A 57,187-nucleotide genomic window follows, 5' to 3' on the forward strand; every position below is an offset into this window, starting at 1 on the left:
GCAGGCACAGGCGGCATCAAACAGTGCCAGCACCAGCACGATGGAGGTGGTGGCCAGCATATTCAGCGGATCTATCTCGTTTTCTACGCCGGTGCGGACCACCAGTTGTGCGGCGCGGGCGATGGCCGAATCCGGGTTTTCCGTCACGCTGATGATGCCTACCCCTTTGTTGTGCAAGGTCGGCAGCAGGCGCGTCAGCTCATCCGAATTTCCCCCGCGGGAAATCAGGATCACCAGATCGTCAGCACGTAAAAAACCCAGATCGCCATGCGCCGCGTCGGTGGCGTTCAGATAGATGGCCGGTTGTTCCACGCAGGCCAGCATATGGGCCACCTTGCGCGCCGCAATGCCGGAAGTGCCTACGCCGGTGACGACAATCTTCCCCCGGCACTCCGCCAATAGCGTCAGCAGGCGTTGCCAGGTTTGGGCATCAATACGCTGCTCAAGCTGCGCCAGCTCACGGCTGTAAGTCGCCCAGGCCTGCGTGGCGCGCTGCCATTCCTGTTGCATCACGCCTCCTCCTGCATCAACCGGCAGTATTTCATGTGATCGTGATACAGCTCATGGAAGACGCGGTATTTGCGGTCGTAATAGGTTTTGATTTTGTTGGTTTGCGGTGTGACGGTTTTGCCGATGCGGCTCATGGCACTCATCGCTTCTGGCAGAGTATCGAAAACGCCTGCCGCCACGGTGCCCATCATCGCGCCGCCCAACAGCATGGCTTCGCTCTCCTCCGGCAGCAGCATGGCACAGCCGGTTGCATTGGCGTGCTCTTGCACGAAGATCGGGTTTTTGGTGCCGCCGCCGCTGGCCATGATGGTATCGATGCTGTACCCGCTAAGGTTCATGGTTTCAATAATATGGCGGGTACCCAGCGCGATAGCCTGAATGGTGGCCAGATAGTGCAATGCCATGTCTTCCGGCGTGCGCGACAGCTTCAGCCCGGTCAGGGTGCCGGTCAGCGTCGGGTTGGCGCGCGGTGAACGGTTACCGTGGAAGTACGGCAGCATATGGATGTCCTGCGTCAGAAAAGCAATGTTTTCCGGCTCGCCAGCCATGCGGCGCAAAATGGCATTCAGCACTTCATAGATGGTCTGGCCGTGAGTGTTGGCCTGCGCCAGCAGCTCGGTATAGCAAGGATGAGACTGGATTATATGGTCAATCAGCGCGCCGGTGGCAGATTGCCCCCCTTCGTTCAGCCAGTATTCCGGCAGAATGGCGGAATAATAGGGGCCCCAAACGCCGCCGATAAAACGGGCGGTGCGTGACATCGCCATATGGCCGGTGGAGGTGCCGCCAATCAGTGCGATGCGGCGGTTAAAGTCGGCCACCTCACCAGACACACCGGTAGCCCCCAGCGTGCCAAGGGTGCCGGCGTGGGCATCGATGATCGAAACGCTGACGGCGGTGCCGGCGATCAGCCCCATTTCACTGGCTGCGCGCTGGGTCAGGCCATAGCCGAGGGGTTCACCCATCATTTTCACGTCGCTGCCGATCTTCGCCGCGTCGTGTTCCAGCAGGTCTTCCAAGCCAATCTGCTTGAAATAGCTTTTATCCCAACGCTGTTCGTGGCCGATATAGGTCCATTTGCACACCGTAGAACAGAGGGAGCGGGTAGCATCCTGGGTGGCACGCCAGGTCAGGAAATCTGGCAGATCAAACAGGTAACCCGCGTTGGCCCAGGTGGTGGGCATATGTTGCTTCAGCCACAGCAGTTTGGGGGTCTGCATTTCCGGTGAAATAATGCCACCGACGAAATCCAGCACCCGGTGCTTAGTGGCGTTGATGCGCTCGGCCTGGGTGATGGCGCGGTGATCCATCCACACGATAATGTTCTGCTCGGTGCGGCCCGAAGGGCTGATGGTCAGCGGCTTGCCCTCTTTATCCAGCACCACCAAGGAGCAGGTGGCATCGAACCCCAGTCCTTTGACCTGGATCGGGTTGATATCTGCCTGGTTAACCGCATCACGCACCGCGTTGCACACGGCCTGCCAGATATTGTCGGAAGACTGTTCCACAAAGTCTGCCTTCGGGCGATACAGCTCAATGGCGCGGCTGGCCTGCCCGACCATTCTGCCGTTCAGATCGAACACCCCCGCGCGTGCACTGCCGGTTCCTACGTCTACGCCAATAAAATAACTCGCCATTATTTTTCTCCGAAATCAGGCTTTTCGATTTTGTAATGCGATAAACAGGATCAGCACGCCGCCCCACAGCGCCATGGTCAGATAGCTGCTGATCCCCAGCAGATTGAGGCCACTTTCCAGCATTTGCAGCACGATCAGCGCCAGTACCAGCCCAAGGATGCGGCCAAAACCGCCATCCGGGTTTATCCCGCCGAGCACCGACGCCAGAATGGTCACCAGCAGATAAGACTCGCCGTAACCGGCCTTGGCCGAGTTGAATTTGGCCATCATCAACAGGGCCGCCCCCCAGCCGAGCAGGGCAGAAAGGATGTACACCGCGATTTGTACGCGAGCGGTATTCACGCCGCTGAAACGGGTGGCCTGCTGGTTGGAGCCGATCAGATACAGGCTGCGCCCCAGCGTGGTGTGTTCCAGCAGCACCCATAACCCCACCGCCACCAGCAGGAACAGCAACAGAGCCACGGGAATACCGAGAAGGTTGCCGTTGCCGAGATACTGAATCACCGCCGGGAAGCCGGAAATCACCGCGCCGTTGGACAACAGGATATTCAGCCCGGTGATCAGCGTCATGGTGCCGAGCGAGGCGAGGATCGGCGAAACGCCGACCCAGGCGATCAGCGCACCGTTGAGCGCGCCAATGGCGATCGCCACCGCCAGCCCGGCCAACAGCGCCAGCAGCAGCGGCTGTTCCGGGTGGTTGACGATAATCGCTGCCATCACCAGCGAGCAGGCGTTGGCCCCGGCGATGATCGACAGGTTGATGCCGCCGGTGAGCATGGTGATGCCCATGCCCAGCGCCAGCATGCCGAGGATCGGCAGTTGCGAAGCGATCGACTGGAAGTTGCCCACGCTGAAGAAGCGTTGGCCCAGCAACAGGGCAAACAGCAGGCCAACGGCCAGGATGATCACGCTTTGCAGGCGGATGATGCGATCTTTGGGGAGCAAACGGATGAATGGCGTCATATTAAAGCTCCTTTGCCAGCTTGCGTTTTTCGTTCCAGGCGGTGGTGCTGATGCTGATCAAAATGATCGCGCCGCTGAAGACCTGGTGCCAATAGGAAGAGACGCTGAGCAACGTCAGGCCGTTCTGCAGGAAGGCCAACAGCACCACGCCGAGCAGGGTACCGGTTAGCGAACCGCGCCCGCCGGTCATGCTGGTGCCGCCCAGCACCACGGCAGCCAGCACCGTCAGCTCGAAGCCCAGCAGTGAGTTGGGCGCAACCGACTGGGTGATCTGTGCCTGTACCACCGCCGCAATCCCCGCCAGAATCCCCATATAGCCATAAACGTAAAAATGCAGGCGCAGCAGGTTCAGGCCAAGACGCGAGGCCGCATCACGGTTGCCGCCCATGGCAAAGATCTGGCGGCCAAGGCGGGTGAAGTTCATCAGCACGCCGGTGACGATAATCACCGCCAACAGGCACAGCAGCGGCAGCGTCAGGCCATAGTCATAGCCGTCGGCACCCTGGAACGGAAACCAGTTGATGCCGTCCATAAACCAGTCGGGGAAGCCATACAGCCAGGTGCCCTTGGTGGCATACACCAGCAGGCCATAGAACAGGTTCAGCGTGGCAATGGTGATGATAATGGCCGGTACTTTCAGCCAGTAAACCAGGAAACCGTTCACCAGGCCGAGCAGCAGCCCGCAACCGATCGCCATGGCAAACGCCAGCGGGAAGCTGCCACCGTGCTGGATGACCCAACTGGCCATCACGTATTGGGCGATGGCGGTAATGGCGGGGAATGAGATGTCGATACCACCGGCGATCAGCACCACGAACAGGCCGCAGGCGAGAATGCCGAGAATGGCGTAGCTGGTGGCGACATCGCTCAGGTTACCCAGGGTGAGAAACTCATCGGTGCTAAGGCTCAGACCGATGGCCAGAACCAACACCAGCAGGCCAAGATAGAATTCATGCCGCCCGGCCAGGCGGGCGAAAAACGGCTTATCCATTCACCACCTCGGCGATCTGTTGTTCGGTGCTGTGGTGCGGCGAAAACTCGGCGATCAGCTCGCCTTTGCGCATCACCATCACCCGATGGCTGTTGTAATAGGCTTCCGGGATCTCATCGCAGATCATCAACACCGCCATGCCCAGTTCGGCCAGGTGTTTGGCGATCTGGTAGATCCCCTCTTTGTTGGCGATATCCACGCCGACGGTGGGGGAGTCGAGGATCAGGATCTTTGGCTGAGTAGCTACCCATTTGGCGATCGCGATACGCTGGGCGTTGCCGCCTGACAGGGTTTTCACCGGCAGTGCGCTGTCGGAAACTTTGATGTTCAGATCGTGGATCAGCTTATTCACCAGACCCTTGGCTTTCTGGTGATCCAGCAGGCCAAGTGGGGTATGCAGTTGATCAAACACCGTGACGATGGTGTTGTCGTAGATCGACTGCTCCATGATCAGCCCTTGCGTTAAACGATCCTCAGAGACATAGCCGATCCCGTGCTTGACCGCATCGCGGTTGCTGTGCAACTGCACCGGCAGGCCGTCAATCTTGATTTCACCGCTGTCTGGCCGCGTCATGCCAAACAGGCTCAGGCACAGCTCGGTGCGCCCAGACCCGAGCAGCCCGACGATGGAGACAATCTCGCCGCCGTGCAGCGCCAGGTTGATATGCTGGAACTTGCCGCGCCGGCTGAGATTGCAGACTTCCAGCAGCGGGGTGCTTTCCTGCGCTGGGCGTTCCGGCAGCGGGCTATAGTGGAAGCGTTGGCCGGTCATCAGGAAGGCCAGTTCGTGGCTATCCAACTCATTGGCCGGATAGGTGCCGACCAGTTTGCCGTCGCGCATGACGCTGATGCGATCGGCCACTTCCATTACCTCATCCAGGCGATGGCTGACGAAAACCACGCAAATCCCGGCGGCTTTCAGCTCATTCACCACCCGCAGTAACCCGTCCACTTCCTGACGCGTCAATGAGGCCGTGGGCTCATCCATAATCACCAGCCGTGCCTCGGCGGCGATGGCGCGGCAGATTGCCACCAACTGGCGATCGGCAATCGACAGTTTCTCGACTTTTTTCTCGGGATCGATATGGACGCCGACGCGGGCCATCGCGGCCAGCGCTTTCTCACGCATCACTTTCTGGCTCACCCAGAAATGCCCACCCGGCAGATAGCGGTGAATCGCGATATTCTCCGCCACCGTCAGATTAGGGAATAATGACAAATCCTGGTAAATCACCTGAATGCCGTAATAACCGGAAAGCTGCGGCGTCAGGGAATGAAACAGTTTGCCCTCCAGCGTAATAACAGCGCCTTTTTCCGGCTGATAAACGCCCGAGATAATTTTAATAATGGTGCTTTTGCCGCAGCCATTTTGTCCGGCCAGACAATGTACTTCGCCTTTATTCAGCGTCAGATGGATTTGGTCTAATGCCAGTACGCCTGGGAATTTTTTACTGATATTTTCCAGCGTGATAAATGCGGTGGATGCAGTCATGATAATTATGCCCATGTGTTAACGCTAACTATACCCTGCATACTTGGCTGAGCATCGTCGTCTACAGTATTTTGGGTATATTCCCTCTCCCCCATGAAAAGGGAGAGGGAGAACAGAGATTTCCCGGTGTGGCGCATCAACTAAAAATTAAAAGCCCAGTGATTTGGCGTTGTCCTTGGTCACTTCAAGGATCTTGTTAAACCGAATCACTTTCTTGTCCATATCAACATCCGCCTTGCCTAACCCTTCGATCGCGAGATCCTGGGTGACGGCTTTACCCTGCAACAGCTGATCGGCGACGGTCACCAGGGCATAACCGGCATCTTTCGGATCCCACAGCAGTGCTTTCTTGATATCACCGCGCATCAGGTAAGGGCCGGCCTGTGCTGGCATGGCGATACCGATTACGGCAATCTTGTCTTTGGCGCGTTTCTGGGCAACCGCCTGACCGGCACCGATCGGGCCGAGTGAGCCAAAGCCGATAATGCCTTTCATCTGCGGATAGGTTTTCATTAAATCCAGCGTGGTGGCGTAGGATTTATCGATGCTTTCTGCCACCGGCAGGCGGGAGGTGACCTCGAACATGTCCGGGTATTTTTCTTTCTGGTATTTAATGGCGGAATCGGCCCAGGCGTTGTGCAATGGCACGGTCAGCGAGCCGACGTAAATGGCATAGCCCCCTTTACCACCCATATTTTTTGCCAACTCATCAATGTTGGCCTGAGCGTATTTCTCGCTGTCGATGGTCTCGATATCCCACTGACCGATCTGTTGATCCGGTGATTCATGAGTCAGCACGACGATGCCTTTGTCACGGGCTTTCTTGAGCACCGGTTCCAGCACTTTGGCGTCGTTAGGCACCACGATAATGGCGTTAACGTTCTTGGCGATCAGATCTTCAATCACTTTGACCTGAGCGGCCGGATCGGGCGTGGCGGGGCCAGTCTGGTAAGCATTCACGTCGAGTTTTTTGGCGGCTTCGTTGACGCCCACTTCCATACGGTTGAACCATGGAATGCCCGTCACTTTAGCGACAACCGCGATTTCGTATTTTTCTGCGGAAAAAGAAGGTGTTGTGGTGAATATGCACGCAGAAACCACACATGCATTCAATAATGCGAGGTTAAATTTCATAGCTATACCTTTTTATCTGTAGGGTGGTGTTTTTTCCACCGTTGCAGATTACAAAGGAAAGGAAGAGGGAGCGTAGCCAAAGTGATCAGAATGTGATCTATGACCATTTATGTAAAATCAAGAGGTGTTTTTTGTTAAAAAAGTGTTATTTAAAAGATGGGTGGTAATATTACTACAAAATAATACCGTTTTATCCCATTTAAATTAACATATGTATATCAACTTATTAACATTTTCGCAAAGATAAGAGAGGGATTCGGCGAAATTAATGCCGGCTGAAGCGCCGGCATTAAGACTTTTAACAGATTTGTGAGCAATGTCACTCAAGACTGCAATTAGAGCACGCCCTGAGCCAGCATGGCGTCAGCAATTTTAACGAACCCGGCAATATTGGCACCGTGAACATAATGCGTTTGCTTGCTCTCGCCACCGTATTCAACACAGGCCTGATGAATATCCGCCATAATATGACGCAGGCGCACATCCACCTTCTCGGCGCGCCAGTTAAGACGTGCGGCATTCTGTGCCATTTCCAGGCCAGACGTGGCCACGCCACCGGCATTGGCCGCTTTGCCTGGTGCAAACAGAACACCCGCTTCCAGGAACGCATCAGTAGCCTGAATGGTGGTTGGCATATTGGCGCCTTCTGCCACGGCTTTAACACCGTTGTGGATCAGCGTTTTTGCGGCGTCCAGATCCAGCTCGTTCTGGGTGGCGCAAGGCAGAGCGATATCCACCGGCACGTTCCACGGCTGCTGGCCAGCCAGATAGGTTAAACCACGCTCACGGGCGTAATCTTCCACGCGGCCATAACGCTGGTTCTTGATTTCTGCCAAGTGAGCCAGTTTCTCGGTGGTAAAGCCGGCTTCGTCCACCACGGTGCCGCCGGAGTCAGAAACGGTGATCACGCGGGCATCCATCTCCAACGCTTTCTCAATGGTGTATTGCGCCACGTTACCGGAACCGGACACCGCCACACGCATGCCTTCAAAGCCCAGACCGTGGCGCTGCAGCATCGAATCGGTGAAGTAAACCAGGCCATAGCCGGTGGCTTCCGGGCGAATCAGGCTGCCGCCGAACGACAGGCCCTTACCGGTGAACACACAGCTGGTGTTGTTGGACAGTTTTTTCATCATACCGGCCATAAAGCCGACTTCGCGGCCACCAACGCCGATATCCCCGGCAGGAACGTCGGTATCCGGGCCCAGGTGGCGGTAAAGTTCGGTCATCAACGCCTGGCAGAAACGCATGATTTCGCCCTGGCTTTTGCCTTTTGGATCAAAATCTGAGCCGCCTTTGCCGCCGCCCATTGGCAGCGTGGTCAGGGCATTCTTGAAGGTCTGTTCAAAGCCGAGGAACTTCAGAATGGAGGTGTTGACCGACGGATGGAAACGCATCCCGCCTTTATATGGCCCGATAGCCGAGTTGAACTGGATACGATAAGCCCGGTTCACCCGTACTTGACCCAGATCGTCCACCCAACTGACGCGGAACTGAATGATACGCTCAGGCTCAACCAGGCGTTCTAACAAGGCGTGGTCGCGGTAATGTGGGTTGCGTTCGATGAAGGGCCACAATGAGGTGAAAACTTCCCGTACTGCCTGTAGATATTCCGGTTGATGTGAATTATGGCGTTGTAACGAGGTTAGAAATGACTCCAGTGATACAGCTTGTTCCATGAAAAAACTCCTTTTAGATTTGGGTTCCCCTGTTTTTTTAGATGCAGCTCACAGTTGGGGAGGATGTTGTGTCTATATCGACTATATCACCGGGGGGAGGCTGAATAACAAGTAATAAATAAGGGCTATACAACGAAAAACGCCCGCATCAGGCGGGCGTAGGCAGTGCGGGTTAGCAAATACTTACTTTTCTTCCTCGTCACGCAACGGCACAATCAGCATATCGATGTGCACAGTGTTGATTAACTGGCGTGCAGAAGACATCAGCTTGCTCCAGAAATCCTGGTGGTGGCCGCACAGCACCAGGTCCACGTTATATTTCTTGATGGCATCAACCAGCACCTGGGCCAGATCGCCGCTGCCGCTCAGCGTTTCGGTGATCGGATAACCTGCATTTTGCGACAGTTCGGTAAGCGCATGGTGAGTTTCTTCGGAGATGCGTTTCTGCATATCGCCGAGATTGACGTCGATCAGGCCGGTATACAGATCGGAATAGTTAACATCAACGTGGATCAGGGAGACTTTGGCATTGTACGGTCGCGCCATGGATACGGCTTTTTCTACCAGAATTTTGCTTTCCGGTGATAGGTCAACCGCGATCAGAATGTGTGTGTAAGCCATGAGAATACTCCTTCCAGATAATGCCGATTAAAGGGTTGGCAGGCTTCAGTGTTTCAGCTTGGCGCTTGCGCCTTGCCTGCATAGTACCATCCAGATAACACAGTGATATGTCTGCACGATCACACTGTATTGCATCAATAAACCTTACTGACGTCTACCTATTTAGTTTTACACTGATGCAATAAAAAATCCTATTGTTTATGTGGTTATCTGCCATTTTCTCTCTTGAGTTATAGGCCTTCCTGAGTGAAGAGGGGTTTACCATTTCCCCCTGCAACGCTAAACGCAGTGTGGGTTACGGTTATGATTTATAACCAATGAGTAGATGACAAATTTAACCATAGCGTTAAATTTTATACCTTGTGCAAGCCAGTTTGCGTTTCATTGTCCTACAATAGTGAATATGGGCTTCACCCTATCCCCTTTGAGCCGTAAGGCGCGCCCCATCGGCCAAAGGTTGTGATAATGCGTGGACATCTATACCCCAAATAATTCGAGTTGCTTGTAGGCGGCAACGGAGTGAAGCCCCAGGAGCTTACTCAAGTAAGTGACTGGGGTGAACGAAGGCAGCCAACACCCAAGCAACTTGAAGTATGACGGGTAGAAAAGGTGCTAGGAGGATGGGAGCCACAGGCTCCGGCAGCATTGGGTAGAGTAGGGCGTTGGCCCGGCGGTTGGCCGGGATAACAACGCCCTTGAGGGGGGCAATCATGATGAGTACCGTCGCGCTATTTTGGGGTTTGTGTGTGGTATGTGTGATTAATATGGCTCGTTATTACTCTTCTCTGCGTGCATTGCTGGTAGTTTTACGCGGCTGCGATCCGTTGCTGTATCAATACGTCGATGGCGGGGGATTTTTTACTTCGCACGGCCAACCGAGCAAGCAGATACGCCTGGTGCGTTACATCTTTGCGCAACGTTATGTTGAGCACCATGATCCGGAATTTATTCGCCGCTGTGAACGTGTGCGCGGCCAGTTCCTGCTGACCACCGAACTGTGCGGCCTGGTGCTGCTGAGCCTGCTGGCGATGGCGATTTGGTACTAGTTACTTCTTGATTTAAAGGTATAAAAAAGGCGGCCAAGGCCGCCTTTGCTATTTTATTTGCGAGGCTTAAATCAGCTTCAGCGCCAGCCAGTATAGGCCGCCGGAAAGCAGAATCGACACCGGCAGGGTCAGTACCCAAGCCAGCGCGATACTCTTCACGGTTTTAACCTGCACACCGCCGCCATCCACCAGCATGGTCCCGGCAACTGCCGAAGAAAGCACTTGAGTGGTGGAAACCGGCATACCGGTATAGCTGGCCACGCCAATCGACAGTGCGGCAGTCATCTGAGCCGACACGCCCTGTGCGTAGGTCATGCCTTTCTTACCGATTTTCTCACCGATAGTGGTAGCAACACGCCGCCAGCCCACCATGGTACCGATGGACAGCGCCAGGGCGACCGCAATGATGATCCACAGCGGCGCATACTCAACGGTTTCCAGCAGGTCTGAACGCAGGTTCTTCAGGAAGCGCTGGTCGTCCGCAGAGGTTTCCGGCAGTTTGGCTACTTTGCCTGCCGTATCCGTTACGCACATCAGCAGGCGGCGCAGGTGGCTGCGCTGTTCTACCGTCAGTTGATCGTAACTTTGCAGATTATTCAGCAACTCGAGTGAACGCTCTACGGCGATCATGGCGCGTGAACTGTCGCAATGGAACTCGGCCGGTTGGTTAGGCGTTGCTTGTGACGCTTCTTCCGGCGAAGGGACCAGCGGAGTCTGGGCGATCACATGGGAAAGGGCATCGCCATGCTGCTGATAGAATTGCTGCAGGTGAGCGACGGCATCACGCGTACGGGTGATGTCATAACCTGTGGCATTCATATTGAGGACGAAACCTGCAGGAGCAACGCCGATCAGCACCAGCATGATCAGACCGATACCCTTCTGGCCGTCGTTGGCACCGTGCGAGAAGCTCACACCGATCGCCGACAGGATCAGGGCAATACGCGTCCAGAACGGCGGCTTACGTTTGCCGTCGACCTTCTCACGTTCAGCCGGAGTCATGTGGATGCGCTGACGTTTCTTGGTCTTGCTCCAATAACGGCGCAGCACGAACACCATTAGCCCAGCAATAATCAACCCAATCAGTGGGGAGAAGATTAATGACAGGAAGATGCTGATCATTTTCGGCACATTCAGCGCGTCAACGACAGACGTGCTGGTGACGAGCGCGTTAGTTAAGCCGACACCGATGATAGAGCCAATCAGCGTGTGTGAACTGGATGCCGGTATCCCGAGATACCAGGTGCCGAGGTTCCAGATAATTGCCGCCAGCAACATGGAGAAAACCATGGCTAAGCCGTGCGTCGAACTGACGTTCAACAGCAGATCGGTTGGCAGCAGGTGCACAATGGCGTAGGCAACACTCAGGCCGCCGAGCATCACGCCAAGGAAGTTGAACAGGCCCGCCATCACGACCGCAAGTTGCGAGCGCATAGCACGGGTGTAAATTACAGTAGCCACCGCATTGGCCGTATCGTGGAAGCCGTTGATGGCTTCATAGAACAATACGAAGATCAATGCGAGGATTAACATTAGGCCGGTATGGAAATCCAGGCCAGCGAACAAATGCAGCATAAGCGTTACGCCAGGTTGGTGGACATGAACGCCGCGCATTATCCGTGACAACCGGTGTCGGGGAAAAGGAAAATATGACGTTTTTTTGATATCAATGTGACAAAAGAACATGAGTGGGATGACTAATCGAAGAGATATCAGCATGTTATCTGTATTTACGCCTGCTAACATTTTCTTACGGTAGCGCTGGCCGCATGATGCCCTTACAATCTGCCGCCGCAGATTTAACGCTGACTGGTAGCGAAACGGCGCAAAAAAGCGCTCTTTTATCGTGATTGTGATTTTTTGTTCAGAGAGGCTCAGGTGGAACAGTTTGATGTCGTAGTGATAGGTGCGGGTGCCGCAGGGATGTTTTGCGCTGCACAGGCAGGGCAACTCGGCTGCCGAGTCTTGCTGCTCGACAACGGCAAAAAACCGGGCCGCAAGATCCTGATGTCCGGCGGTGGGCGTTGTAATTTTACCAACATGTATGTTGAACCGGCGGCCTATCTCTCAAACAATCCTCATTTCTGCAAGTCTGCGCTGGCGCGCTATACCCAATGGGACTTTATCGATCTGATTAATCGCTACGGTATTGCTTACCATGAAAAAACGCTGGGGCAGTTGTTCTGCGATGACTCTGCGCAACAGGTGGTCGATCTGCTGGTGAAAGAGTGTGAACTTGGTCAGGTGACGATGCGCTTGCGCAGCGAAGTGCTGAGTGTGGAAAAAAGCGATACCGGGTTCGAGCTGGCGCTGAATGGCGAAAAAGTGAGTGCTCGCTCACTTGTTGTGGCCAGCGGCGGGCTGTCGATGCCGGGTTTGGGCGCATCGCCCTTCGGTTACAAACTGGCAGAGCAGTTTGGCCTGAACGTGTTGCCTACCCGTGCCGCGCTGGTGCCTTTTACCCTGCATAAACCGTTGCTGGAACAATCCCAGACGCTCTCTGGCGTTTCAGTACCTGCGGTAGTGACGGCGGAAAATGGCACCCACTTTCGCGAAAGCATTCTGTTTACCCATCGCGGCCTTTCTGGCCCAGCGATTTTGCAGATTTCCAGCTATTGGCAACCCGGCGAGTTTGTAAGTGTTAACTTACTTCCTGCGTTAGACCTGCTGGGCTTTCTGAATGAACAGCGGCAGGCCCATCCTAACCAGAGCCTGAAAAATACCCTCGCTCTGCACCTGCCGAAGCGCCTGGTCGAGTTCCTGCAAGCGTTGGGGCAACTGCCGGAAGCGACATTAAAACAGCTCACCCCAGCCCAACAGGCCGCGTTGGTCGAGAACCTGCAAAACTGGCGAGTGCAGCCGAACGGCACCGAAGGCTACCGTACCGCAGAAGTGACATTGGGCGGCGTAGATACCAAAGCGCTGTCTTCCAAAACCATGGAAGCGAACAGCGTGCCGGGCCTGTACTTTATTGGCGAAGTGGTGGATGTGACAGGGTGGCTGGGGGGGTATAACTTCCAGTGGGCCTGGAGTTCTGCCTGGGCCTGCGCACAGGCCGTGGCGGCGCAGGGGGGATAAGGTTGGTTTGTAAATGACACATCACTGATATTGCCGGATCGCATGATTTCCTACCGGTGGCATCAACATTTACTCTTTACAGCGCTCACTATTGATTAGCGCTGAATAAGAATCAGAGGATTTATTTCTGTTAAGAAAAAGTATTTAAAGATAGACCACAATAGGTGGTCGCTTGGGTTGATAATTTCTCATTAATTCACCGGTTTAATCAGTTGAAGCTCCATACCAAGACGTATTGCATGCCGGGCATTGGCGACCCCTAATTTTTTGACAATATTAGACATATGAAATTTGACGGTACGCATCGTTATCCCCAAAATCATCCCCGTTTCCTGGTAAGTTTTACCCACGCTGGCCCAATAGAGAATGTCATTTTCTCTGTCAGTAAACCGAGGGGCTTCTTGCGAGCAAGGGGTGTTTTTTTCTGCTAGCGAAGTCAGCATGAGATATATCTCATGTACCGATGCCAGCAATACGGAGATATTCCCTTTATTTTGGGGAAGGGTTTGCGTTATTTCAGCTCTCCGTTCCGCGGTGATAATAAAAGATAAGGTAGCAAGATTATTATTATAATCATGCAGGACAAAAGTATAACCACTTGTGATGCCAAATTCTTCGGCCTGATCGAAGTTTTCATGCCATAAAAAAGGCGTCAACCGGTTTAGCGCGGTGATGACCACGGGATCGGTATACTGTAAACCATTTTCTATATATCGTTTCACCCACTCACCGGGGTAGTTGGTAACGCCAAAGATAGATGACATATCATTTTTGGATAAAACAACGTAGGCCCAGGTTAACTCTCCAAAATCATTTAATGCCGCTTCCAGATGCTTTTTGATAATGTGACTAATATTCTCAGTATCTTTCATCAACTGCTTGCTCCTGGCAGCTCGAATCATTTTATCCAGAAGAATATACCAGACAAAGGCACAAAACCGGAATCAGCGAATATTTAACTCCCCTAACCCCAGATGATGGCCTGGTTCTGCAGAATCCGAGCCTCTTGTCGGTTAAACGTAGAAGGCTGAAGTACAGGTATCCGGCTGTACTTATAGCCAGATGATTTTATCCGAAGTGGTGTACTACTATCAGTGTCAACAAAATCTGTGCTGGCGCAGTTCCCAGCGAAGCCCCCGAACGTTTTGTCGCACCTCTGGGGGCAGATGATCAAAAACACCAGGGAAAACTCATCACGCAGCACAAATCGCGCCGCTAAAAATGTGAACACCATTGTTGCAACAGCCTAATTTAGGTCAGGTTCCAAGTTGTACTTCAGTACCTTTGCTTGGAAAGCGCGTTCTTAAGCAGGACATTGATCTCTGATCACCGGCTGGCGATGCCAGCCCCCCACCTTTGCGAGAAAACCCGTTAACAATGATGACTCGAGCCTTTACGGTTAGTCGTCATTTGTACAATTATTGTCCTTTCTTACACTGCAACCGGGGTGGTGCTGGCAAGACTTCTGGTCTCTATACCCGTCATACTTCAAGCAAATAGAATTATTTTGGGTATATGCCCTTTAGTTGTGGTGTTTCAAGCTATCTACGGCATTCGTGATTGCGCAAGTATGGCAACATCACGCGTATTTATCTGGGGTGTAAATTTTACCGCCGCAATTTAAGTAAATACTGTAGACTCTTCTATAATCTATTTGGCGTCGTTCAGCCGTGAATTTAATCACATTCTATGCCGTGTAAGTCTAACATCATTTATTATAGTGATGGCTGTAATAACTGTCGCTGCTATTATAAATTTCACACCTATATTTCCGTTCAATTGATTAGGGCGTAAAAGAAAAGACAACCAGAGTCGAATCTTTTACTGGGTGGGTCCCAGCCAGGTCGGTAATACTTAATGTATTTTTATGGGAAATCAAATATATACCCAAAATAATTCGAGTTGCTTGTAGGCGGCAACTGAATGAATCCCTAGGCGCTTACTCAAGTAAGTGACTAGGGTGAGTGAAGGCAGCCAACACCCAAGCAACTTGAAGTATGAAGGGTATACATATCAATAAACCATTATTGACCATCGTAAGCGGACTACTTTTCTTCTCAGGGATGATTCACGCACAAGAAACGCCCTACGGTGTGGTGAAAACTATCAAGATCACCGCGAATATCAGTGACAGTATTTTTGTTTCGCGGCCAGACGACGGTGGGTGGTATAGCGCGGTCAGCCTGGCGGCAACGGATGGCACACAGAAATCATTCGCTGCGGATATCCCGGTTCAAGTGTGGACCACCACGCCCGGCGTCAATGTTTCTCTGGTGCATCCTCTTGATCTCGTCCGTACTGATGCTGCCTACAAGATGGAGCAGGTTAACGTTAAGTTTGGTGACGGCAGTGGTGCAGGTAAAGACTTTGGCGTCGGCCACGGTTCACAACCCTTTGTTCAGACAGTAAAAGTGGGTAACGGCTACCAAGGCGTCTATCACTTGCAAATCAAAGCCAATTCTCCCACCAGCGCTGACCGGGCGACCACGCAAGGCGACTATACCGGTGATTTAGTGATGCTCTTCGAGATCCCGCCCTACGCCGCCGGCTTAGCCTAACCTCAGTTGGCTCAGTAACACTCGATGCAATTCGCTGCTCTTGTTGACGTTGAGCTTGCGCATGGCCGAACGCTTGTGGGCACTGATGGTTTTCTGGCTGCGGTGCAGCATGCCAGCGATGGTCGAGGCGGACATGCCGGTGCTCATCAGTTTCAGTACTTTCTTTTCGCAGGAGCTTAACGCTGCAAGGCGGCACTTCTGGCATTTGTGTTGGCTGCTGGCGTGTAACACCGCCCACGGCTGATGGCAGAAGCGTTCCAGCGCCAACTGCAGTTTCTGGCGCACGAGCGAGACCGGGTCTGTGCGGCAAATGCTGAACTGTGCCGGAAGTTTTGCTGAGCAATGGGCCTCTGGCTCGTCAATAATCATCACCGTTAGCTGGCGATGGCGCGGCGTATGGTGTGCGCTTTTATAACAACGGGCGCAACCCCACCCCTCTTCCTGAGAACGGAAAATGATCTCCATGTTGTTCAGGTCATGGAACTTCCCCGACATTGGCTGTGGGGAACGGCGGTAGTACTCGTTCAGGGCGTGAACATAATCCTGCAATAGCTGCCGTAACCCCAGTTGGTAGAAATTATCGCTGTCGAACAGGGTGAATTGAATATTTAGCATCATTCTTCCTTAAAGCGTATGTCTTCCGGGAACAGCCGCCGGGCCTCCAGCAAGAGGGCGGTGGCCCGTTGCGGCTGCTGCAATAAGCGGCTGACCAATATCAGGTTGAAATAAATGTTGGCTTCTGGCCGCACGCGGATTTCCTCTTCTCCCCATTGCTGATAGTGATGCAGTGCGGTGAGATCTTTTGACTGCGGGTATTGCAGCAACTGATACAGACGGAGGTCGAAGTCGTAGCGCGTTTGCCAGGGTGTGGGGGTGATGACCCGCTGCATGGCCGCGAATTGTTGCAGACCACGCTTTTCGACGGCGGTGATAATCAGGCTGCTGTGCAGGCCGTTCGCCATATACAGCAGGGTGAGTACGGCAAGGCTACAGGCGGTGACGCGTACCGCCTGTTGCAACCCGATCCTCTGCCGGTAACGCTGGCGTACATCGCAGGTACGCAGCAGCAGCAGCAGCCAAATGCCGTGCGCGGCAGAAAGGTAGAGCGGATATTCCACCATCATATGCAGCAGAATCGGCAACGTTGCCAACCAGGGGGCTGGGCGTAGCGAAGATGTTCTGCTGCGGCACAGCAAGCGCCACAGCCCATAGCCGATCAGCGCGGTGCCGCTCAGGCTCAGCAGGCCACCTTCTACCCCCCAGAGTAATAACTCGTTGTGCGGGTGCGACAGATTGAAGCTGAGTGGCAATTCAGGATGGGTCGCGTGAATGTGCTGCAGAAACTGGTACTGAAAACGGCCGTAGCCCCAGCCCAGCCAGGGCTTTTCCCACAGCATCTGCCAGGCTTCCTGCCAACTGAACAGGCGGTAACTGATAGTGGAAAGGGTGGTGATCTCACGCGGTGCGCCGTGAAATGCGATCGTCAGCCATGCAGCCAGCATGCCTGAGAGGATCAGCAGAGCGGCCCACGCACAGCGCTGGCGCGAATAGCGATACAGCAGCCCGAGTTGTAACGGTGTGAGCAGGATAAATGCCAGCAAGCCGATGCGTGAAAACAGGATCAGCAGCAGGAAGGGGGCGATCAACAGCATCAGGCCAATCAAGCATTGCAGGCTGCGCCGCGCAGGGCCGCTATACAGGCAGAGCGCCAGCGCCAACCCACAAGCCATAAAGCTGGCCAATACGTTCACCTGCTGAAAGATGCCATAAGGCTGTGAGCCATTCGGCATCAGCCACAAATACTGTATTCCTGCCAATAGCGCTTCAATGGCCGCTGCGGCCAGTAACAGTATCTGCAAGTGCTGCCGCCACCGGCGCGTGAGGGGGTATTGCAGCAGCGCAAAGTAAGCCGCCACGCCAAGCAGCAGCCCGAGCAGGCGTGGCAAGGCTTCCGCCAGATAGGGCGCGCGTCCAGAGCAGCGGCAGTAACAGGACCAGCGTGCCCATTGCCAGCCAATTAAAAAAGCGGGAAGCGGCCAACGGGGGCCGGGCCACTAACAGAGTCGCCAGCACCAGCAGAGCGAGCACCATCATACCGACCATATTCCACGGTAAATAAAACCCGCTGCCCCCCCGGTTGGGCCAGCTAATATGCATGGCAAAAATAAAATAAAACATCAGCAGCCCGAACAACCAGGCTGCACTTTTATTGGGCATAATCACAAATATCCTGGTGAGGATGTCTTTATTGGTAAGTCAGCACAAAGTTGGCGACGGAGCTGAATTCACCTTCAGTAATGGTTTTCTTGTTGATGGCAGAGGGGTGCCCCTGAACATAAGCCGAAAACGACAGCGTGGTGGCTCCTGCTCCTGTTTGTAGGGCGATCGCCTCCGTCGGTTGGTTTAAATGAATACTGGCTCCTTTGCTGTCGAATAAGGCAATGGCCGCGCCATTAGCACCATTATTGATAGCCAGCTTGCCCGGCAGAATAGGGTCTTCTGTCCCACTGAAGGTAACCGTCACCGCATTGAATACGCTGGTTTTACAATCGGTTAATTTAATGCTGAACGGCACCGGCGGCGTGTGTTCATAACGATACAGGGTCTTGATGACGATCGTGCCCATATCCACAAGCTGATCGACCGATTGCGGCTCAATACTGCAGGGGCGATTAACCACGGTGCCAAAAAAATCAATCTCCTTATTACTGGCCATGGCCGGGGTACAACAGAAACCCACGCTGCTGCAGAGGGCTGCCAGAAATATTACATTCTTCATCTTTCACCCTAGATATAGTTAATCAGCAGAATAAGGGTCTTTTTAAAATCCCCCTCTCGGCCTTCGCCCGTAGCCTGTAACGATGCGGTATAGGATTTCTGCACCACGTCTTTGCCATTCATATCGGCAAAACTGTCGAATTGATTATATTTAATCCATTTTGGGTTCGAATTGTCGTAAATACGCAAGGTTGAGCCGTTATCCATATTCAGGCCGGTCGGATCCACCAGTGAACCGCTTTTCACCGTAAAGTTGGCGTTCAGGCCGAAATTGTCGCTACAACCGTTTTTGCGGATGATGATGGTGAAGTCTTTGCTGGCGACCGTGCCCGCGCCAGCGCGCCAGGATGGGATCTCGCCAAAGTCCACCCCCTCCGGTGTGGTCAGTTCTACCGAGGCGGAACATTGGATCACCTGGATCTTATCCAGCCCGGTTAGCGTGAAACGGTAATTACTACCGGGTTTGGCGTTAATTCCTCCGACACCGTCAAGCTGAAACACTGGAATTTGGCTGACTCCCCCAGGGGTAATCTGCCCAGTTTTTTGCAGATATACCTGGTATCTGACATTCCCTAACTGAGGTGGGTTGGGGTAACGGAACATATCCGTTCGTGCTCGGCTATTCAGAATGCCCAGGTCGACCCCGTTGTAGATCACTCCCATTGAGATGCCAGTGGCAATCTGTTTGCCATCGGGGTTGGGGTAAAAATAAACCCACTCGCCATTTGGTTCGCTAGCATATGCCCAACACATCACATCGCGACTCATGGGTTGTGAGGTCCATAGCCTGCTGCCAATTTCCAGCGTGGCTGGAATTTTCAGTTGGCCGATATCTTCCGATTCTTCTGTAATGCCAGTGACGCTATTTAAATGGCATTCCAGCGCCCGCACGCTAAAAGAGGCCGACAGGCAGGCCAGCAGAGCGAGCGCTTTACAGGTAAACAATCTGGACATGAACCACTCCTCCAAACGCATTCGCCTGGGTGTATTGCTGGGTGGATTCAAGCTGGGCGCTGAACCACAACGTATTGCTGCCGGGCTGCAGCATATAGGGCCGGCTTTGCTGGTTGATAGGCAAGTCACGGCCCCGATCGTCCTTCAGCCGCAGGGCGATGCCCTGCACACCACCATGCAACTTCAGTAGTTCTGGGTTATGCACGTCGCTGTCGCCGAGGAACAGCAGCGTGGCCGCCTGCTCACCCTGCAAGTAAAGGCGCGTGGCTTCTGCATCACGCTGCCCGTTTGGGTTGTCCACCACGGCACGCGCCCCTAGCAGACAGTTGTGAAACGACAGGCTGAAGCGCACCGGTAGGCTCTGATCGCCCGTATTCTGGAAGGCGCGCGCGTTAATTTCCCCCAGGTCGATCGCCTGATCCTGGCTGTCAGGCGTCAGGCTGCAGGGGGAAGTCAGCAAGCCGCCGTAAAAATGGACGGTGCCACTGGTGCCTTCAATCGCCTCAAGCAGTGAAACGGCCTGCGTGCTGGCGCTGCTCAGCAGCAGAGCGGGCAGGAAGATGCCCAGTAACCGCGGCCGCCAACGGCTGCCAATGAATTTTTCCATACCGTTGCTCCTTTATTGCTTGGAGTCTGGGGCGGCTTGGCAAAGGTTGCCGTGGCAGACGAAGCGCAGCTCCGGGTGGCCGCCAAAGTCATTGATATAGGTCACGACAAAGCTGCTGAGGTTTGCGTCGCGCAGTTTCACCGTTTCGCTGGATTTGGGGGATAACATCAGTGCCTGGAAGTCATCAATCGCACCGCCCCCCTGTTTCAGGGGATTGCGCGTCATACTTGAAAGGGTGATGTAAAACGGCGTCGGGTTTTCAATCGTCATCCCGCTGCTGCTTTTGTGGAACACCAGTTTTTCCTGCCAGATCTGGCCCTTGGGTTGCACGATGGCTTTTGGCCGGTAAAACAGTTTGATCTGGGTCTGCAGGGCCAACTGCATCACGTTGGTTTTCGCGCTTTTGGGCGGGATCTCGCGCAGGTTGAAATAAAACAGCGATTCCCGATCCTGTGGTAAGCGATCGGCCCCGGTGGTTTTGGTGATCCGCACCACGCTGCGTTCATCGGGTTCTACCCGCTGTAACGGTGGCAGCACCACCAGTGGCGCGGTGATTTTTTGGTGCTGCTCATCTTCCAGCCAAGCCTGGGCAAGAAAAGGCAGCTCTTTGTTTTCATTAACTATGTTCAGGCTGATGGCGTTTGCATCACTGACATAAATCGCCCTGGTGCGATCCAGCGCTATCGCCGCCCGCGCGGCTGGGGTAGCGGTGGCCAGCATCAGGCTGGCCAGGGTTATTTTTACTAACAGGTTGTTATTCATACTTATCAATTCTCATGAGAACCCACGTCGGTAGGCTCTGTGTGATGGATTAAAGCTTGCTGCACGGCAGCAGCAGTTGGTCCAGCGGCTTGGCGCTGCCAGGAATAGCGATGCGGCACTGGCGTTGGCCTTCCCAGGCCACGTCCAGCGTTTCTTCCGGCTGGACGCCGGTCAGGAACACCGAACCTTCGTCGCTCACCACCGCCATTTCCCGGCCCTGCTGGTTTAATACCGTGGCGCCAAACGGCGGTTCGCTGCCGTCCGCCAGCTTGATCACCGCCAGCAACTTGCTGCCTTTCACCACCTCGAAGCGGCGATAACCGATGGCCCCCTCGGTTAACGTGCCTTGCACTACGGCACGAGTGGCTTCCACGTCGTCGGCCAAGCGGTTGACGTCAATGCGCGTGTCGGTGTTGTAGTAGCTGGTGATATCGGAAATCACCGCCAGGCCTAAACCGTTGCTGTAAGCCCGGCCATTGTTGATGGGTACCCCGGCAACCCCGCTGGTGTCGAGCATCAGGCGGCTGCCGCCGTTGCTGGCGTTTTGGTGCGCGGCAACGCCGTACTGGGTGGCGGTGATCCCGCTGCGGAAAGTGCCGCCCAGCGAGGAGTAGTTATCCTGCTGATAAGAGACGTTGGCGTTGAGTGAAGCGTAGGGAGCGTTATAGGTGTAAAACCCGCGCGCCAGCGCTTTGCCGTCCTGATTGACTCCGCTGCTGACCTGCCAGGTCTGGTTCGGGTTGGTGTCATCGGTATAGGACGCAACCTGGGTAACATCACTGTTATTGGTTTGCAGCGCGTAGCCAACGCGGCGGCGTTCATCGATGGGCACGGTAAAGCTCAGCATAATGCTGTCATCGGTTTTGCCATGATAGGTGGTGCGGAATGCCGCCAAGGAGGCGGTGATATTGCTGAAATCGGCAATATTGAACATTTTGCTGGCGGAGAGGCCATAGCGGTTCTGCGTCCGCGCGTCCCAATAGGTCTGGTGCGAATAGCTCAGATAGGCCGTGATGGCTTTGATGCTGTCCTGCGCCATAAAGGTTTTGCTGGCGGTGAGGGTATACAGCTCTTTTTCACGCCCGTTATACCGATCGTCGCTGTTGTTGTAGCGCGTCTGCAGGTACTGCGCCATGCTCATAAACTTGCGCTGTGAGAAGCGGTAGCCGGCGAAGGTGATTTGGCTGTTGTATTCATCAAAGCGCTTGGCGTAGTTAACCTGGAACGACATGCCCGAGGCCGTGGGCTCATTTGGCAGACGGGCGAAGGATTGCGTGACGTCCAGCGACATCGCCCCAAAGACGTTCAGGTCACGGCCAAGCCCGAGCGCCCAGGCGTTATAGTTCCCGGCCAACAACGCACCGCCGTACAGTGACCAGGCATTGTTGATCCCCCAGGAAAAATCATTGGCGGAGAACAGCGGCCCCTGTAGATGGTGGCTATAGGTCGAGGGGCGACCCAGAGCGCTGTTGTAGCGCACATAGCCGGGGCGCGTCAGGTAAGGGATGGTGGCGGTATCGACCTGGAAGGTGGAGACGCTGCCGTCCTGTTCTTCTACCCGCACGTCCAGCCTGCCGCGTACCGAACTGTTGAGATCCTGGATCACGAACGGCCCGGCGGGGACGTTGGTCTGGTACAGCGTACGGCCTTCCTGCAGTACGGTGACCTTGGCATTACTTCTGGCGATCCCCCGCACTTCTGGCGCGTAACCCTGCAGGCTTGGCGGTAGCATACGTTCGTCGCTCGCCAGATTAGCCCCGGTGAAGCGGAACGAATCGAATATGTTGGAATTGAGGAAGATTTCACCCAGGGTCAACTTGGCGGCCTGCATTGGCAGGGCGCGATAGGCATAGATCTGGTTCCAGTCAAAGTTGCTGCTGTGTTGATCGTCGTACCGGCTGGCGTTGGCCTGGTAGTCGGCACGCAAACGCCATGAGCTCAGGTTGGCCCCCAGGGTGCCGTAGCTGCTGAGGCTTTGCGACGTGGTGTTGCTATGGGTTTTCCTGCCGAGCTGGCCGCTGACGCTGTAGTCCAGCAGCAGGCCGGGGATACCGTCGTCCCACTGTTCCGGCGGCGTCCAGTTGGGATCGGAGTATTTCATCCAGGCCTGCGGAATGGTGATCGCCAGTACGCCGCCGTTAATGCGGTTGGCAACGGTGGCACCTTGAATGGCGCTGATATCGGCACACTGATTGTCGTGCCACAGCCTGACCTTGCTGGCGGCCTCGGCTTTCAGCGCCATCTTTTCAATCAAATCCGGCGGCAAGCAAACCTGGCTGCTCTGCTTATCTGGCAGGGTCAGATATTGGATACTGCGCTGCGGTAACGTTTTCTGATTGATTTTGATATCCAGCAGATAGGTGCCGGGCATGACGTAATTGGCATCAGAGAAACGTGATAAATCCACTTTGCTGCGATCGCCGATATCCAACACGTCTGTATTGAATTCCGTAGCGGCAAAGACCGGATGCCCACAGAGAAAAGAGAGAATGACGATGGTCTGTGTTTTTTTCCTGGTCATTAATGACGTCATAGAATAATCACTCATGGCAAATCCGCGCCTTACAACAGGTCATCCGTACGATCTGGACAGGTAAATACTTGATGTTATTCAGTGCATTAATCAGGCACCGTTAGAAAATAAAGCTAAAGATAAGACAGGGTGAATTTCACCAGAGAACTGAATTCACCCGCATGCGCAGAGTCGGGGTGGAGCTTCAACTGTGCGCTGAAGTTCAACACATTGTGATCGTCAACCAGCAGGTAATCTGCCGTGCTGTTGCCCAGCGCCAGCCTGTCACCCACATCGGTGAGTAATTCAATGGCCACCCCTTTGGCATCACCGGTAATCGCCAATAATTCGGGTTCTTCGTCGTCTGCCGCGCCATCGAAAATGACGTTCATCGTGCGGTAGGTAAATCCCGGCTTTACCTGGCTTGCCAAGACGCAATTCACCAGCTTGATTTGGAAATCACGGCGGCTGCTGACGAGTAAGGGCTGTGAGCCAGGGGCGGCATCGACCATCGACATCAGGCCAAAATCGATGGTTTGATCCAGGCTGTCGCTGGCGATGCTGCAAGGGGTTTCCACGATCTCGCCCCCTAAGTGCACTCTGCCATAGCCTTGGTTTGTGGCGGTTGCTGATGCACTGCAGACGCTGAGCGTAACCAGCAGTGCGTTCCAGTAGCGGGTTGTCATAGAGGCTTCTCCCTGTTGCGGCGTCCCTTTACCGATTGCCGCGAACCTGACAGTGTGGGGACGCCCGGTAGGCATCCCCAAGAGGGTTACTGATAAGCCAGAGTAAAGTTCGCTACGCTGGTGAAATCACCAGGTTCTACCGCGCCAGAGGCGGTGCTGCCTTGCAGGTAGGCAGCAAATTGCAGGGTGTTGTCACCTGTCAGCAGATTGGTTGCATCGCTTGGTGTGCCGTTCAGTGCCACTTTCTTGCCAGCGCCGTCAATCAGTTGGATGCCAGCACCTGTGGCACTACCTACCAAGCCCAGCAGATCGTTGTTACCCTGGGCAGTTTGGCCAGTGAAGGCGACTTTCACGCTTTTCTTGGTGGTGATATCACAGTCTTTCAGTTGAATACTGAATGGCTGAGAGTTGGATTTGCCCTGGTTTGCCAGCACTCGGCTGCTGATTTGGCCCATTTTGACCGTCTGATCGGCGGATTCCGGCGCAACGCTGCAAGGTGCATCAATGATGTCACCCGTAAAGGTGATGGTGCCGCTGCCCTGGTTAGATGCGGCCTGAGCAACCGATGCAGTAGAGAAAGCAATCACAGTTGCCAGCATTAATTTATTCAGTTTCATTTCTCAAGTTCCTGTAGAGAGTATTTAAATAAAAAGAAGAACACATCTAAATCACCTGCGTTAGCCGCAACGTCATGTCACGAATACCGCAGTTGGAGCCAGTCCGTTTGGCTCGGGCAATACACTTTCGTGCGTAATTCAGAGATGAATTACGCACGGTTTGAGATACGATTAAAATCGTCATCATGGATGCAAAAATATGAATATCACCATAGCTTCCTGCTGGGAATATTCTTGCAAATAAATGATGTTGTTGAAAATAGTTTTTGCCGTACTTAAGTGAATTCAGAACATAAGTCCAAAAAAAATTAAAAAAATATGCCATTGAAAATCAATAGATCGTATATATAGGTATATCAGAATAATCTTCTTTGTAAATGATATTATCAGGTTTTTAAGATCGAAAACGTGCCATTTAGCCATATAATCATCAATATCAACCTGTCTTTAATAGGGTTTTTAAACCGTTTTTACTTGATTGTTTAGGTTCATTGTATTTTAGTTAATGCTATGTTTTTTATGTATAAAAATAATCTGTGTTTACGCGAGGCATACATTTTTTGAACGGTGTTTTTTAACGAAAGGTCAACGAGGTAGCGAGTGGTTGAGTTATTTTATGGATTAAGATTTTTCTAATTATGAAGTGATGTGTAGCTTGGTTTTAGAGCGTGTTTAAATGCGATTTGATTGTGGTGTAATTTACTTATTCCTGCGTGACACCTGCGTTTGTCCGCACTTTAATAACCCTTAAAGAGTATCTGTTATGTATTTTAAATCGGGGTGAGTTAATCAGTTTTGCAAAAATTTTCACAGGAAATTCTTAGTCGATTGACCGATAGGCCTGCATCTGTATCGATGGGGGCGTCGTCGCTGAACAGAGATACTTAAAATTCACGATGGAGGAGAACGCCATGAGGAAAACCGCGATCAAATATGAGCTCAAAAAACGGCAGATGCTAAAGGCGCTGCAAGGCTTGTGTGCGCTGCACATGACTCAGGAAACGCTACCGCCGCCGGAGCTGTGGCCGAAAACGCGGGAGTTGGCAGATCGGTGTGGTGAGAACATCTATGTGGCGCGCACGCTGCTGCTGGCGCTGGAAAAAGAGGGGGAGGTTTGTTGCACTCATCGCAGCATCAATAATTCATTGCGTTGGTTTATCTGCACCGATCGGGCCTCTGCGCATAAAAAGTGAGGGCTTGGCGATGCTCTGGAAGGTGCGAGGTATAATGGAACTTCTAGGCAAAAACCGGAGTGAGCATGAAGGGCAGTAACGACATACTGGTTTTGGATGATATCCACTATCAAATCGGGCAGGCGGTTATTCTGGATTCTGTTTCTTTCGCGCTGCAAGCGGTTGAATTTAAACTGATTACCGGGCCTTCGGGGTGTGGGAAGAGCACGCTGCTGAAGATCGTCTCATCTTTAATCAGCCCAACTCGTGGGCGCATTCTGTTTGACGGCAAATCCATTGATGCTATGGCGCCAGAGGACTACCGCAAACAGGTGTCTTACTGCTTTCAAACGCCCTCGTTGTTTGGCGACACCGTCTATGACAACCTCGCGCTGCCTTACCACATCCGTAAGCTGAAGCCGGACGAAAACACCATGCAGCGGGATCTTGAACGCCTGGCTTTGCCTGGCGACATGTTGAAAAAAGGCATTAACGAGCTATCCGGTGGAGAGAAGCAGCGCATTTCCTTGATTCGTAACCTGCAGTTTATGCCTAAGGTCTTGCTGCTGGATGAAATCACCAGCGCGCTGGATGAAGATAACAAGCGTAACGTTAATGCGCTGATCCATCGGTTGGTCGCCGAGCAGGGCCTGGCGGTGCTGTGGGTGACGCACGATAAGGATGAAATCAGCCATGCAGATGAGGTGATTACCCTGCCGGTTAACGGCGCGAATGCTCAGGAGAGTACCGATGGACCCGCATAGTATTACCAATGAATCATTGGGGCTTTCGATGATTTTGGTGGTGGTCGCCATTCTGATCAGCCACAGAGAAAAGCTGGCGCTGGAAAAAGAGATTATCTGGAGCATCTGCCGCGCGGTGGTGCAACTGATTATCGTCGGCTATGTTCTGAAGTCTATTTTTGCTTTAAATAATGACATTCTGACGGTACTGATGGTGTTGTTTATCTGCTTTAATGCGGCGTACAACGCGCAGAAGCGCAGTAAATATATCGATCACGCCTTTTCTATCTCCCTGATTGCCATCACCACCGGGGCGGTGCTGACGCTGGTGGTGCTGGTGTTAACCCGTTCAATCGCCTTCACGCCGATGCAGGTGATCCCCATCTCTGGCATGATCGCCGGTAATGCCATGGTGGCCGTGGGGTTGTGCTACAACCATCTGGGGCAACGCTTTCACAGTGAGCAGCAGAAAATCCAGGAAATGCTCAGCCTGGGGGCCTCCCCCAAATTTGCCTCTGCGGCGCTGATCCGTAGCAGCATCCGCGCTTCGCTGATCCCCACCGTGGACTCGGCGAAAACCGTAGGCCTGGTGAGTTTGCCGGGGATGATGTCGGGGCTGATTTTTGCCGGGATCGACCCGGTAAAGGCGATCAAATACCAGATTATGGTGACCTTTATGCTGCTTTCCACCGCCAGCCTGTCGACCATTATTGCCTGCTATCTGGCCTACCGTAAGTTCTACAACGCGCGTGCGCAACTGGTGGTGGAGCGGTTGAAATAGTAGGGAAAGGAGGAAACTAAGCCAGCGTGTAAAAATTGGCTGATCTATTATCAAAATAGATGAAGCCAATAATGTAAAAGTTGCCACCGTGTTTACTTAGCCTGCGGTAAACACGATGGAGAATAGGCCTATACCCGTCATACTTTAAGTTGCTTGGGTGTTGGCTTTGTTACTCGGCCCATCCGTGGGCCTCGCCACTTCGGGGCCGCTGCAAGCAGCGTTCAAATCTGCTCCTGGCAGATTTGTCGTTCACCCCAGTCACTTACCTGAGTAAGCTCCTGGGGCTTATGAGCCTCTTCGAGGCTCACCCTACGGGCCAGCGCAAGCGCTGTTCAAATCAGTCTTTGACTGATTTGTCACTCCGTTGCCGCCTACAAGCAACTCGAATTATTTTGGGTATATATCAATCATACCGTACGTTAAACTGCACGGTGACATTGGCATTGCCAGGTTTAACATCATTACTCAAAGACTTATAGCGTGCGGAATAAGGGAAGGTAGTCTCTTTTCCCACCAGAGCAAGCCCTGTAGTCAAACGCCCTGACGGTGCATAACCCACAGGCATAACCTCTCCCCGGTAGTCGTCAATGATCTCCAGTCCTACACCGCTGGCAGTAGAGCTTTGGCCTGGTTCATCCAGAGCAAAGACCATGCTGCTGTTTTCTGCGGCTGTGCCATCGAAACCCACCCAGGCGATCGTGCTAAGCGCACAGTCAGTAAATTTCAAATTGAACGGCACCGCTTTTGAAATAGCGCCTGGCGTTTTCAATTCTGACAGTTGAACATTATCCAGTGCTACCGTCATGTTGTGTGAGTCGGCATGCAGGTTGCAGGTGGCATCAAAGAATTCGGCAGTAACAGTCACGTTGCCATCGGCAGACAATGTACTGAAAGAGGTGATTCCGACAATCGCGAATAATAAAATGCCATATATATTTTTCATCACAATATCCTTAGGTCTTGATGGATGTCTGTAGTGCTATAACATCACTGTCTGATGGTTAAAAAGGCGAGCCAGACGCCAGTCTTCTCAAGGGTATTCCACGCTAAATTGTATATTCGCTATGGCTGTTCCAGGCATTATTGCACCGGGTTCCAAAGTGTAATATCCGACAGTGAATGGCAGCTTGTTGATGGTGCCTGCACCCGTTTGAAGATCGTAGGTTTTGCTGACCCCATTAACCGAAACCAGGCTGCTGAAATCAAAGTTGTCTGAAATGATAAAGCCAGCGTTGCTTGCGGCATCTGTTTGCCCCGCGTTACTGAGAGCAAATAGCTTATCTGCGTTATATCCTGTGCTTAATGCTTTTTCTCCTTCAAAACGAATACGGACCTGATTGCTACTGGCTGGACAATTATTGAGCTGGATAGTGAAGCTACCACCTTGACCACCGAGTGCCCCAATATGTGCCGTAGACCTTCTGCCCAAGTCCAACGTCTGTTTCTTCGAGCCTGCATCCAGCTCGCAGGCATTTTCTTTAAGCTTGCCACTGAACGTCATCGTGCCATCGGCGGCCCACAGCGGTGGGGCCAGTAGCGTGGCGGCCAGAATAGCCAAGGGGGTGATACGCTTAATCATGCTGAATATCCTTATTGGTAGGTCAGATTAAATGTCGCCACGGCGTTGACGTCGCCAGAGGCCACCTGGGGCTGCGTCTGGTAATAACGCACGGTAAACGGATAGGTACGCAGGCCCGCCGGGGCGGTTTCCAGCGGCAGTCGCTCACCCAGTTTCAACGGCGTCTGGTTGTACAACAGTTGCACACCAATACCGCGTGCCACGCCGGGTTGGTCTTGATCCACCAGCGCCAGCACCCCCGGCGTGCCGCTGGCGTCAGCTTCGCCGTCAAACTGAATGTTCACTTGTGCTCCGGCGTCGCAGATTAGAGATAGTTGAAAGGTTTGTTCGCCCTGTGAACTGCCCGGGCCGCTAAAACCGCTGCGCAGCACTGCGGGCAGCGGCACCACTCTGTCCCGGCTGTCGTTCATTTCACAGGCCTGGCGGGTGATGGCTATCGGGGAGGAGAGCATCAACTGTTCTACCACCTGCCCGTTCACGGTTTTGCGCGCATATTCACCGCTGTTGATCACCCCGGAGGAGATTGGCCCAGTGACCACCAGGCGCAGGCTGAAATAAGTCATTGGGCTGGGAGGGGCGGCCTCATGATAATTATCTGGCCAACCGTCGTTAAACATTGGGGTACTGGAAACAGCATATCCAACACCCGCGAGGCCGGTGCTGTAGACCTGGCTTTGCCCGCTGAGCATGCCGCTGTCCTGCCCCACCAGATTACTGCGCAACGTGTTAGCCGTTTCACATTCCCCGGTCAGTATTGACCGATTGGCCTCTGCGGTTTGCTGCCAGATCACGCTGCCCACCGGCAGATCGCGCTGTACCATTAAAGGAGGAATGGTGACCGTTATCTTTGCCGCAGGGCCATCCAGTGCACAGGGAGCGGCCCAGGCATATCCACTGACCCCCGCCAACAGACACACTCCTGTTATCAGCTGTTTCATCCGTGCTCCTTAAAGACACTGTCCGTTGATCATCGGGACGCCGGGTTCTGCCGTTGGCGCTGGCAGGCGGTAATTCACCCTACATTGCTGGTCTGGCTGCGCGCCCCACTGCACCTGCAGCACGCCGCTTTCCGGCATCCCCGTCAGGTAGACCTGGCCACCGTCACCGACAATACTGCTGTTTACTTCTGCCGCGCCCTGTAACGCTGCCTGGGCACCAAAAGGCACCGGCTTGCCGCCTGCTTGCAGCAGCGTCATCATCAGCCTGCTGCCCACCTTGGTCTGGTAATCGGCCAGCACCACCGCCCCTTGTGTTGGCACCACCGTTTTGCTGGTTAACGTCAGCTCGACATCATCGGCCAGCGAGCTTGGATCAAGTGCAATGGTGTTTTCACGGTATGGCGTGGCGTAGGGCACCACGGCATAGCCGCGCCGATCGGTTTTCACCCCGGCGTTATTGAGCACGTTAACCCCTGCGGCCCCTGGCGCTTTCACCAGCACCACCGTTTCGTTAAGCGGTTGAGAAAGGGTCACCCCCCCGGCGTGCATCAACACGCCGCCCTGCGCGCCATAGCTCAGGCGCTGCTGGTTGCTGTCGTGGCTGAAACTGGTGCTGAGCAGTGCCTGTGGGGCACGATAGGCCAGGCTGGCGTTACCGCTTTGCCCTTGGCCCTGGTTGGTGTAACCCTGAGAGAGCCCCCAGTCGAGCGTGCCGTCGGCGGCACTGCCGTTAAGCCCGAGGGTATGCGTGGTCTGGCGGTTGTTGCTATGGCTCATGCCGTAACTGACCCACGCAGGCTGCGACCAGAGGTTGAACGGCACGCTGAGGTTGAGTGCCACTACCCGATCGGTGCTGTGGGGCGTGTTGGCGGCATGGTTCTTGTTCTGGCTGTAATTGAGGCTGTAGCTCACGCCTTTAAAGCTGCCGTTGTATCCCAGGTTGATAGACTGCCGCTTGCCGCTGTTCCCCCTGAACTGTTCCGACACCAGGTTCAGCGCTAGTGAACCGCTCAGCGTTCCCAGCCCCTGCTGGATGGTCAGTTCCTGACGGCTGCGGGTTCGGGTGCCCAGGTTGGAAAAGTCAGAAGCGTTATCCACGCCGCTGTTCAGCGTCTGCTGCAGCGTTGCGAACCCCTGGCTGGCGTACTGATACCCCGCCAGCGTCAGCCGCGTGCCCGTGGCATCGAAGCTTTTGCCGTAACGCAGGCGCCACATCTGCCCTTGGCTGTCGTTCTGCTCAGTGTGATCCGCTGCGCGAAGCTGGCTCCAGCCCTGGGTCACGTCCAGCGATAATGCCCCGGCGTTACCCATGTTTTTGCCGAAACCGGCGGCCAGAGAACGGTAGCGGCTGGCTAATTGCGTGCCGCCATAGACGGTGAGCCCCCACGGCAGGCCATAAATCAGCGTCGCCTGGAAGAAATCAGCGCGGGCCCCATTCTCATTCGGGCGGTACTGCCCGGCCGTGACGCTGTGGCTAAGGCGGCCTTCCCGCTGCAGCACCGGCAGCGAAGCAAAGGGCACAATCAACTGCTGCTGGCTGCCGTCGCTCTCGGCGATTGTCACATTCAAGTCACCGCTGCCGGAGACGCCATACAGATCGGCGATCTCAAACTCACCGGGGGGCACGTAGCGTTGGTCGATCACCTGGCCGTTTTGCCGCACCGTCACCTGCGCATTGCTGCGGGCAATCCCTCTGACCACCGGGGAGTAGCCTTGCAAGCTGTCTGGATACATCATGTCTACCGAAGCCAACTGCACGCCGCGAAACGGCAGGCTGTCAAAAATATTGCTGGGCGTGGTGGTGTCCCCCAGCGTCAACTGGCTTTTTAGCCGCACGATGTCACGTTGTAGATAGGTGTTCACGGCATTAAAGTGCGTGCCGCCCCGATCGTCGCGGTTCCAGATGCTGTAGTTTCTCAGGCGCCAGGCTCCCAGGTTGGCACCGTTACGCAGGCTGAGAAAATAGCTGCTGTCCCGTTGCCCTCCACTGCGGCCGCGGCTCTGCGCCCCGTTGAAACCGTAGTTGCTGAACAGTGCGGGCACGCCGTTATCCCAGCGCTCGGGGGGGACGTAACCGCGCGCCTGATTTTTCAAGGCGATCTGTGGGATGCTGAGTTTGAGTTGCTGATGACTGAACTGAAACTCGGCGCTGGCATGGGGGATAGCGTGCGTCAGATCGATACATTTGGCCTGCGCATTCAGCGCGGGAAACGCGGCGGTATCGATGCTAAGCGCCGTCAGATCCGCCACGCTCAGGCAGGGTTGCAGAGCGGTTTTGCCCTGAGCGTCTTTTTGCAATGTAAAGGCCAGGGTGCGGGTATCGATCTTTTTTTCGTTGAGAAACAGATCGACCCGGTATTCCCCCGGTGGGGCCTGAGTGCTCTGGTTGGAAAACACCGACAGGTCAACGTCCGTTTTCGGCGTGTTGCCGATCTGCAGCAGGTTAGGGCTGAAAACATACTCGGCCTTTGCCAGCGAACTCCACAGCAGAAGCAGGCAGCCTATCTGCCACGCCAGCGGTGCCAACTTAGGTACGCGGTTTGGCAAATCCCCTGTGAGGGTTGTGCTTGTCATTCACTCACGATCCTTGTTCTGTCACATTCCATGGCGAAATGCGTGGTGGCATTACCTATGCGAACAAGAGGATTTACAGCCTGTGCTGATAAACCTCACTGATACCGCCAAAGTCGTTAATAATCTGCCAACTGACGTGGTTGCCCTGCGCGTTGGCGGGCAGCCTATAGCCGATCGAGGCCCCTGGGGCAACCATCTGCGGTTCTTTGATTTTTTCGTTTGCCAGTGAGACAGAATAGAAACTCAGGTAATAGGGCGAGTCGTTGAATGCCTGCAGGCTGTTGCCGCTGCGCTGCCAGCGCAACGCTTTAGCTGCCTCGTCCAGCGAACCTTTCAGGCCGGCAGGGCGGTAGATCAGCTTGATACGGGTTCTGACGGCGATTTGTAATTGATTGCCTTTCCCTTCTGCAGGGGGAACGGATTTGACGCTCAGCCAGAACAGCGATTCTTTATCTTCCGGTAATTGCCCGGCGACGCGAACCACCCGCAAGGTATTTTCCTGCTTGCCATCCAGACGAAACAGCGGGGGTGTAATCAGGAACGGCGCTTTTTCTGTTCCCTCAACCGTGGTGTTGGCCCAGGACTGTACCAGATAGGGAATATCGTCCGGGTTTTTTACCGTAATGGTGGCTTCTTTCTGGCTACCATTATAAACCAGGCGGGTTCCGCCAATAATGACCCCTGCATAGGCGCTAAATTGGCTTAATATTGCAATCAGCAAAATAAAAACTGCTTTCATTATTGATTACCTGATTATTGAGAATAAGGCGTTGTTGCGACACCCAGAATATTGAGAGCCGCGGGGCAATTACCGCTCCCCGCAACTCGAATTATTTGGGGTGAATGGCTGTTCTACAGAAAGACTCAGGTATTAATTATAAAGAACGCTGAACTGTACCGAGACGTTAGCATCCCCGGCGGTAATTTTGCCATCTGTCATTTTATAGGATGCGGTAAAAGGCAGCGAATTGGTGCCAGTGACTTTATCCAATGGCCAAGGGTCCGTTGCACCACCAGGGGCGACAACGCCAGAATAACTTTTGATTTCAAGCCCGACACCACTGGCCACCCCTGGCTGACCGGTATTATCCAGTTGGAAGGTATCGAGATCGCTGGCATTGGCGGTACCATCAAGCTGTATACTTGCCGTATTGAGGGTGTCAGGGCAGTCGGTCAAGACCAGTGTGAAATCTTTTGGGTTAGCTCGGTCACCGACAGCATGGAAAGTATCAATAGAGACATCATCCATGGTGACGTTGAGGGTTGGGCTGACATTACAGACGTTATCCACCACCTTTCCGGTAAAATGAATCACTCCGTCAGCAGCAAAGGCAGTGCTGGATAACGCCATACCGGTGATTAACATGCGAGTAATTAGAGACTTCTTCATCACAAAATCCTTATCAGTGAGCGTTAAGGGGATAACGCTTTGTATATGCGTTACCCTTTTTTGTTATCGACACTTCCCATAGTGTCGATATTAAATCGGTCTTATCAGACTGGTTTTTTAGAAAAGCAGAGCCTAAATATGAAATTTTTTTGCTAAAAAATTCAGCATTACGCATGGCATCCCATGCATGATAATTCCGAAAAGATGTATAAGTTTTGAATGTTTCTGTGGGGTGGATTTTTAAGTTATATTTAACTTTTTGTAAAGATAAAAGAAATTAAGAGGTATATTTTAGAGTTAATATTACCTTGAAATGGTTAATGAGGTTTTTTTTACCATAAAATAATGATTAAGTAACATATTGTTTGGTTTTTATACATTAAACAAATAGTATTCAGAGCAAACTTTATGTTATGAGATTTATCCTGATAATAATGAAAGGCAGATGCGTTTTTATAAGTTAAATTAACCTGAATAACAGCATGAGATAATTCGCTTTTGGGGGCGAGATTAAAGCCCCTTGCTTACGCAAGGGGCTGATGATGATTACCCCTGCAACAGCGCAATACTTTGGCGGATCTCGCGCTCAATGTCCTGCTCTGTCCAGGTATCAAGCTGTGAAGAGAAGGGCTCGAAAGCATAGAGCCCCCGGTAGCCCAAACGCTCCAGATTCAGCACCTGTGCTTTACTCTTCAAACGATCTTTGTCACTCAACATAATGCGCTGTTCATCGGTTAACCCACCTTTGAGCATCGGATCTTCCACGCCGGAAAGATGCACCAGACCAATTTGGTCGACCTGAATCTGCGCATCAAAGTCGGCCTGATTCACCTCGCTCAGATAGTGATGGAAGGTATCCAGCACCATTTTATAGGGCGCAGCCGCATCGCGGATCAGCGCCTGGGTCAGTAGCGAAGAGCGCAGAGAACTGGTGCCAAAGCCTAAGGGCTCAACGTAACCTGCAATGCCGTACTGCTTGAACAGCGGGGCCAGCAATTGCAGCGATTCCAGCGTATCTTCACGCTTTTGTGCCTCACTGCGGCGATCGTTCGCGTCGCAGTTGGGGCACAACACCACCGCCCGGCAGTGGAGGGCTTGAGCCTGGGTCAACAGGGCTTCTGCCCTGGCCAAGAGCGCGCCTTTATCGGCCAGCAGGTTGAATTGCCCGAGGGCGTTGATAGTGACGATCTCAACCCCGTATTCGGTGGCTAGCGTATTGAGTTGTACGTTGCTGAGGTTATCAGTGACGCTGCCGCTCGGCATATCGTTACGCAACTCAACCTTGTTGAGCCCGCACCGTTGCACCAGGCGGAAGAAACTTTTCAGACTGAGCTTGGGCGCAATCTTGCGGTTGATGCAAAAACGTTCTAAGGCAATGGCCATGCTGTTTAACTCCTGTATGTAACGGGGATTCGCGCAGCTTGTTGCTGCACTCCGGGCTTCTATCCAATCTTTAAAAAGAATATTTATTTCATATTTATATGAATTTGAAATTTTATTGTTTGATCGAGTTCAAGGAATCGGTAAGGCGTGACAAGAGTGATGCGCTTTTATCTTCTCTTTTGGCCAAGATTTGCGAGGTTCTGCACTAAAATTAAATTTTCTAAAATAATTTATTTGAAATATTTTTTTCATTGAAATAGAGTTTCTCGCATCTGGCCAGGATTTAGCCTGTCTGTAACAGCTGGGACTGAAAGAGGGTGGGGACATGAAAACTGTAGGTAACTTTATTGGCGGGCAGGTTTGCCTGAGCAGCAGCAATCAAACCGTCGACGTACACAATCCGGCCACCGGCCAGGTTGAGCGCCGCGTGACGCAAAGCACTGCCGCCGAGGTGAAACAGGCTATCGATGTCGCTCATCAGGCATTCACCGCGTGGTCGCGCACCACGCCGCTGCGCCGCGCACGTATCATGTTCAATTTCAAAGCATTGTTGGAGCAACACCGCGAAGAACTGGCGCAGCTGATCGTCAGCGAGCATGGTAAGGTCTACTCCGATGCGCAGGGTGAACTGACGCGCGGGATCGAAGTGGTGGAGTTTGCCTGCGGTATTCCGCATCTGATCAAGGGGGAGTATTCAGCGGATGTGGGAAGCGGTGTCGACAGTTTCTCACTGATGCAGCCACTGGGCGTGGTGGCGGGGATTACCCCGTTCAACTTCCCGGCAATGGTGCCAATGTGGATGTTCCCGATCGCACTGGTCTGCGGTAACACCTTTGTGCTGAAGCCCCCTGCGCTGGTGCCTTCTGCCTCGGTACGCCTGGCGCAGCTACTGCAAGAGGCCGGGCTGCCGGATGGGGTATTTAACGTGGTGCACTGTGCCAACGAAGAAGCGTCGCCGTTGTGTACCGATCCGCACATTCAGGCGGTGAGTTTTGTCGGCTCATCCGCGGTGGCTGAGCATATTTACACCACCGCAAGTGCCCACGGTAAGCGCGTGCAGGCGTTTGGCGCGGCGAAGAATCAGGCCATCGTGATGCCGGATGCCGATCTGGATGCGACGGTGAATGCCCTGATGGGCGGCGCATTCGGCTCGGCCGGTGAGCGTTGCATGGCTTTGCCGGTGGCGGTAGTGGTCGGTGACAGCACCGCCGATAAGCTGATCGCCAAGCTTAAACCGCTGATCGCCCAGTTACGCGTTGGCCCAGGTATGCAGCAGGGTGGGGAAGAAAACGAAATGGGGCCGCTGGTTTCATCCGCCCACCAGAAAAAAGTGCTGGGGTATATCGATCTCGGTGTGGAGGAGGGGGCCACGCTGGTGGCCGATGGCCGCCATTATCAGGTACCGGGTTATCCGCAGGGCTATTACGTTGGCGGCACGTTGTTCGACAACGTCACGCCGAACATGCGTATCTACCGTGAGGAGATCTTCGGGCCCGTGCTGGGCATTGTGCGCGTACCGGATTATCAGACCGCCATCGACACGGTGAACAGCCACGAATTTGGCAACGGCAGCGCGATTTTTACCAGTAGCGGCCACTATGCCCGTCAGTTTGTGCAGGAAGTGCAGGCCGGGATGGTTGGCGTTAATGTACCCGTGCCGGTACCGATGGCGTTTCACAGCTTTGGCGGCTGGAAACGCTCAGTGTTCGGTGCGCTTAACGTCCATGGCACCGACGGCGTGCGCTTCTATACGCGCATGAAAACCGCCACCGCCCGTTGGCCAACCGGCCAGCAGACGCTGTCTGAATACAGTATGCCTACGTTGGGGTAACCGAGAAGAGACCAGGAGAATCGCTATGTCTTCACTACTCGCCAAATGCCAGCCGCCGGACGCACAGGGGCGCATTCAAGCGGTGACGCCAGAAAATGCGGGCTGGCGTTACGTTGGGTTTGAGGTTTATCGCTTGCAGGCCGGGCAGACGCTGCAACTGGCCAGTGCGGATAAAGAGCTGTGCCTGGTGCTGGTGGCGGGCATTGCTTCTGTCGCGACTCAGCATGCGCACTATCCGCATATTGGCAAACGCATGAGCCCGTTTGAACGCACCCCGCCTTATGCGGTGTATGTTCCGCATCAGGATCGTGTAGAAGTCCGAGCTGAAAGCGACTTGGAACTGGCGGTATGCAGCGCACCGGGCAGCGGGTATTTGCCTTCGCGCCTGATCACCCCGGCAGAGATCGGCGTTGAGCGGCGTGGCAAGGGCCGCAATCAGCGGTTGGTGCACAATATCCTGCCGGACAGTGCCCCTGCCGACAGCCTGCTGGTGGTCGAAGTCTATACCGACGAAGGCAATACCAGTTCCTACCCGAGCCATAAGCACGATCGGGAGGATTCACCGGATGAAACCTATCTGGAAGAAACCTATTACCACCGCCTTAACCCCGAACAGGGCTTCTGCCTGCAGCGGGTGTATACCGACGATCGTGCGCTGGATGAATGCATGCCGGTGTATAACCGTGATGTGGTGAAAGTACCGCGCGGCTATCACCCGGTAGCCACGTTAGCGGGGTATGACAGCTATTACCTCAACGTGATGGCCGGGCCGGTGCGCCAGTGGAAGTTCACTTGGGAAAAGGATCACGCCTGGGTTAATAGCGAGAGTTATTCGTTGCGGGAATAGACCACAAAACCGCGGCTTTATTGGCTGCCATCCGATACTGGCAGCCTTTATCGTTATACCCTTCATACTTCAAGTTGCATGTGCGTTGGCTTTCCTCGCTCACCCCAGTCACTTACTTGAGTAAGCTCCTGGGGATTCACTGCGTCGCCGCCTTCCTGCAACTCGAATTATTTTGGGTATATAAGGCCGAGAAAACGAAGCTCCAAGGTTATTATTCTGGCAGTTTACCTTCTTGCTTAAGGAAGTCGGTCAAAAAGTATTGCGCATCTCCTTCATCAGAAAGCGACTTACTGTAGGAAATAGGGTGAATGGCATTTTCCCCAGGCAGGTATAATTCACCCGAGTTACCGTTGCTAATCACCAGAGCCACAAATTTTTTGCCGTTCACACTGACGCTATAGTCAGTGCGATCGCCTTTGCTCTCCACATCCATCAGCTGGATTTTCTTATCCCACTCATGGTCGGCATTGGTGACCTGCACTAGCGCTTTCTGTTCTGAGCGTTGGCCATAGCGTAGCGTCCACACCTGAAGACCCTGGCTGCCCTCCCATGCCTTTACCCGTTCTGCCACTTCTGGGCGAACAGGCTCAGCAGAAAAACCAGTGGCCGACATCACACATAACAGAATAAGAAGGATACATTTTTTTAACATCACATCGTCCCATTTACGGATTGAAAAAGAAGGTTCTGGCGCTGTACGGCCTGCTATTCCTACAGATCTTTGGCGTTATTCAGCGCCAGCGACACCGCCAGCGTTTGCGCCAGGCACATCGAGGCTACCTGCGAGCGGAACCCGTCGACCTGCGCTTCGCGCACCACAAAGCAGACATCGCTGAAGGCGGCCAGCGGGCTGACCTGGCTGTCGGTAATGGCGATTTGCAGCGCCCCCTGCTTGGCTCCCAACTCCACCAGCTCAATCGCCTCTTTGGCGTACGGCGAGTAGCTGATGGCGATCACCACGTCTTTGGGTTTTACCATACTGAGTTGCTCGGTAAACATCCCGCCTAACCCGTCGATCAGAAATGCCCGTCTTTCCAGGTGGCGCAGGGCGTAGGTGAGGTAAGACGCCACGCTGAACGAACGGCGCAGGCCAATCACATAGATATTTTCCGCGTTATTCAGCAGCTCTACCGCCCGTTCCAACTGCTCGGCGCTGGTTTGCATCGCGAGCTGTTGCAGCGCCTGCGAGTTAACCATGGTGAAAACGTTGAGGATGTCGGCCGGTTTTTCTGGCGCGACGCTGTCATCGGAAGAGGTTTGGCGAAACAGCCGCGCACGTTCGGTGTAGTTGACCGTTTCTTCCATCAGGTGCTGACGAAAAACCTGTTTCATTTCGTTAAAGCCGCTGAAGCCAAAGGCGTTAGCGAAACGGATCAGGGTAGATGGTGGAACACTGGCCTGCGCGGAGATGGAAGCAACGGTATCGAAAGCAATGCTGTTACTGTTATCCAGAATATAACGCGCTACCTGTTTCAAACGCTTGCTGAGCGTTTCATAACGGCGGCGAATCTCATCCTGTAACAGCGAAAGTTGAGTCGGGTTATTCATCCATTAGGCTCGCAGTAGGAGAGGAAGTGTATAGGGTATATGCGCCAGAAGCATTGGCAGGCCATTCTAACAGATGGAGTGGAAATTTCATTTCATCAAAAAGCGATTTATTTCATCGCAAGCTGCGTTGCCTCACAGAAAATCGGCAAAAACCCCCCTTATAGCTGTAAAAACGCTTGAACATCTTACTGGGGGGGGAGCCAGGCTAGGGGGCTGGCAGCATGACAAGGTATTAAGACCTCTGCGGAGGACCAAATCCTGCAACAAAGATGGCAGGGGATGGTGGCGGATCCGTAACCGTTAATTTCACCGATATTATGCTCTTCCTGAACAGTTGAGTTTAATGGGAAGGCTATCAGTGCTTGTATTGAAAAGCATATACTTTACTAATTGGGTATAACATCGGAAGTGCTGCGTGTGTCTCTCTATTTTCTGCGTAAGGCGATAAATATTACATGATAGTTCTATTATCTAAAGAATGTTTTATTTCGATACATATGACTATGGATTGACTTTGTGTGTAAACGCATCCTTTTGTTTTTCATGTAACTGGATATGTGTTTTTTAACAAATTAATACTCTGACCTTAACCTCTCTTATCAAAATAAAATGCTGGTTAATCCAGATTATTTCTCTGGTTACATTGAATTCTGGTTTCTTGCTAACGGAGTAGCGAGTTCTATAATGGAAAACGATCAAGGATATGATGTTTTTTTGCTGAATACGAAATGCTAACTTATTTTTATTTTTTTCAAAGGGTATTTCAGCAGCCTGCTAAAGAATTGTATATTCCTTGCGTCACATTAGGTTGATACTTTAAAAGGAGATCTTTATGGCGGCACAGCTCGTTGTTATTGCTTATCCAGATATACATAAAGCAGAAGATGTTCGCATTGCGCTTTTAAAGTTACAAAAAAGTTACTTGGTAGACTTGGAAGATGCTGTTGTTGTTACCAAAAATGCTAAAGGAAAAATAAAACTTAATCAAAGTTTTAACCTGACAACAACGGGAGCTATTTCTGGTGGCTTCTGGGGTGCCCTCATTGGCTTGATTTTTATGCAGCCGATTTTAGGTGCTGTCGTCGGTGCTTCTGCCGGTGCGTTAAGTGGTGCGCTTTCCGATATCGGAATTGATGATAATTTCATGAAAGATTTGGCAAAAAAACTGGATGTTAATACCTCTGCCTTATTTATCCTTGTGCGTAGTGTCACCGCGGATAAAGTACTTCCTGAAATAGAACCATTTGGTGGCACAATTATTCAATCCTCTCTTACCAGTGAGGATGAGGCAAAGCTTCAGTTGGCGCTGAATTCTGGAAAAAAATAATGAAAAATGGAGAATGCTATGAGTAATGAAAGGGTTGAGTTCGAAACATTAGAAAAAATCGGGAAAACGCTAACTAAGTTAGACGATGCATGTGCGAAAATTGATGATAAAACAACAACATTTTTCGGAAAAATTAAACATTTTTATGCGCAAGAAAAAGCAATTCATGAAATAAAAATGTTAATAAAAGAGTGTAATAGATTTGTAAGGCTAGAAACAAAAAGCACCGACAAGTTAGCCTCTGATATTAGCAAAGATGAATGTTTACGTAATGAAAATTTGAAATCTGTCGCAGGTGCGGTTAATAAGTTGACTGTTGATTTAGATGCTCTTGATAACAGCGATGAGAGTAAAATAAAAAGCTTTATTTATCAGACTAAATCCCTGCATGAGATAAAGTAAATATTACATCACATTAAATTGTACGATAAGTATTCAGTCAACGAGCTTGATGATTTGAAACGGCTTGAAAGATAGCTAAAAACACGCGTTTTTTGCGCTGAATCTGTATTTTTCTGTGTTTGTAATTTAAGAAAATAGGCGTATAGCGGTTGCCCTTAAAACGGTATGAGGATGGCTGCATTGCCCTAAAAGACCAGCGCAAACTCGGTTGAAAAATACACGTAAATACCTCGTGTAGATATCATTTCAAGCATGATAAGTACATAAAATCATAACAAGGTGAATCATATGAAAAGCCAGTTAAAAGAGATGAAAATGATAAATAAATCAGTATTGGCGTTGGTATTCTTAGGTGTATTTACGGGAACATCTTTTGCCAATGACGTGGCTAAACAACAGGCTAAGCCTGCCAATGCAAAGTCAGTGGTGAAAATGACCTGTGAAGAGTTTCTGCTGCTTGATGAATCTTACCTTCCTATTGCGGTGGGAATTGCCGGTGGAGCAGAAAAACATAAAGATGGCATTATCAATGTGACTGAAGTGAAAGAAATTACGCCGTTCATTGTTACTGAATGTAAACAGGCTCCTAAGGCTTCCTTCATGGAAAAAGTGAAGGCGAAACTCGCCGAGTGGCGAAAGAAAATGTAATCAATCCAGAGCCGGTCTATAACTCTGTATGACAGTTTGCATATTAAAGGTGAGCGTCTAAACGCTCACCGAACTCGATAATAAAAGACTCTGTGATTGGCTCCTTATGTGGGAGAGACCGGGGACTGTGGGGCTTTCGCCCCCAATTGAGGTGCATCACCCTATTGCCAAGTGAACACAACATGTTTAACGGAGAACGGTTTTGTCTCCAGGCAGCGGGCGATATTGCCGCCACAGGCCGATCAGCCTCAGGTATTTCTGCTTCACCTGTTCGATTAGTGTGGCATCGTCGATTTCCCCCTGCAGCCAAAGACGTGAAGGGGGGCCAAAGATAGTGCGGCCAACCGCGAATCCTTTCACCCAGCCGGCGTCCGCGGCAGCGGCAAAACCGGCTTGCAGCGTGGCTTCTGGTGCATCCAGCCCCAGAATCAACACCCCTCGGCAGAATGGATCATGCGTTTCAATCAGTGCGCCGACCTGCTGCCAGTGGGCGGCACTGAGCGGAGGCAGCTTCCACCAGTCGGGTTTGATCCCTAAGCGGTAGAAATGTTCCAGTACGGCCAGATAGTGGCGCTGGTCTTTATCGGCGTAGTTCTCCGGTAAAATCACCTCCAGCAGCAGTTCGTGGCCGGATTTGCAGCAGCCGCGATACACCTCGGTAATCCATTCATCCTGTTCATGGCGCAGCTCTGCCGCATCCTGTGGATGGTAGAACACCAGGCATTTCACCACATGCTCCTGTGGCCAATCGAGCAACTGTGAGCCGATATTGCCATGTTCCAGCCGCAATGGGCGCGAGCCTGGCTGCTCAACCGGGCGGCCAATCCACCAGCCTTGGCCGGTGATGGCATTCAGCGCCGCCTGGCCGTAGGTGGTATCGGCCAGAATGCCGCTGTTACCTGTGAGGCCGCCTTCCGCTGCTGCCGCCTGCGCCGCGGTTAACAGCAGGTTTTTCAACTGCGGAATGCGATGATGACTGGCACCCGCCTGGTGCGCCATATCCGCTAGCTGCTTACGGTGATCGAAGGCGAACACGCACAGCTCCGGCCATTGCTGCTTACGCGTGGTCACCCGGTGCAGATGATTCAGGTGTGCATCGCGATCCGGGCGCGGCACTTGCTGTTCGCGCTGCAGATAGTCGTCCAGCTCCAGTTTGGTGGGCATCGCCGGTGCGCAACCGTGGCGTGATACCACCAGCGCTCCACAGGCGTTAGCGTAGCGGCAGGCCTGATCCCAACCTTCGTCATTCAGGTAGCCGCGCAGCAGGCCGGACATAAAGGCATCACCGGCACCCAGTACGTTAAGCACCTCCACCCGCACACCAGAGTGCAGTTTCACCTGCTGCCAATCCTCGGCAATGGCCCCTTCAAAGACTGCACAACCCTGTGCCCCGCGTTTGCACACCAGCGTTGCCTGAGTGTTGTTACGCACGTTTTGCAGGGCGGTTAATGTGTCGGTGCTGCCACCGGCAATATGGAACTCTTCTTCGGTGCCGACGATCAGATCGAAATGATGCAGCACCTCCTGCAACTCGCGGGTGACGTTCGCTGATTCAACGAAGCGGTTTTCACCGTCGCCCAACGAGGTCAGCCCCCACAGCACCGGGCGATAGTCGATATCCAGCGCGGTACGCAGCCCGTGGCGGCGCGCATACTCCAGTGCTTTCAGCACCGCCGCGCGGGTATTGGGGTGCGAAAGGTGAGTGCCGGTGATTGCCAGCGCCCGGGATGAGGCGATGTAGCTTTCATCAATATCCTCAGGCGTCAGGGCCATATCGGCACAGTTTTCGCGGTAAAAAATCAGCGGGAAGGTTTCCTGATCCTTGATGCCGAGGATCACCAGCCCGGTCAGGCGCTGTTTGTCGGTGATCAGGTACTGCGTGTCTGCCCCGACGCGCTGCAGCTCTTCACGCAGGAAACGGCCCATGTGCTCGTCCCCCACGCGGGCCAGCATGCCGGACCTGAGCCCTTGAATCGCCGTGCCATAAGCCACGTTGCCGGAGGAACCACCAAGATATTTGGCAAATGTGCTGGCATCTTCCAGGCGAGCACCAATTTGTTGCGCATAGAAATCGACAGCGATGCGCCCAAGGCAGATGACATCGAGCTGTTTGTGTTGTGTAGCCATACCCGTTTCCTTCTGTATTTAAACTGCGGTCCGGTAAAGGAGGTAAGCAGGAAGCTTGGGGTAAATTATGAGGAATAAAAATTTCAATTTCAATATTGAATGAAATTTATACCTCGTAAAGGAGCAAGGCCTGGCAATAACACGCAACCGGGCATCAAGGTAGCCAAGGCGCGCTATGGCGGGCATAGGGCATTGCCAGGCTAAACCCGCGGCTGCCGCGTGCTGGAAGACGATTTTGTGTTAACAGGCCGATACTTTTTGCCTCATCACGATAAAGAAAACCAATAACTATATGAATTTACTCTATAAATAGAGCGCTGGCTTTCTTTGTTATGCGATCATTATCGCAAAATGAAATATTTTTTCTGTTATTAAATTTTATGGAAAATATATTTGTTTATAATCGATGGCGTTTCAGGTTTATCGGCATCACAAGTTTCTCAGGCCCAGGCATGGCATCCCGTTGCAGGGCACCTACGGATAACAAAGCGGAAGGGTGAGTAAATGGGGAAGATCAGGTTAACCATGGCACAGGCGCTGGTCAGATTTCTCGACAACCAGTATCTGTTGGCAGACGGCGTGGAAACCAAGTTCGTCAAAGGCATTTTCGCGATCTTTGGCCATGGCAATGTGCTCGGGCTTGGGCAGGCATTGGAGCAGGATTGTGGCGATCTGCTGGTGCATCAGGGGCGCAACGAGCAAGGGATGGCGCACGCCGCCGCCGGTTTTGCCAAGCAGAAACTGCGGCGGCAGATTTACGCCTGCACCTCTTCCGTCGGCCCCGGCGCGGCCAATATGATCACCGCTGCGGCCACGGCGACGGCGAACCGCATTCCTTTATTGCTGTTGCCGGGTGATGTGTTTGCCTCACGTCAGCCAGACCCGGTGTTGCAGCAGATTGAGCAATCTTACGATCTGAGCATCAGCACCAACGACGCCTTCCGCGCCGTCAGCAAATACTGGGATCGCATCGTGCGCCCGGAACAACTGATGAGTGCCTGCATCAATGCCATGCGGGTGCTCACCGATCCGGCAGAAACCGGGGCTGTCACGCTGTGCTTGCCGCAGGACGTGCAGGGCGAAGCCTACGATTACCCGGATTACTTCTTCCAGAAACGGGTGCATCGCCTCGATCGCCGCCCGGCCAGCGCAGGCATGCTGGCTGATGCGCTGGCGTTGCTGGCCGGCAAACGCCGACCGCTGCTGATCTGCGGCGGTGGTGCAAAGTACTCCCAAGCCGGGCAGGTGCTGAAGCAGTTTGCCGAGCAGTTTCATATTCCCTTTGCAGAAACCCAGGCCGGCAAAGGCACGATAGCTTCCGATCACCCTTATAACCTGGGCGGTATCGGTGAAACCGGCTGCCTGGCGGCCAACACGCTGGCAAAACAGGCTGATGTGGTGATTGGCGTTGGCACCCGCTATAGCGATTTCACCACCTCATCAAAGTGGCTGTTCCAGCACCCGCAGGTGGCTTTCCTCAATATCAACGTCAGCGCGTTTGATGCCGGGAAGCTGGATGCGGTGCAGGTGCTGGCAGATGCGCGCGAGGCGCTGGCGGCCCTGGGCAACTCACTGGCGCAGACGGATTACCGTTCCGGCTGGGGCGATGCGATCCGCAGTGCGCTCAGCGAACAGCAGCAGGAAACCCGGCGCGTTTATCAGGCCGCCTATACCGGTGCCGACTTTGTGCCAGAAATTGATGATGCCCTCGATCGTGAGCGCGTCTTCGCCGAATTTATCGAAAAAACCGACTCTGTGCTGACGCAAAGCCGGGTGCTGGGGGTGCTGAATCAGCACTTGCCGCCAGACGGCATCGTCGTGGCCGCTGCCGGTAGCCTGCCGGGTGATCTGCAGCGTGTCTGGCAAAACCGCAGTGAGCACGGATATCACGTGGAATATGGTTACTCCTGCATGGGTTACGAAGTTAACGCCGCGCTGGGCGTCAAGCTCGCCGAACCGCAGCGTGAAGTGTATGCCATGGTCGGCGACGGTGCCTTCATGATGCTACATTCTGAACTGGTCACCTCGATCCAGGAAGGCTGCAAAATCAACGTGTTGCTGTTCGATAACATGACCAACGGCTGCATCAACAATCTGCAGATGGGCAACGGTATGGGCAGCTACACCACCGAATTCCGCTTCCGCAACCCGCAGGGCGGCAAGCTGGATGGCGAACTGGTGCCGGTCAACTTTGCCATGCTGGCGGCGGCCTACGGCTGCAAAACCTACAGCGTTACCAGCGAGCAGCAACTGATCGACGCGCTGGCGGATGCGCGCAAGCAGCAGGTTTCTACCCTGTTGGATATCAAAGTGTTGCCCAAAACCATGGTGCACAACTACCTCAGTTGGTGGCGCGTGGGCGGGGCGCAGGTGGCTGAAAGTGAAAAGATTGCCGCCGCTGTCCGCAGGCAGCAAGAGAACATTGATAAAGCGCGCGACTACTGAATTCCCAGACATTACATCTGCCGTACATAGGAGAGCGAGAATGACATTGAATATTGGGGTTATTGGTACTGGAGCCATCGGCAGAGATCATATTCGTCGTTGCAGCAAGGTGCTGCAGGGCAGCCGTATCGTGGCGGTGAATGATATTAACCGCGACAGCGCGGCCAACGTGGTCAGTGAACTGCAACTGGATGCGCAGGTGTATGACAACGGTCACGATCTGATCCGCGCCGCCGGCGTGCAGGCGGTGCTGGTGACCTCATGGGGGCCAAGCCATGAAGAGTTTGTGCTGGCGGCGATTGCGGCGGGCAAACCGGTATTCTGCGAAAAGCCGCTGGCGGTGACCGCGCAGGGCTGTAAAAACATCGTCGAAGCCGAAGCCAAACAGGGCAAACGCCTGGTGCAGGTTGGTTTTATGCGCCCTTACGATCAGGGGTACCGTGCGCTGAAACAGGTGCTGACCAGCGGCCAGATCGGCGAACCCCTGATGCTGCACTGCGCCCATCGTAACCCAACGGTTGGCGAAGCCTACACCACGGATATGGCGATTACCGATACCCTGATCCACGAGATCGACGTGCTGCGCTGGTTGCTGGACGATGATTACGTCTCTGTGCAGGTGGTGTTCCCGCGTAAGTCCTCCAAAGCCTATTCTCACCTGAAAGACCCGCAGATTGTGCTGCTTGAAACGGCCAAGGGCACCCGCATCGACGTGGAAATCTTTGTGAACTGCCAGTACGGCTACGACATTCAGTGCGAAATCGTCGGTGAAAGCGGCATTGCCAAGTTACCGGAGCCTTCTTCCGTGCAAATGCGCAGCGGCGCCAAGCTTTCCACTGAGATTCTCACCGACTGGAAAGAGCGCTTTATCGATGCTTATGACGTTGAGCTGCAGGCTTTTATCAACGACGTACAAACCGGCAAGCTGACCGGCCCTTCCGCCTGGGACGGCTATGCCGCAGCGGTGGCTGCCGATGCCTGTATTGCCGCCCAGCTCAGCGGTGAAATTGTGCCGATCAGGCTGTCTGCCCGCCCTGATTTTTACGGTAAATAACTGGGTTGAGGGTGGCGTTATGCCGGTAAGTTAAACGCAAAACTGCATAATTGTGTGCAATTGCTAAAGGAGTCGCCCCCTCTCCCCGTGGTAGAGGGCCGGGGTGAGGGGCTTGCAGTGCGGTGTTCATCCCCTCACCCTAACCCTCTCCCCAAGGGAGAGGGAACTGGTTAGCCTTAACTGACAAACATTACCGCAAGTGGCTGGCATTAACCGATTACCGAGGCTGAAAATGAACCAAGAACATGTGAAGTTGGCCATCGCCCCGATTGGCTGGACCAATGACGATCTGCCCGAGTTAGGGCAAGAAAACACTTTCCAGCAGTGCATCAGCGAAATGGCGCTGGCGGGGTTTGCCGGTTGTGAGGTGGGCAGTAAATATCCGCGCGATCCAAAAGTGCTCAAACCGATGCTGGATATTCGTGGCATCCAAGTCTGCAATGCCTGGTTCAGCACCTTCTTTGCCGATGGTTTAAAAGAGAAAACCATTGATGAGTTTGTGAACCATATGAATTTCCTGCATGAAATGGGCGCGAAAGTGATCGGTTGTTCTGAGCAAAGCCGCAGCATTCAGGGCACCAGCAAAGGGGTGTTTGAAGAGAAACCTTATTTCAGCGATGCAGAGTGGCAACGCGTCGCCGCGGGCTATAACGAACTGGCGAAGATTGCCGCCAGCAAAGGTATGCAAGTGTGCCTGCATCATCACATGGGCACCGGCATCCAGACGGCGGAAGAGATCGATCGCTACATGAGTATGGTGAATGATGATGTTTACCTGCTGTTTGATACCGGGCACGCTTACTATTCCGAAGGCAACCAGCCTGCGATGCTGGCAATCCTGGAAAAATACCTGCCGCGTATCAACCATGTGCATTTGAAAGATGTGCGTGATGAGGTGGTGGCGGCAGTGAAAGCCAACAAGCTGAGCTTCCTCGATGGCGTGAAGAAGGGCACCTTTACCGTGCCGGGTGATGGGGTGATCGACTTCTGCCCGGTGTTTAAACTGTTGGACGAAGGTGGTTATCGAGGTTGGATGGTGGTTGAGGCCGAGCAGGACCCGGCCATTGCCAATCCGTTCGAATACGCGGTGAAAGCGCGGCGCTATCTGCGTGAAACCGCAGGTATTTAAGCGCGACGGGGCGCATTATTGCGCCCCGTGGTGATCAACAGGCTTCAGGCCGAACGGAAACGCGCCATAGGGTAGGCATCCACAAGTTCGCCGTCGCGGAAGGCAAAGCGGCGGCTGGTGCCTTCGATCTCGAAACCAAATTTACGGTATATACCCAAAATAATTCGAGTATCTCACCCATTATTGCTTCTCCACTGAGTTTACCGTTTGAATAATCACTAAAATTATCCGTTTACCCGAGAGAGTCAATAGCCTTCCCCGTTGCTCAAAAAAACGCTTTACAAGTGCGAATGATAATGATTATTATTAACTCGCGTTCAGGGGAAAGCATCAATCTTTGATACTGTCGCTTGAAGGCACGACATTGCTCACATTGCTTCCAGTGTTTATTTAGCCAGCTCGGGTGCTGGCTTTTTTTTTGCCTGGATTTATCCCCTGCCGACTCAAGCAATTTATCTGTAACTTCGCTGAAAACTTCATCTAATTTTTTGAAGAGAGGGGTGAGATTTTTACGCTTTCTTATTCTGCTACCAAGACTAGACTGTAAAAAACGTTGAGGAGAGTTGAATATGATTTATTTACGTAAAGCGGAAGATCGCGGTCATGCCAATCATGGTTGGCTTGATAGCTGGCACACCTTCTCATTTGCTGATTACTACGATCCTGATTTTATGGGGTTCTCGGCACTGCGGGTGATTAATGAAGATGTGATCGACGCGGGCCAGGGTTTTGGTACTCATCCCCATAAAGATATGGAGATCCTCACCTACATCCTGAGTGGTACGGTGGAGCATCAGGACAGCATGGGCAACAAAGAGCAGATCCATGCCGGTGAGTTTCAGATTATGAGTGCCGGTACCGGAGTGCGTCACTCGGAGTACAATGCCAATAGCGATCGGCCACTGCATCTTTATCAAATCTGGATTATCCCGGATCAGGTCGGGCTGACGCCACGCTATGAGCAGCGCAGGTTTGATGCGCCGCAGGGCCGTCAATTGGTGCTGTCACCCGACGCCCGCGAAGGCTCGCTGAAGGTGTTCCAGGATATGACGCTGTCGCGCTGGGCGCTGAAAAAAGATGAGCAGTCGGTTTACCCGATCCAGGCTGAACGCCGCATCTGGATCCAGGTCGTGCGTGGTAATGTGGCCATCAACGGCCACAAAGCGGGTACCAGCGATGCTTTAGCGGTGTGGGATGAAACCGCACTGTCGATCCACGCTGACGAAGACAGCGAAATACTGCTGTTTGACCTGCCGCCGGTATAATTGGGCTATGATCTCAGGGGTTCAGCGTGCTGAACCCCTTTTTCTTGCCCGCAGGCCGTGTAAGCAACAATATCGGCCAGCCGTTTTTTTTGCTAGAATGGCCGCCCATTCACGGTAAGCCAGTTCATTGATAATGAAGAAAAAACGGCCGGTGCTCCAAGATGTTGCAGATCAGGTTGGCGTCACCAAGATGACGGTGAGCCGCTATTTGCGTAACCCCGATCAGGTTTCCGCTGCCCTGCAGCAGAAGATTGCGGTTGCGCTGGACGATCTTGGCTATATCCCCAACCGTGCCCCAGATATTCTTTCCAATGCCACCAGCCGGGCGATTGGTGTGTTGTTACCGTCGTTGACCAACCAGGTGTTTGCCGAAGTGTTGCGCGGTATTGAGAGCGTCACCGATGCGCATAATTATCAGACCATGCTGGCGCACTATGGCTATCTGCCGGAGCGTGAAGAAGAGCGTCTGACGTCGTTATTGTCTTACAACATTGATGGGCTGATCCTGTCCGAGCGGCACCACACGCCGCGCACCTTGAAGATGATCGAAGTGGCCGGTATCCCGGTGGTCGAACTGATGGACTGCGTATCGCCGTGTATCGATCTGGCGGTGGGGTTCAACAACTTTGAAGCCGCCCGCCAGATGACCCAGCAAATTATCGCGCGTGGCCATCGTCACGTGGTGTATTTCGGCGCGCGCCAGGATGAGCGTACCATTATCAAGCAGCAGGGTTATGAACAGGCGATGCGTGAATCCGGTCTTGAACCCTACAGCATCATGACCACGCGTTCTTCTTCCTATTCTGCCGGTGGTGAGCTGTTGCTTGAGGCACAGCGCGATTACCCGCAGATCGACAGTATCTTCTGCACCAACGATGACTTGGCGATCGGTGCGGCGTTTGAATGCCAGCGACAGGGGCTCTCGATCCCGCAGGATATGGCGATTGCCGGTTTCCACGGCCACGATATTGGCCAGGTGATGGTGCCGAAGCTGGCGAGCGTGCTGACGCCGCGTGAGCGTATGGGGCAGATCGGCGCGGAACGCCTGCTGGCCCGTCTGCGTGGTGAAATGGTCGGCCCGCGCATGGTTGACGTCGGTTTTACCGTGATCCCCGGTGGCAGTATCTGAAGCAGGGCACCGCAGGGTGCCCTTTGCCGGTTTATTTCTGCAGTGCAGCCACACAACGGCTGACTACACCTTCGATATCGGTATCGATATCAATACAAATCACATCTTTCTCGTCGAGCGCAGGTTCTTCCAGGGCATCAAACTGGCTTTTCAGCAGCTCGGTCGGCATAAAGTGCCCGGAACGGGCTTTCAGGCGCGCCAGAATCACGTCGAAGCTGCCTTTCAGATAAATAAACACCATGTTCTCGTTATCTTGGCGTAGCAGATCGCGGTAGCGGCGCTTGAGCGCAGAGCAGACGATAATCCCGGTTTCATTTTTGTGATTCAGGCTGTACGCCGCATCATTGAGGCGCTGCAACCATGGGGCACGATCGTCGTCATTCAACGGCTGCCCGCTGGCCATCTTCTGGATATTGGCGCGCGGATGCAAATCGTCGCCATCAATGAATTTTGCCTGTATTTCCCGTGCGACAGCCGCGCCAATCGTGGATTTTCCGCTGCCGGAGACGCCCATCAGGATGATGCTTTTTCCCGCCATAAGTTTGATCTCTATCTCAGAATAAGAATTTCGCCTAGCTTCATGGTTCCGAATCTTAGCATGTTACCGGTATCATGATACGGGTAACAAATAGAGATGTGATTGTCATCACAAAGGGTAGAACAAGAGACAGTCGTCTGTACTCAATCGCACTCAAGTGGCCCGATAACACCAGGACAGGGCCGTAAAGTTAAAACCAAACACCCTCTTTTGCTGCACTTTGGCGCAGAGGTTAAGTGATAAAAAGGTTGGAGAAAAATTATGCCATTAGTGATTGTTGCAGTCGGCGTAGCGATGCTACTGCTGCTGATGATCCGCTTTAAACTGAACGGCTTTATCTCGCTGATTCTGGTCGCGTTGGCGGTTGGGATCATGCAGGGGATGCCGGTGGATAAAGTGGTGGGCTCCATCAAGGCTGGCGTCGGCGGTACGCTGGGGGGCCTGGCGCTGATCATGGGCTTTGGTGCCATGCTCGGTAAACTGTTGGCGGACTGCGGTGGGGCACAGCGCATCGCCACTACCCTGATCGCCAAATTCGGTAAACAGCATATCCAATGGGCCATTGTGCTCACCGGTTTTACCGTTGGTTTTGCGCTGTTCTACGAAGTCGGTTTCGTGCTGTTGCTGCCGCTGGTGTTCACCATTGCCGCTTCCGCGCGTATTCCATTACTGTATGTGGGGGTGCCCATGGCTGCGGCGCTGTCCGTGACCCACGGTTTCCTGCCGCCGCACCCTGGCCCGACCGCGATTGCCACCATTTTCCATGCCGATATGGGTAAAACCCTGCTGTTCGGTACCCTGCTGGCGATCCCGACCGTGATCCTGGCTGGCCCGGTATATGCCCGCTTCCTGAAAGGGATCGATAAGCCCGTTCCTGTCGGCCTGTATAACCCAAAAACCTTTACCGAAGAAGAAATGCCAAGCTTTGGTGTCAGCGTAGCGACTGCGCTGGTGTCGGTGATCCTGATGGCGCTGCGGGCAGTGGCCGAAATGGTATTGCCAAAAGGCCACCCGATTCTGGCTTATGCCGAATTCTTCGGCGATCCGGTGATAGCAACGCTGATTGCAGTACTGATTGCCATCTTCACCTTCGGCCTGAACCGTGGCCGCAGCATGGATGAAGTGATGGGCACCATCACCGAGTCGATCAAAATCATCGCCATGATGTTGCTGATCATCGGCGGTGGCGGTGCGTTCAAGCAGGTTCTGGTAGACAGCGGGATTGAGAAGTACATTGCCGACATGATGCACGGCAGCGGTGTTTCACCGATCCTGATGGCCTGGTCGATTGCTGCGGTGCTGCGTATTGCGCTGGGTTCAGCCACCGTTGCGGCGATTACCGCTGGCGGCATCGTTGCACCATTGATCGCCACCACCGGGGTCAGCCCGGAACTGATGGTGATCGCCGTGGGGTCCGGCAGCGTGATCTTCTCGCACGTTAACGATCCGGGCTTCTGGCTGTTCAAGGAGTATTTCAACCTGACCATTATGGAAACCATCAAGTCTTGGTCAGTGTTGGAAACCATCATTTCAGTCTGCGGTCTGATTGGCTGCCTGCTGTTGGCGATGGTGGTTTAACGCTATGCCGCAAGGCGCTCTGCGCCTTGCGGCTACAGTTTCATATAGGCTCTGATGCCGTCCAGGAACATTTGGGTGGAGAGCATCACCAGAATCAACCCCATCAACCTTTCCAGCGCGTTCACCCCTTTGCTGCCCAACAGGCGCAGGAACAGGCTCGACATCAGCAGGATCGCCGCCGACAGCCCCCAGGCAATCAGCAGCGCCACGACCAGGTGCGACAACTGATTAGGGTACTGATGTGAAAGCAGCATCAGCGCCGCCAGAATTGACGGCCCGGCCACCAGCGGAATGGCGAGCGGCACCAGGAAAGGTTCCTCACCGGCAGAAAGGCCGGTACTGTTGCCTTCCTGAGACGGGAAGATCATCTTGATGGCAATCAGGAACAGGATAATCCCGCCCGAGATCGACACGGTTTCGGTACGCAGATTAAGAAACGCCAGAATGCGCTCACCGGCGAACAAAAAGATCAGCATCAGCAGCAAGGCGATCAGCAGCTCGCGGATCAGCACCACCCGGCGGCGGCGCGGTTCCAAGTGCTTGAGCACCGACATAAAAATCGGCAGGTTACCCAGTGGATCCATGATTAAAAACAGCAGCACCGTGGCCGAAATCATCTCTGTCATCATTACCTCAAAATCTGAAAAATGTACCGGTGGAGCCGGTAATTCCTTCGTCTATACCTCCCCATCTCTTAGAAGGATGGCAGATATATAAGAAGCATTGCTGAGAATCGCTCAGCCATCGAATAAATTCACTTTGCGCCTGCGCCGACATTTTGTAAGGTGGGTAGATATTGCACACTACTTACGACAATGTCGTTATCCCCAAGGCAGGACTGTAAATTATGAAAAACGTTGGTTTCATCGGTTGGCGCGGTATGGTCGGCTCTGTACTTATGCAACGCATGACAGAAGAGCGCGATTTTGACGCCATTCGCCCGGTATTCTTCTCTACCTCGCAGCACGGTGCCGCCGCCCCGGCTTTTGGCGGCCAACAGGGTACGCTGCAAGATGCGTATGATGTTGAGGCACTGAGCGCACTTGACATTATTATCACCTGCCAGGGCGGGGATTACACCAACGAAATCTATCCAAAGCTGCGTGCAACCGGTTGGCAAGGCTATTGGATCGACGCCGCCTCCTCTCTGCGTATGAAAGATGATGCGATTATTATCCTTGACCCGGTGAACCATGAGGTGATCCAGGAAGGGCTGAACAAAGGCATCAAAACCTTTGTCGGTGGTAACTGTACGGTCAGTTTGATGCTGATGTCGCTGGGCGGCCTGTTTGCCAACAATCTGGTGGAGTGGGCGTCGGTCGCCACCTATCAGGCGGCATCCGGCGGTGGCGCACGCCATATGCGTGAACTGCTGACGCAAATGGGCATGCTGCACGCTGATGTGGCAAAAGAGCTGCAGAACCCGGCTTCGGCGATTCTGGATATCGAGCGTAAGGTGACTGAAGCCACTCGCTCCGGCAAGTTGCCAACCGATAACTTTGGCGTGCCTTTGGCGGGCAGCCTGATCCCGTGGATCGACAAGCAGTTGGATAACGGCCAGAGCCGTGAAGAGTGGAAAGGCCAGGCGGAAACTAACAAGATCCTCAATACCTCGGCCATTATTCCTGTCGATGGTCTGTGCGTGCGTGTTGGTGCGCTGCGCTGCCACAGCCAGGCATTCACCCTGAAGCTGAAAAAAGATGTGCCGCTGGCGGAAATCGAGCAGATGCTGGCAACGCACAATGACTGGGTGCGTGTGATCCCGAACGACCGCGAACTGACCATGCGTGAGCTGACGCCAGCGGCGGTGACTGGCACGCTGAACACACCGGTTGGCCGCCTGCGCAAGCTGAATATGGGCCCGGAATATCTCTCCGCGTTCACCGTTGGCGATCAGCTGTTGTGGGGGGCTGCTGAACCGCTGCGCCGCATGTTACGTATTTTGCTGTAAATCGATCTGCAATTGACTTCAGGTTGCCGCCAACCGTGCTGCAGCCTGGAGTATGACGGGATAAGCTGAACTTCCTGAGGGCTGGTTTCTTTCGGCCCTTTAACACCTTGTTTTCAACAATGTCTGTTCTCTGCGTATGCATCCGTTCCGGGTCGTTTCAGACCGGGCGAAATATGGACAAAATCGCTGAAAAAAGGAATGAAACATCGCCGTAACACGTATATTACAAAGCCGGTGGCAGTACAAAATTGCTGCCAGATCGGCCATTTTCTCCGTGCAAAATTTTCCTTTGAAATCATCAATGCTTTAACAGACTTTGGCTATGCTTGTTGGGGCGACGAATACATACCAATTAATGGTGAGTTTTTGTCTGAAAAATAGACATAAAGAGCGGTATTTCGGCTTTTAAGGATGCAAATTAATCAATAACCGACCGAAATCACGCTTTAGGTTCTGAATGAATTGCATGATAGACACAACGGCTGCTTTTAGGTGTAGCCCCTTAAGAGTCATGCTCTTATCTAAGGAAGAATGCCATGCCTGTACTTCCCGATCGTGACGTGATTAATCAGATTATTTCCGGCCATTACGCCGATCCTTTTGCCCTGTTGGGTATGCATGTTACAGAACGTGGGCTGCAGATTTGCGCCCTGTTGCCGGATGCTGAAGCCGTATGGTTGGTGGAGAGCAAAACCGGTAAGCGTTTGGTTCAACTCGATTGTGACGATGCTCGCGGCTTTTTCAGTGCCATCGTACCGCGCCGTAAAAACCCTTTCCGTTATCAGCTAGAAGCCCGTTGGCGCGATCACCAGCAAATTCTCGACGATCCTTACCGTTTTGGCACCTTGTTGCAGGATATTGACACCTGGCTGCTGGCTGAAGGAACCCACCTGCGGCCTTACGAGCGCTTGGGGGCTCATCCCGGCGAGCTGGATAATGTAGAAGGTGTCAGTTTTGCCGTGTGGGCGCCGAACGCGCAGCGTGTTTCCGTGGTGGGTGAGTTTAACTTTTGGGATGGCCGCCGCAATCCGATGCGCCTGCGCCGCGAAAATGGCATCTGGGAACTGTTCCTGCCGGGGGTCAAAGCCGGGCAACTGTATAAGTACGAGATCATTGACTGCTACGGCAACGTCCAACTGAAAGCCGATCCTTACGCCTTCGAAGCGCAGATGCGGCCGAATACGGCGTCGTTGATTACGCCGCTGCCGGATGTGGTGGAAAACTCCCCTGAGCGGCGGCGCGCCAATGATTTTGATCGCCCGATCTCAATTTACGAAGTGCATCTTGGCTCATGGCGGCGTCATACCGACAACAATTTCTGGCTCAGCTATCAGGAACTGGCCGATCAACTGATCCCTTACGTCAAAGAGATGGGCTTTACCCATATTGAACTGCTGCCGATCAACGAACACCCGTTTGATGGCAGTTGGGGTTATCAGCCGTTGGGGCTGTATGCGCCGACACGCCGTTTTGGTACCCCTGCAGAATTCAGAGCCTTTGTGGCAGCGGCGCATGAAGCCGGGATTAACGTGATACTCGACTGGGTGCCGGGGCATTTCCCCAGCGATGCCCACGGGTTGGCGAACTTCGACGGCACGGCGCTGTATGAGTATGCCGATCCGCGCGAGGGGTTCCATCAAGACTGGAATACGCTGATTTACAACTATGGCCGCCACGAAGTGCGTAACTACTTGGCTGGCAATGCGTTTTATTGGCTGGAACGGTTTGGCATCGACGGGCTGCGCGTGGATGCCGTGGCGTCGATGATCTACCGCGATTACAGCCGTGCCGACGGCGAGTGGGTGCCAAACTGCTACGGTGGTAATGAGAACCTGGAGGCCATCTCCTTCCTGCGCTACACCAACCAGACGCTGGGCAAAGAGCGGCCTGGCGCGGTCACGCTGGCGGAAGAGTCTACCGATTATCCGGGGGTCACGCTGCCGCCGGAAGCCAACGGTCTGGGCTTCCACTACAAGTGGGACCTGGGCTGGATGCACGACACGCTCGATTACATGAAATGCGATCCAGTACACCGTAAGTATCATCACAATCTGATGACGTTCGGCATGCTCTACTCCCATACCGAAAACTTTGTGTTGCCTATCTCTCACGATGAAGTGGTGCACGGCAAACGCTCGATTCTGGATCGGATGCCGGGGGATGCTTGGCAAAAATTTGCCAAC

General features: G+C 53.4%; 52 protein-coding genes and 1 pseudogene (2 of these 53 only partly in view). 20 read left to right on the forward strand and 33 right to left on the reverse strand.

Annotation, left to right across the window (positions count from 1 at the left end; translation table 11 throughout):
- The 8 genes from WG891_RS15315 to uspA all read right to left on the reverse strand — a co-directional run.
- Positions 1-510, reverse strand: partial view of a KpsF/GutQ family sugar-phosphate isomerase gene (locus tag WG891_RS15315; RefSeq protein WP_337263567.1) — the 5' portion only. Its footprint begins 90 nt before the window's first position; the window shows 510 of its 600 coding nt (coding positions 1-510); its start codon is at positions 508-510; its stop codon lies beyond the left edge, outside the window.
- Entirely contained in the window at positions 510-2,147 is a 1,638-nt protein-coding gene (locus WG891_RS15320) for an FGGY-family carbohydrate kinase (RefSeq protein WP_337263566.1), read from the reverse strand. The genes WG891_RS15315 and WG891_RS15320 overlap by 1 nt, the downstream gene beginning before the upstream one ends.
- A gap of 15 nt (positions 2,148-2,162) precedes the next feature.
- Positions 2,163-3,110 (reverse strand): ABC transporter permease, encoded by a 948-nt coding sequence (locus tag WG891_RS15325; protein ID WP_156292813.1) that lies wholly within the window; start codon positions 3,108-3,110, stop codon positions 2,163-2,165.
- Position 3,111: 1 nt separating this feature from the next.
- On the reverse strand, positions 3,112-4,101 hold the full coding sequence (locus WG891_RS15330; protein WP_337263565.1) for an ABC transporter permease: 990 nt from the start codon (positions 4,099-4,101) through the stop codon (positions 3,112-3,114).
- Positions 4,094-5,593 carry a sugar ABC transporter ATP-binding protein gene (locus WG891_RS15335; protein ID WP_337263564.1) on the reverse strand — a complete coding sequence of 500 codons (1,500 nt, stop codon included), beginning with the start codon at positions 5,591-5,593 and terminating at the stop codon, positions 4,094-4,096. Before WG891_RS15335 ends, WG891_RS15330 begins: the two co-directional genes overlap by 8 nt.
- Before the next feature lie 147 nt (positions 5,594-5,740).
- Positions 5,741-6,727 (reverse strand): autoinducer 2 ABC transporter substrate-binding protein, encoded by a 987-nt coding sequence (locus WG891_RS15340; RefSeq protein ID WP_337263563.1) that lies wholly within the window; start codon positions 6,725-6,727, stop codon positions 5,741-5,743.
- A 335-nt stretch (positions 6,728-7,062) separates the two neighbouring features.
- Positions 7,063-8,406 carry an NADP-specific glutamate dehydrogenase gene (gdhA, locus tag WG891_RS15345; protein WP_076943162.1) on the reverse strand — a complete coding sequence of 448 codons (1,344 nt, stop codon included), beginning with the start codon at positions 8,404-8,406 and terminating at the stop codon, positions 7,063-7,065.
- 183 nt (positions 8,407-8,589) lie between these two features.
- Entirely contained in the window at positions 8,590-9,027 is a 438-nt protein-coding gene (gene uspA, locus WG891_RS15350; protein ID WP_076943163.1) for a universal stress protein UspA, read from the reverse strand.
- A 710-nt stretch (positions 9,028-9,737) separates the two neighbouring features.
- Here uspA and uspB point away from each other — a divergent pair.
- Positions 9,738-10,073, forward strand: coding sequence for a universal stress protein UspB (uspB, locus tag WG891_RS15355; RefSeq protein WP_076943165.1), 336 nt, complete (start codon positions 9,738-9,740; stop codon positions 10,071-10,073).
- 66 nt (positions 10,074-10,139) lie between these two features.
- Here uspB and pitA read toward each other — a convergent pair whose 3' ends face one another.
- Positions 10,140-11,648 (reverse strand): inorganic phosphate transporter PitA, encoded by a 1,509-nt coding sequence (gene pitA, locus WG891_RS15360; RefSeq protein WP_337263562.1) that lies wholly within the window; start codon positions 11,646-11,648, stop codon positions 10,140-10,142.
- Positions 11,649-11,951: 303 nt separating this feature from the next.
- Here pitA and WG891_RS15365 point away from each other — a divergent pair, with 303 nt between their 5' ends.
- On the forward strand, positions 11,952-13,151 hold the full coding sequence (locus WG891_RS15365) for an NAD(P)/FAD-dependent oxidoreductase (RefSeq protein WP_337263561.1): 1,200 nt from the start codon (positions 11,952-11,954) through the stop codon (positions 13,149-13,151).
- Positions 13,152-13,342: 191 nt separating this feature from the next.
- On the opposite strand, the gene WG891_RS15370 is transcribed toward WG891_RS15365, so the two are convergent.
- Entirely contained in the window at positions 13,343-14,023 is a 681-nt protein-coding gene (locus WG891_RS15370; protein ID WP_337263560.1) for a helix-turn-helix transcriptional regulator, read from the reverse strand.
- Between the two features lie 1,125 nt (positions 14,024-15,148).
- On the opposite strand from WG891_RS15370, the gene WG891_RS15375 reads away from it, so the two are divergent.
- Positions 15,149-15,709 (forward strand): hypothetical protein, encoded by a 561-nt coding sequence (locus WG891_RS15375; RefSeq protein WP_337263559.1) that lies wholly within the window; start codon positions 15,149-15,151, stop codon positions 15,707-15,709.
- Here the strand turns inward: WG891_RS15375 and WG891_RS15380 are convergent.
- The 10 genes from WG891_RS15380 to WG891_RS15425 all read right to left on the reverse strand — a co-directional run bounded on the left by WG891_RS15380 (position 15,701) and on the right by WG891_RS15425 (position 24,625).
- Complete coding sequence (locus WG891_RS15380; RefSeq protein ID WP_337263558.1) at positions 15,701-16,324, reverse strand: helix-turn-helix transcriptional regulator; 624 nt, start codon at positions 16,322-16,324, stop codon at positions 15,701-15,703. The two genes, WG891_RS15375 and WG891_RS15380, sit on opposite strands and share 9 nt — an antisense overlap.
- Positions 16,324-17,568 carry a PglL family O-oligosaccharyltransferase gene (locus WG891_RS15385; protein WP_337263557.1) on the reverse strand — a complete coding sequence of 415 codons (1,245 nt, stop codon included), beginning with the start codon at positions 17,566-17,568 and terminating at the stop codon, positions 16,324-16,326. Before WG891_RS15385 ends, WG891_RS15380 begins: the two co-directional genes overlap by 1 nt.
- Entirely contained in the window at positions 17,534-17,926 is a 393-nt protein-coding gene (locus tag WG891_RS15390) for a hypothetical protein (protein WP_337263556.1), read from the reverse strand. Before WG891_RS15390 ends, WG891_RS15385 begins: the two co-directional genes overlap by 35 nt.
- Before the next feature lie 28 nt (positions 17,927-17,954).
- Entirely contained in the window at positions 17,955-18,488 is a 534-nt protein-coding gene (locus WG891_RS15395; RefSeq protein WP_337263555.1) for a fimbrial protein, read from the reverse strand.
- 8 nt (positions 18,489-18,496) lie between these two features.
- A complete protein-coding gene (locus tag WG891_RS15400; RefSeq protein WP_337263554.1) occupies positions 18,497-19,441 on the reverse strand; it encodes a fimbrial protein in 945 nt (314 codons plus the stop codon).
- On the reverse strand, positions 19,419-20,048 hold the full coding sequence (locus tag WG891_RS15405; protein WP_337263553.1) for a fimbrial protein: 630 nt from the start codon (positions 20,046-20,048) through the stop codon (positions 19,419-19,421). The genes WG891_RS15400 and WG891_RS15405 overlap by 23 nt, the downstream gene beginning before the upstream one ends.
- A 12-nt stretch (positions 20,049-20,060) precedes the next feature.
- Positions 20,061-20,810 carry a fimbrial biogenesis chaperone gene (locus WG891_RS15410; RefSeq protein WP_337263552.1) on the reverse strand — a complete coding sequence of 250 codons (750 nt, stop codon included), beginning with the start codon at positions 20,808-20,810 and terminating at the stop codon, positions 20,061-20,063.
- Between the two features lie 49 nt (positions 20,811-20,859).
- The gene (locus WG891_RS15415) at positions 20,860-23,358 is read right to left on the reverse strand and encodes a fimbria/pilus outer membrane usher protein (RefSeq protein ID WP_337263551.1); all 2,499 of its coding nucleotides are present in this window, start codon (positions 23,356-23,358) and stop codon (positions 20,860-20,862) included.
- A gap of 98 nt (positions 23,359-23,456) precedes the next feature.
- Positions 23,457-24,008 (reverse strand): fimbrial protein, encoded by a 552-nt coding sequence (locus WG891_RS15420; protein ID WP_337263550.1) that lies wholly within the window; start codon positions 24,006-24,008, stop codon positions 23,457-23,459.
- Between the two features lie 86 nt (positions 24,009-24,094).
- On the reverse strand, positions 24,095-24,625 hold the full coding sequence (locus tag WG891_RS15425) for a fimbrial protein (RefSeq protein WP_337263549.1): 531 nt from the start codon (positions 24,623-24,625) through the stop codon (positions 24,095-24,097).
- Between the two features lie 911 nt (positions 24,626-25,536).
- Here WG891_RS15425 and WG891_RS15430 point away from each other — a divergent pair.
- The 3 genes from WG891_RS15430 (at position 25,537) to fetB (ending at position 27,321) form a co-directional block, all read left to right on the forward strand.
- The gene (locus WG891_RS15430; protein WP_337263548.1) at positions 25,537-25,818 is read left to right on the forward strand and encodes a hypothetical protein; all 282 of its coding nucleotides are present in this window, start codon (positions 25,537-25,539) and stop codon (positions 25,816-25,818) included.
- A gap of 65 nt (positions 25,819-25,883) precedes the next feature.
- Positions 25,884-26,561: an iron efflux ABC transporter ATP-binding subunit FetA gene (gene fetA, locus WG891_RS15435; protein WP_337263547.1), complete on the forward strand. Its 678-nt coding sequence runs from the start codon at positions 25,884-25,886 to the stop codon at positions 26,559-26,561.
- Positions 26,548-27,321, forward strand: coding sequence for an iron efflux ABC transporter permease subunit FetB (fetB, locus tag WG891_RS15440; protein ID WP_337263546.1), 774 nt, complete (start codon positions 26,548-26,550; stop codon positions 27,319-27,321). Before fetA ends, fetB begins: the two co-directional genes overlap by 14 nt.
- A gap of 403 nt (positions 27,322-27,724) precedes the next feature.
- Here the strand turns inward: fetB and WG891_RS15445 are convergent, their stop codons facing one another.
- From WG891_RS15445 to WG891_RS15475, 7 genes are all read right to left on the reverse strand, one after another.
- A complete protein-coding gene (locus tag WG891_RS15445) occupies positions 27,725-28,264 on the reverse strand; it encodes a fimbrial protein (protein ID WP_337263545.1) in 540 nt (179 codons plus the stop codon).
- 87 nt (positions 28,265-28,351) lie between these two features.
- Positions 28,352-28,900 (reverse strand): fimbrial protein, encoded by a 549-nt coding sequence (locus WG891_RS15450; RefSeq protein ID WP_337263544.1) that lies wholly within the window; start codon positions 28,898-28,900, stop codon positions 28,352-28,354.
- Positions 28,901-28,911: 11 nt separating this feature from the next.
- On the reverse strand, positions 28,912-29,838 hold the full coding sequence (locus WG891_RS15455) for a fimbrial protein (RefSeq protein ID WP_337263543.1): 927 nt from the start codon (positions 29,836-29,838) through the stop codon (positions 28,912-28,914).
- A gap of 9 nt (positions 29,839-29,847) precedes the next feature.
- Positions 29,848-32,412 (reverse strand): fimbria/pilus outer membrane usher protein, encoded by a 2,565-nt coding sequence (locus tag WG891_RS15460; RefSeq protein WP_337263542.1) that lies wholly within the window; start codon positions 32,410-32,412, stop codon positions 29,848-29,850.
- A 73-nt stretch (positions 32,413-32,485) separates the two neighbouring features.
- Positions 32,486-33,151: a fimbrial biogenesis chaperone gene (locus tag WG891_RS15465; protein ID WP_337263541.1), complete on the reverse strand. Its 666-nt coding sequence runs from the start codon at positions 33,149-33,151 to the stop codon at positions 32,486-32,488.
- Positions 33,152-33,283: 132 nt separating this feature from the next.
- Positions 33,284-33,802, reverse strand: a complete 519-nt coding sequence (locus WG891_RS15470; RefSeq protein WP_158069124.1) for a fimbrial protein — start codon at positions 33,800-33,802, stop codon at positions 33,284-33,286.
- 546 nt (positions 33,803-34,348) lie between these two features.
- Positions 34,349-35,185, reverse strand: a complete 837-nt coding sequence (locus WG891_RS15475; RefSeq protein WP_337263540.1) for a TIM barrel protein — start codon at positions 35,183-35,185, stop codon at positions 34,349-34,351.
- A 325-nt stretch (positions 35,186-35,510) separates the two neighbouring features.
- Here WG891_RS15475 and WG891_RS15480 point away from each other — a divergent pair, with 325 nt between their 5' ends.
- Together WG891_RS15480 and iolB are read left to right on the forward strand one after the other, a co-directional pair.
- Positions 35,511-37,016, forward strand: a complete 1,506-nt coding sequence (locus WG891_RS15480; protein ID WP_337263539.1) for a CoA-acylating methylmalonate-semialdehyde dehydrogenase — start codon at positions 35,511-35,513, stop codon at positions 37,014-37,016.
- A 25-nt stretch (positions 37,017-37,041) separates the two neighbouring features.
- On the forward strand, positions 37,042-37,863 hold the full coding sequence (gene iolB, locus WG891_RS15485) for a 5-deoxy-glucuronate isomerase (protein WP_337263538.1): 822 nt from the start codon (positions 37,042-37,044) through the stop codon (positions 37,861-37,863).
- Positions 37,864-38,074: 211 nt separating this feature from the next.
- On the opposite strand, the gene WG891_RS15490 is transcribed toward iolB, so the two are convergent.
- Both WG891_RS15490 and WG891_RS15495 read right to left on the reverse strand, forming a co-directional pair.
- Entirely contained in the window at positions 38,075-38,515 is a 441-nt protein-coding gene (locus WG891_RS15490) for a hypothetical protein (RefSeq protein WP_337263537.1), read from the reverse strand.
- Between the two features lie 59 nt (positions 38,516-38,574).
- Entirely contained in the window at positions 38,575-39,411 is an 837-nt protein-coding gene (locus WG891_RS15495; RefSeq protein ID WP_337263536.1) for a MurR/RpiR family transcriptional regulator, read from the reverse strand.
- 832 nt (positions 39,412-40,243) lie between these two features.
- On the opposite strand from WG891_RS15495, the gene WG891_RS15500 reads away from it, so the two are divergent.
- The 3 genes from WG891_RS15500 to WG891_RS15510 all read left to right on the forward strand — a co-directional run bounded on the left by WG891_RS15500 (position 40,244) and on the right by WG891_RS15510 (position 41,788).
- Positions 40,244-40,738, forward strand: coding sequence for a DUF1269 domain-containing protein (locus WG891_RS15500; RefSeq protein ID WP_337263535.1), 495 nt, complete (start codon positions 40,244-40,246; stop codon positions 40,736-40,738).
- A gap of 18 nt (positions 40,739-40,756) precedes the next feature.
- Complete coding sequence (locus tag WG891_RS15505; protein WP_337263534.1) at positions 40,757-41,140, forward strand: hypothetical protein; 384 nt, start codon at positions 40,757-40,759, stop codon at positions 41,138-41,140.
- A 288-nt stretch (positions 41,141-41,428) separates the two neighbouring features.
- The gene (locus WG891_RS15510) at positions 41,429-41,788 is read left to right on the forward strand and encodes an HdeA/HdeB family chaperone (RefSeq protein ID WP_337263533.1); all 360 of its coding nucleotides are present in this window, start codon (positions 41,429-41,431) and stop codon (positions 41,786-41,788) included.
- 186 nt (positions 41,789-41,974) lie between these two features.
- On the opposite strand, the gene WG891_RS15515 is transcribed toward WG891_RS15510, so the two are convergent.
- Positions 41,975-43,915: a bifunctional 5-dehydro-2-deoxygluconokinase/5-dehydro-2-deoxyphosphogluconate aldolase gene (locus WG891_RS15515; protein WP_337263532.1), complete on the reverse strand. Its 1,941-nt coding sequence runs from the start codon at positions 43,913-43,915 to the stop codon at positions 41,975-41,977.
- Between the two features lie 504 nt (positions 43,916-44,419).
- On the opposite strand from WG891_RS15515, the gene iolD reads away from it, so the two are divergent.
- From iolD to iolE, 3 genes are all read left to right on the forward strand, one after another.
- Positions 44,420-46,360 (forward strand): 3D-(3,5/4)-trihydroxycyclohexane-1,2-dione acylhydrolase (decyclizing), encoded by a 1,941-nt coding sequence (iolD, locus tag WG891_RS15520; RefSeq protein WP_337263531.1) that lies wholly within the window; start codon positions 44,420-44,422, stop codon positions 46,358-46,360.
- A 40-nt stretch (positions 46,361-46,400) separates the two neighbouring features.
- The gene (locus WG891_RS15525; RefSeq protein WP_337263530.1) at positions 46,401-47,414 is read left to right on the forward strand and encodes a Gfo/Idh/MocA family protein; all 1,014 of its coding nucleotides are present in this window, start codon (positions 46,401-46,403) and stop codon (positions 47,412-47,414) included.
- A gap of 232 nt (positions 47,415-47,646) precedes the next feature.
- Complete coding sequence (gene iolE / locus WG891_RS15530) at positions 47,647-48,543, forward strand: myo-inosose-2 dehydratase (RefSeq protein ID WP_337263529.1); 897 nt, start codon at positions 47,647-47,649, stop codon at positions 48,541-48,543.
- Positions 48,544-48,587: 44 nt separating this feature from the next.
- Here the strand turns inward: iolE and WG891_RS15535 are convergent.
- Positions 48,588-48,695: pseudogene (locus tag WG891_RS15535) on the reverse strand (GNAT family N-acetyltransferase); the annotation flags it as partial.
- A 417-nt stretch (positions 48,696-49,112) separates the two neighbouring features.
- On the opposite strand from WG891_RS15535, the gene WG891_RS15540 reads away from it, so the two are divergent.
- The gene (locus WG891_RS15540; RefSeq protein ID WP_337263528.1) at positions 49,113-49,808 is read left to right on the forward strand and encodes a pirin family protein; all 696 of its coding nucleotides are present in this window, start codon (positions 49,113-49,115) and stop codon (positions 49,806-49,808) included.
- 133 nt (positions 49,809-49,941) lie between these two features.
- Positions 49,942-50,937 (forward strand): gluconate operon transcriptional repressor GntR, encoded by a 996-nt coding sequence (gntR, locus tag WG891_RS15545; protein WP_337263527.1) that lies wholly within the window; start codon positions 49,942-49,944, stop codon positions 50,935-50,937.
- Between the two features lie 31 nt (positions 50,938-50,968).
- Here the strand turns inward: gntR and WG891_RS15550 are convergent, their stop codons facing one another.
- Positions 50,969-51,475, reverse strand: coding sequence for a gluconokinase (locus WG891_RS15550; RefSeq protein ID WP_337263526.1), 507 nt, complete (start codon positions 51,473-51,475; stop codon positions 50,969-50,971).
- A gap of 261 nt (positions 51,476-51,736) precedes the next feature.
- Here WG891_RS15550 and gntT point away from each other — a divergent pair, with 261 nt between their 5' ends.
- Complete coding sequence (gene gntT, locus WG891_RS15555; protein WP_337263525.1) at positions 51,737-53,053, forward strand: gluconate transporter; 1,317 nt, start codon at positions 51,737-51,739, stop codon at positions 53,051-53,053.
- A 32-nt stretch (positions 53,054-53,085) separates the two neighbouring features.
- On the opposite strand, the gene WG891_RS15560 is transcribed toward gntT, so the two are convergent.
- Positions 53,086-53,679, reverse strand: a complete 594-nt coding sequence (locus tag WG891_RS15560; protein ID WP_337263524.1) for a YhgN family NAAT transporter — start codon at positions 53,677-53,679, stop codon at positions 53,086-53,088.
- Positions 53,680-53,900: 221 nt separating this feature from the next.
- Here WG891_RS15560 and asd point away from each other — a divergent pair, with 221 nt between their 5' ends.
- The 3 genes from asd to glgB all read left to right on the forward strand — a co-directional run.
- Positions 53,901-55,004 carry an aspartate-semialdehyde dehydrogenase gene (asd, locus tag WG891_RS15565; protein ID WP_076943192.1) on the forward strand — a complete coding sequence of 368 codons (1,104 nt, stop codon included), beginning with the start codon at positions 53,901-53,903 and terminating at the stop codon, positions 55,002-55,004.
- A gap of 198 nt (positions 55,005-55,202) precedes the next feature.
- Positions 55,203-55,385: a hypothetical protein gene (locus WG891_RS15570; RefSeq protein ID WP_337263523.1), complete on the forward strand. Its 183-nt coding sequence runs from the start codon at positions 55,203-55,205 to the stop codon at positions 55,383-55,385.
- A 155-nt stretch (positions 55,386-55,540) separates the two neighbouring features.
- Positions 55,541-57,187, forward strand: the 5' portion of a protein-coding gene (gene glgB / locus WG891_RS15575) for a 1,4-alpha-glucan branching enzyme (RefSeq protein WP_337263522.1). 540 nt of this gene lie beyond the right edge of the window; the window shows 1,647 of its 2,187 coding nt (coding positions 1-1,647); it begins with the start codon at positions 55,541-55,543; its stop codon lies beyond the right edge, outside the window.

This window comes from Serratia sp. MMO-28 (genome assembly GCF_037199905.1).
Lineage (GTDB): Bacteria > Pseudomonadota > Gammaproteobacteria > Enterobacterales > Enterobacteriaceae > Chania > Chania oryzae.

What these genes read in the sequence shown, in the direction of transcription:
- WG891_RS15370 (WP_337263560.1), bottom strand. Translation starts at nt 14,023, where the DNA reads ATGAAAGATACTGAGAATATTAGTCACATTATCAAAAAGCATCTGGAA.
- WG891_RS15460 (WP_337263542.1), bottom strand. Translation starts at nt 32,412, where the DNA reads ATGACAAGCACAACCCTCACAGGGGATTTGCCAAACCGCGTACCTAAG.
- WG891_RS15490 (WP_337263537.1), bottom strand. Translation starts at nt 38,515, where the DNA reads ATGTTAAAAAAATGTATCCTTCTTATTCTGTTATGTGTGATGTCGGCC.
- WG891_RS15400 (WP_337263554.1), bottom strand. Translation starts at nt 19,441, where the DNA reads ATGTCCAGATTGTTTACCTGTAAAGCGCTCGCTCTGCTGGCCTGCCTG.
- WG891_RS15475 (WP_337263540.1), bottom strand. Translation starts at nt 35,185, where the DNA reads ATGGCCATTGCCTTAGAACGTTTTTGCATCAACCGCAAGATTGCGCCC.
- WG891_RS15395 (WP_337263555.1), bottom strand. Translation starts at nt 18,488, where the DNA reads ATGAAGAATGTAATATTTCTGGCAGCCCTCTGCAGCAGCGTGGGTTTC.
- fetB (WP_337263546.1), top strand. Translation starts at nt 26,548, where the DNA reads ATGGACCCGCATAGTATTACCAATGAATCATTGGGGCTTTCGATGATT.
- iolB (WP_337263538.1), top strand. Translation starts at nt 37,042, where the DNA reads ATGTCTTCACTACTCGCCAAATGCCAGCCGCCGGACGCACAGGGGCGC.
- WG891_RS15465 (WP_337263541.1), bottom strand. Translation starts at nt 33,151, where the DNA reads ATGAAAGCAGTTTTTATTTTGCTGATTGCAATATTAAGCCAATTTAGC.
- fetA (WP_337263547.1), top strand. Translation starts at nt 25,884, where the DNA reads ATGAAGGGCAGTAACGACATACTGGTTTTGGATGATATCCACTATCAA.
- WG891_RS15550 (WP_337263526.1), bottom strand. Translation starts at nt 51,475, where the DNA reads ATGGCGGGAAAAAGCATCATCCTGATGGGCGTCTCCGGCAGCGGAAAA.
- WG891_RS15510 (WP_337263533.1), top strand. Translation starts at nt 41,429, where the DNA reads ATGAAAAGCCAGTTAAAAGAGATGAAAATGATAAATAAATCAGTATTG.
- WG891_RS15470 (WP_158069124.1), bottom strand. Translation starts at nt 33,802, where the DNA reads ATGAAGAAGTCTCTAATTACTCGCATGTTAATCACCGGTATGGCGTTA.
- uspA (WP_076943163.1), bottom strand. Translation starts at nt 9,027, where the DNA reads ATGGCTTACACACACATTCTGATCGCGGTTGACCTATCACCGGAAAGC.
- gntR (WP_337263527.1), top strand. Translation starts at nt 49,942, where the DNA reads ATGAAGAAAAAACGGCCGGTGCTCCAAGATGTTGCAGATCAGGTTGGC.
- WG891_RS15390 (WP_337263556.1), bottom strand. Translation starts at nt 17,926, where the DNA reads ATGCCCAATAAAAGTGCAGCCTGGTTGTTCGGGCTGCTGATGTTTTAT.
- WG891_RS15495 (WP_337263536.1), bottom strand. Translation starts at nt 39,411, where the DNA reads ATGAATAACCCGACTCAACTTTCGCTGTTACAGGATGAGATTCGCCGC.
- WG891_RS15415 (WP_337263551.1), bottom strand. Translation starts at nt 23,358, where the DNA reads ATGAGTGATTATTCTATGACGTCATTAATGACCAGGAAAAAAACACAG.
- WG891_RS15405 (WP_337263553.1), bottom strand. Translation starts at nt 20,048, where the DNA reads ATGGAAAAATTCATTGGCAGCCGTTGGCGGCCGCGGTTACTGGGCATC.
- WG891_RS15480 (WP_337263539.1), top strand. Translation starts at nt 35,511, where the DNA reads ATGAAAACTGTAGGTAACTTTATTGGCGGGCAGGTTTGCCTGAGCAGC.
- WG891_RS15320 (WP_337263566.1), bottom strand. Translation starts at nt 2,147, where the DNA reads ATGGCGAGTTATTTTATTGGCGTAGACGTAGGAACCGGCAGTGCACGC.
- WG891_RS15335 (WP_337263564.1), bottom strand. Translation starts at nt 5,593, where the DNA reads ATGACTGCATCCACCGCATTTATCACGCTGGAAAATATCAGTAAAAAA.
- WG891_RS15500 (WP_337263535.1), top strand. Translation starts at nt 40,244, where the DNA reads ATGGCGGCACAGCTCGTTGTTATTGCTTATCCAGATATACATAAAGCA.
- iolD (WP_337263531.1), top strand. Translation starts at nt 44,420, where the DNA reads ATGGGGAAGATCAGGTTAACCATGGCACAGGCGCTGGTCAGATTTCTC.
- WG891_RS15450 (WP_337263544.1), bottom strand. Translation starts at nt 28,900, where the DNA reads ATGATTAAGCGTATCACCCCCTTGGCTATTCTGGCCGCCACGCTACTG.
- WG891_RS15445 (WP_337263545.1), bottom strand. Translation starts at nt 28,264, where the DNA reads ATGAAAAATATATATGGCATTTTATTATTCGCGATTGTCGGAATCACC.
- WG891_RS15330 (WP_337263565.1), bottom strand. Translation starts at nt 4,101, where the DNA reads ATGGATAAGCCGTTTTTCGCCCGCCTGGCCGGGCGGCATGAATTCTAT.
- WG891_RS15425 (WP_337263549.1), bottom strand. Translation starts at nt 24,625, where the DNA reads ATGAAACTGAATAAATTAATGCTGGCAACTGTGATTGCTTTCTCTACT.
- pitA (WP_337263562.1), bottom strand. Translation starts at nt 11,648, where the DNA reads ATGCTGCATTTGTTCGCTGGCCTGGATTTCCATACCGGCCTAATGTTA.
- WG891_RS15505 (WP_337263534.1), top strand. Translation starts at nt 40,757, where the DNA reads ATGAGTAATGAAAGGGTTGAGTTCGAAACATTAGAAAAAATCGGGAAA.
- WG891_RS15455 (WP_337263543.1), bottom strand. Translation starts at nt 29,838, where the DNA reads ATGAAACAGCTGATAACAGGAGTGTGTCTGTTGGCGGGGGTCAGTGGA.
- WG891_RS15340 (WP_337263563.1), bottom strand. Translation starts at nt 6,727, where the DNA reads ATGAAATTTAACCTCGCATTATTGAATGCATGTGTGGTTTCTGCGTGC.
- WG891_RS15420 (WP_337263550.1), bottom strand. Translation starts at nt 24,008, where the DNA reads ATGACAACCCGCTACTGGAACGCACTGCTGGTTACGCTCAGCGTCTGC.
- WG891_RS15525 (WP_337263530.1), top strand. Translation starts at nt 46,401, where the DNA reads ATGACATTGAATATTGGGGTTATTGGTACTGGAGCCATCGGCAGAGAT.
- WG891_RS15380 (WP_337263558.1), bottom strand. Translation starts at nt 16,324, where the DNA reads ATGCTAAATATTCAATTCACCCTGTTCGACAGCGATAATTTCTACCAA.
- WG891_RS15410 (WP_337263552.1), bottom strand. Translation starts at nt 20,810, where the DNA reads ATGAATAACAACCTGTTAGTAAAAATAACCCTGGCCAGCCTGATGCTG.
- WG891_RS15560 (WP_337263524.1), bottom strand. Translation starts at nt 53,679, where the DNA reads ATGACAGAGATGATTTCGGCCACGGTGCTGCTGTTTTTAATCATGGAT.
- WG891_RS15430 (WP_337263548.1), top strand. Translation starts at nt 25,537, where the DNA reads ATGAGGAAAACCGCGATCAAATATGAGCTCAAAAAACGGCAGATGCTA.
- WG891_RS15325 (WP_156292813.1), bottom strand. Translation starts at nt 3,110, where the DNA reads ATGACGCCATTCATCCGTTTGCTCCCCAAAGATCGCATCATCCGCCTG.
- WG891_RS15375 (WP_337263559.1), top strand. Translation starts at nt 15,149, where the DNA reads ATGAAGGGTATACATATCAATAAACCATTATTGACCATCGTAAGCGGA.
- gntT (WP_337263525.1), top strand. Translation starts at nt 51,737, where the DNA reads ATGCCATTAGTGATTGTTGCAGTCGGCGTAGCGATGCTACTGCTGCTG.
- WG891_RS15515 (WP_337263532.1), bottom strand. Translation starts at nt 43,915, where the DNA reads ATGGCTACACAACACAAACAGCTCGATGTCATCTGCCTTGGGCGCATC.
- WG891_RS15540 (WP_337263528.1), top strand. Translation starts at nt 49,113, where the DNA reads ATGATTTATTTACGTAAAGCGGAAGATCGCGGTCATGCCAATCATGGT.
- uspB (WP_076943165.1), top strand. Translation starts at nt 9,738, where the DNA reads ATGATGAGTACCGTCGCGCTATTTTGGGGTTTGTGTGTGGTATGTGTG.
- asd (WP_076943192.1), top strand. Translation starts at nt 53,901, where the DNA reads ATGAAAAACGTTGGTTTCATCGGTTGGCGCGGTATGGTCGGCTCTGTA.
- iolE (WP_337263529.1), top strand. Translation starts at nt 47,647, where the DNA reads ATGAACCAAGAACATGTGAAGTTGGCCATCGCCCCGATTGGCTGGACC.
- WG891_RS15570 (WP_337263523.1), top strand. Translation starts at nt 55,203, where the DNA reads ATGAAACATCGCCGTAACACGTATATTACAAAGCCGGTGGCAGTACAA.
- gdhA (WP_076943162.1), bottom strand. Translation starts at nt 8,406, where the DNA reads ATGGAACAAGCTGTATCACTGGAGTCATTTCTAACCTCGTTACAACGC.